Below are 57,671 nucleotides of genomic sequence, written 5' to 3'. Positions count from 1 at the left end.
CTGCAGTGCGAGAAGGCAAAGATCGGGAGATCGATCCCGAGACTTTCGGCGACCTTGGTCTGCATCGTGAACCTGTTCCTCACGTTGGTAGGGCGCTAGCGGGAGGCTGGCCCGACTGTCCGGTGGGCGCACTCTTCAAGTCCTCGGTGACGCGAGGTCTCGGCTGCCCGTGCCTCGACACTAGGAGTCGATCGTGGCGCGGAACATTGGGACGATTTCAAGAGAACGTCGCATCCGGTGTAATTCTTCAGAGACCCGGTGGCACTCCGACCCCACGCTCCACCAACCCGCGCCTCACAGATCGTCCTCACACACATCCTTGGGTCGAATCGGTAGCGCTCAAGGAGTCACGACGATCTTTCCGACGTGAGCCCTCTTCAGCATCTGCTCCTGGGCGAGGTACAGCTCCTCCAGCGGATATGCAGCGTCGAGAAGCGGGAGGAGCCGGTCCGACTCGATGAGCTGAACGAGACGCGTGAACGTGTCGGCGGTCGGGTTGGTGATGCCGTACATCTCGAGGTCCTTGTAGATGAGGTCTCGAAGGTCCATCGCCGTCGTCGGGCCCCCGATGGCTCCAGCCGTCGTGTAGCGACCACCTCGGCGGAGGACCTTGAGCACCGGCGCGAAGAGCGCGCCGCCCACCACGTCGCCGACGACATCGACGGCTCGCGGGCCGACCAGAGCCTCGACCGCAGCCTCCAAGTCGGCCACATCGCGGCGAACGAAGTAGTGCGCACCCAGCGCCTCGAGCCGCTCCTGCTTGGACTGACTCGCCACCGCGATGACAGTGGCGCCACGGACCAGGGCCAGCTGGATGAGGGCGGTCCCCACTCCCCCTGCGGCCCCCGTGATGAGGATCGTCTCCCCCGCCGCGAGATCAGCACGCACCAGCATCTCCTCAGCAGTGTCGTAGGAGCATGGGAAGGTCGCCAGCTCTGCGTCGGTCATGGGACTGGCGACCGCGTGCGCGTTGACAGAAGGAACCGCCACGAACTCGGCGAACCCACCGTCACGTTCACTGCCGAGGTATTCAGCGATCTGCGCCCGCAACGGGAGCTGTGGGTCGCGGACCGAGGGGTCGACGAGCACGCGCTGTCCGACGCGGGAACGGTCCACGCCCTCGCCGACCGCCGCGACCACACCTGCAACCGCGGCGCCCTGGATCCGCGGGAACATGACGCCGTCCTTGTTCCACGAACTGCCGGAGCCGTCGTCACGTCCGTGGAGACCGAGCTCCTCGCTGACACCTGACTCGACCTTCCGGTCGTACCAGCCGGTTCGCGTGTTGATGTCGGTGTTGTTGAGACCGCAGGCACCGACGCGCACCAGGACCTCGCCGGCCCGCGGATGCGGTGTCGGGACGTCGTCCCGAACGACCAGGCGATCGATCCCGCCGTGGCCGGTCAGAACGACTGCTCGCATGAGCGTTGGGACGGAGACTTCAGTCTGCACTTCGTGACCCCTCGAAATCGATGTTCCGCAGCGCCGTCAGGGCGCGAGCTCCGGCTTGACCATGACGTGCTTGAACCGGGAGTACTCGTCCAGGCCGTGCCCCGAGAGCTCCTTGCCATATCCCGACTCACCGAACCCGCCGAACGGCATCTCTGAGGCCGTGAAGATCTGCTGGTTGACCCAGACCGTCCCGAAGTCGAGCTCCCTGGTGAATCGCATGGTTCGCGCGAGGTCGGTGGTCCAGACGCTGGCCGAGAGCCCGTAGTCGACGCCGTTCGCCATCGCCAGCATCTCGTCGTCGGACGCGCCGCGCTGGATGGTGACCACCGGTCCGAAGACCTCGCGCTGGATGATCTCGGAGCTCTGCTCGACGTCGGTGACCACGGTGGGCGGGTAGAACCATCCGTCCCGACCCAGGCGTTCACCACCCGTTCGGATGACGGCACCGTAGCCACGGGCTCGCTCGACGAAGCCCTCGACGCGCTCCAGTTGGCGTTCGGAGATGAGCGGTCCCATCGTGGTGGCCGGATCGGTCGGGTCTCCGACCTGCACCTTCTCGGCCTCCGACACGAAGGCAGCAACGAACTCGTCGTACGCCGCGTCCTCCACGATGATCCGGCAGGCGGCTGTGCAGTCCTGTCCGCTGTTGGCGTAGCTGAACCCCACCAGGTCGCGGGCCGTCCGGGCGACGGGACTGTCGGCGAACACCAGGATCGGAGCCTTGCCGCCGAGCTCGAGGCTGGTCCTCTTGAGCGTGGTGGCGGCGCTCGCCGCGACGGCCTTACCGGTGGAGACGTCGCCGGTCAGCGCGACCATGCCGACCTTCGGGTGCTCGACGATCGCGCGCCCGGTGTCCGCCGCCCCCAGCACGAGGTTGATCACGCCGGGCGGCAGGAATCGATTCATCAGGTCGACCAGCTTGATGGTCGTCTCAGGTGTCAGCTCGGAGGGCTTGATGATCACCGTGTTGCCTGCCGCGATCGCCGGCGCGAGCTTCCAGGTCGCCATGAGGAGGGGGTAGTTCCACGGGATGATGAGACCGACGACGCCGATCGGCTCACGGCGCAACCACGACGTACTGCCGTTCGCATACTCACCTGCAGCCGGCGCGTGCGACACTCGGGCCGCACCGGCGCTGAAGCGGATGACGTCCCATACCCATGGCATCTCCTCCACCGCATGGGTGAGGGGCTTGCCGACGTTCTCGGACTCCAGGCGTGCGAACTCCTCGGCCTCCTCCTCGACCGCCTCAGCGATCTTGAGGAGGATCTCCGCGCGCTCGACGGGCGGGGTTCGCCCCCACGCGGTCTTCGCGGAGTAGGCACGCATGACGGCCGCATCGACGTCCTCCGCCGACGCGTTGCGGTAGATCGCGATGCTCTCCTCGGTGGCAGGGTTAGTCACGTGCGACACATCGGTGTCGTCCGGCGTCGCCCGCCAGCTCTCAGCGGTCGGCCCCATGGTCGTGAGGGTGCTCATATTTCTTCTCCGTTCCTCGGCTGGTGATCAACCCGATGAGAGTCAGAAGTCTCGGGAGGCATCAGTCCGCGTTAATTGCGTGGGGGACGTCACGACCGGTTCGGCGATCGCGACGGCGGTTCATCGAGCCTCCTAGGAGACCTTGGTCCGGCGATAGAAGGGGACTTCCTCTGGCGCCAACGGCTGATTGCCGAGGATCAGGTCGGCCGCCTTCTCCGCGATCATCATCACGGGCGCATAGAGGTTCGCATTGGGGATCCGGGGCATGACCGATGCGTCGACGACACGGAGACCGTCGAGACCGTGAACGCGCATCGTCTGAGGATCAACGACGGCCTGGTCGTCGGTGCCCATCTTGCAGGTCCCGCACGGGTGGTACGTCGTCTCGGCGTCTCGGGCCACCCACTCGAGAATCTCCTTGTCGGTGATGACCTTCGGTCCGGGCGACAGCTCTCCCCCCTTGTACGGCGCAAAGGCCGGCTGGTTCAGAAGTTCGCGCGTGAGGTGAACTCCTTCGATCCAGTCACGCCGGTCGCGCTCGGTCGACAGGTAGTTGAAGGTGAGGACCGGCGCCTGGAGCGGGTCCTTCGTCCGCAGCTTGACGTGCCCCAGCGACTCGGGCTGCTGCGGCCCCAGGTTGATCTGGTACGAGTGCGGAGTCGGCGCGGGCGTTCCGTCATTGCGCACCCCCAGCGGTAGCATCGTCAGCATCTGGTTCGGCATCGGGGCGTCATCGTTCGAGCGGACGAACCCTCCGGCTTCGAAGTGGTTGGTCGCCGCAGGTCCGCTGCGGCGTGTCAGCCACTTCAGGCCTGTGCTCGGCCATGTGCGCTTTCGAAGGATTCCCGCCATCGAGACCGGCTGCGTGCAGGCGTACATGACGAACGCTTCGAGGTGGTCCTGCATGTTCTCGCCGACGCCGGGCAGGTTCTCGACCACCGGGATGCCCAGCTTCGTCAGCTCCGAGGCATTGCCGACGCCGGAAAGCTGGAGGAGCTGCGGCGAGTTGAAGGCTCCCCCGGCCAGGATGATCTCGGAGCCTCGCACGATCGTCGTGCCGTGGCGCCGCGAGCGCAGCTCGACGCCGACCGCGCGATTGCCGTCGAAGGCCACGCGGCTGACGAGCGCTCCCGTGACGACATCGAGGTTCTTCCGGCGTTGGACGGGGGCGATGTAGGTCCGCGCGGCGTCGTACCGCTCGCCGTTCTCGATGTTGGAGTCGAAGGGCCCGAAGCCCTCCTGCCGGTAGCCGTTGACGTCTTCGACGACCTCGTGGCCGGCCTGGCGTGCCGCCTCGAAGAGAGCGCCGAACAGCGGGTTCTCCACCTGGTGACGGTGCACGGGAATCGGCCCCGAACGTCCCCGGTAGAGCCCGGTCGGGTCGCTTCCCACGAAGCGCTCGATGCGCTTGAAGTAGGGCAGGGTGTGCGCGTAACTCCACGACTCCATGCCAGGCGCCTGGGCCCATCCTTCGTAGACGAGCGGGTTCGCTCGCTGGAAGAACATGCCGTTCATCGTGCTGCAGCCACCCATGAGCTTGCCGCGGTAGTGCTCGATCCGGCGGTTCCCGAGCATCGGCTCAGGCTCGGACTTGTACTGCCAGTCGTAGAACCGGTGACCCATGACGAACAGGAAGGCGGCCGGAACCCTCACGGGATAGTCGAATCGGGAGTAGCGGTGACCCGCCTCGAGCACCAGCACGCGGCTCAGGCCATCCGCGGTCAACCGGTTCGCCAGCACGCAGCCGGCCGATCCTCCCCCGACGATGATGTAGTCATAGCTGTCGTGCTTCATGAGGTGCTTCTTTCCGATCCTGGATGCGGCGCGGCGCCGCCGCCGGGCGTGCTACCGACGTCCACTGAGATCTACCTTGGCGGTGCGGAGAGCAGTTCTCCATTGTGAACCTCACAAACGACTGGACCATGCTTCGTTCCGGTTCCTACGGGCCCTCTGCTCGCGGAACGAACTGCTGAGCGTCCCGTGACGGGCGCTCCGTCAGTGTGGGGACGACGCTTCGAACGCGCGCATGCTCAGCGGCGAGGTCGAGGTAGTGGTTCGCGTTGGCAACGATCTCCCGCCGGTCATCCTCTGTCGTCGTCCGTCGAACACGCCCGGGGACACCCGCGACGAGGGAGCCTGGTGGGACGTGCGTGCCGGGCAGGACGACCGCGCCAGCGGCGACGATCGACCCTCGACCGATGCGGGCCCCGTTCATCACTGTTGCCGACATCCCGATGAGGCACTGGTCCTCGATCGTGCATCCGTGGATGACAGCGCCGTGCCCGACCGACACGCCCGCTCCGATCGTCACCGGATAGCCAGGGTCACCGTGGACGACGCAGTTGTCCTGCAGGTTGCTGTTCTCGCCGAGGACGATCTGGGTGCGATCCGCTCTCACGACCGATCCATACCAGATCGAAGCGCAAGCTTGAACCCTCGCGTCGCCGACCAGGACAGCAGTGGGGGCGACCCAGGCGCCTTCGGCCACTGTCGGCGTGGTGTCGCCCATGGGAACGACCAGAGACGTCATGCAGTCGTCGCCGCGACGAAGTCGAGGAAGCTGCGGTTGAACTCCGCCGCCTCCGTCACGTGCGGTGAGTGCCCACTCTTCTCGAAGACGGTGAGCCTGGCGCCAGGCACCTGACGCGCGAACCACTCCATGCCCTCCAGGTCGTAGAACGGGCTGAACCGCCCGGTCACGACCCAGGTCGGGACGTCGATGCGCTGAACGACATCACGCCAGTCGGCCACGAAGTGGTCGAGGAGAAGTCTCTTCACCTTGTCGTGCTCGAACGTCTTCCACGTCCAGGACATCGCCGAGTCCTCCGGCACCGGCGGCTCGTCCCGCTCGCCCCAATCGGCGCGGAAGTGCACACAGTCGTAGACGTTGTCCCACGTCACCTTGCGCACGCCCCAGCTCCACTGCACGTCGTTCACGATCTTCGGCGACTGGTCGATGGCCACGAGACGTCCGATCCTGCGGCTCCCGGAGATCGCCAGCATCGCGAGCGACACCGACACACCCATCGAGTGGCCGACGAGAGTGACGTCGTCCAGCTCGAGCAGGTCGACCAGCTCGCGAAGGTCCTGACCCAGACGTGTCATGCGCTGCCCGTACACGGGCTTGTCCGAAGCTCCGTGGCAACGGAGGTCGAGGGCGACGACGCGGTAGCCGGCAGCCAAGAGCTCGTCGCGCTGGAACTCCCAGTGCGCGCGAAGTCCGTCGTAGCCGTGAACGAGCACGACCGGACGACCCTCGCCCTCATCGTCGTAGACGACGTGCACGCCGTCCGAGGTCGTCAAGGTCAGATCGGTGCCCCGCATCATCCGTCCGTTCTTTGGGTCGAGCAATGTCTTCAGGATGGCCGAGTGGTCGGGTGGTTTCTACGACCTCAGGTTGAAAGCTCGCGCACGGTGTCCCACGCCTTGTCGCAATCGACCCGTCCCGCTCCTGGCCGCCCGGAGCTGTCCTCCAGCTGACTGGCTGGTGTTCGCGGCGACAACAGGTCCACGAACACCAGCCAGGGTCCAGCGGTGATGAGTCACTGCCTCGTCGGGCAGGTGTCACCTCAGGCGAGCCACGTCTTCCGGAAGTCGAAGGCCGCGACCGTCCAGATGATCCCGTTGACCTTGGGCGACCGCGCGTACGCGGCGTCAGCGAAGACCGGGATGACGTAGCCGTAGGAGTCGCGCGCAGCCAGGTAGCCCTGCTGCGTCAGGCCGACCTGCTTGGTCGGATCGGTGCTCGACATGAGGTCGTCGACGGCCTTCTCGACAGCAGGATCCGAGTAGTGCGTTTCGGGCCAGCTCGCGTCCTTGGTGTAGAAGGCGTTGAATCCCACCGGCGGATAGAAGTTGGTCCAGTAGTCCATGAACGCCGGGGATGCCATCCATCCCTTCGTCCAGTAGGTGTCGCCGGGAAGCTGATCGAGCTTCACGTTGATGCCGGCGTCCTTGACGATCTGCTGCCAAGCCTGTGCGGCATCCACCATGCCGGGCACGGAGGCCGTCGTGCTCAGCGTGATGTCGAGCCCATCCGCGAACCCCGCGTCAGCAAGCAGGGACTTCGCCTTCGCAACGTCGTACTCCGGCTTCAGGTCCTTCGGGTACCACGAGGTGCCCGGGTCGATCGGAACGTCTGCCACCGCCTTGCCATGGCCCTGGAGCGCGGTCTGGACCATCTTGTCGCGGTCTGTCGCCAGCTTGAGCGCTTGGATGACTCGCGGGTCATCGAACGGCTTCTGTGTCTGGTCGAAGGCGAAGATCCAGGTGTTGCGGTTCTCGATCGTCTCGAGCGCGACGTTCTTCTGGCCCGTCAGGGTTGCCCAGAGAGACACCGGGATGGGATCGGTGACGTCGGTCGACCCCGCGAGTGCCGTCTGGACCTTGGCGCTCTGATCGGGAGTGATCGTCGCATTGATCCCATCGAGGTACGGCGCGCCGCCCCAGTAGGCGTCGTTACGTACGACCTTCCAGCCCTGGCCGGGCGACCAGCCGGTGAGCTTGTACGGCCCGGTACCGACCGCGGTCTTCCCGAAGTCCTTGGTCCCATCCTTGACAACCGCGCTGTTGGGCAGGTTGCCGAAGGTCTGCATGAGAGTGCCGTTGGGCTTCTTGAGCTTGAGCACCACCGTGTTCGCGTCGGGAGCGGACACACCGGCCGAGTCGAGGTACGGCGCGACGAAAGCAGCCACATGGCTCCCCGAGTCGGGGGCCAACCATCGTTTGATCGTGTACACGACGTCCTTCGAGGAGAAGGCGCTGCCGTCGTGCCACGTGACGCCTTCGCGCAGGTGCATCGTCAGCTGCGTCGCGTCGGCGTTGAGGTCCCACGACTTCGCGAGAGCAGGTTGCGCCTGGAAGTCCGCGTCGAGCGTGGCCAGCTGGTCGTAGATCGAGTTGGCATACACGTAGCTGCTCGTCGAGGTGGCGAGACCTGGGTCGAGGCTGTCGGAGCTGCTGCCGTCGCTGATCGACAGGCGGAGGGTGCCTCCCTTCTTGGGAGTCCCGCCTGAGTGCGACGACGAGGGCGAGCTGCTCGAGGAGCCGCCGCTACAGGCTGAGAGAAGGAGCGCCCCGAGACTGATGCCGCCGAAGGCAAGTGCCTGCCGGCGGGTGGCCTGGATCTTGAAGGCCTGGGTGGCGTCCGAATCGGACGGATCGTGGGGATACTGGGCCATGACGGCTCCTCCAGCTTCGGCGCATCGGACAACCGATGACGATTGAGTGGAACGTAGTAACGCGTCACCGATCGGGGTAATTGTGGGATTTCTCGACTCTGGTGGCGTCTTCCGTCGTTCCGACAACGTGATTCCCGTCACGCTGTGGACCACCGCTGGGGAGCTGTGACACGGCCCCGGGGCATGCAGCCCCCGGCGTCGTCGGGACGGGGGCGATCCGCGATGTCACGCGACGGGTGGTGCCTCGCCGAACCGGTCCAGACGGCCGGGGACGGCGCGCAGGTCGGTCGGGGCGAAGTCGACAGACAGCGACAATGCGCCGCTGCGGGCTCCGGCGCCATCGCTCGCGCCGTACGTCGGGATCGCCTTCACGAGCTCGCGGGTGTACTCGTCACGGGGTGAGTCGAAGAGCTGAGCGACGGGACCGGTCTCTCGGACGTTCCCATGTTGCAGGACGAGCGCTCGATGCGCGACAGCCCTGACCAGCGCTAGATCGTGCGACACGAACACCACGGACGTCCCGTGTTCAGCGGAGAGCTCGGAAAGGACGTTGATGATCGCCGCCTGCACGGAGACGTCCAGAGCGGAGGTGATCTCGTCGGCGAGGATCAGCTTCGGGTTGGCGACGAACGCCCTCGCGATCGCGACCCGCTGCTTCTGCCCACCCGAGAGCTCCCCGGGATATCGCCGAGCCACGGATCGCGGGAGGTTGACCTGGTCGAGGATATCGAGGACGCGCGCTTCACGGTCTCGACGGGACAGCTCGCGCTGGAACAGCTGCATCGGGCGCGCGACGAGACTGAGCACGTCGTGCCGCGGGTTGAGCGAGGTGTCGGGATTCTGGAAGATGATCTGCATATCCCGCCGGACCGTCCTGCGCCTCTTCGCAGCGTTCGGCGGCAACGTGGCGCCGTCGAAGGTGAGCGTGCCCGCGACAGGCGGGTGCAAGCCGGCGATGGTGCGAACCAGTGTGGACTTGCCGCTGCCCGACTCGCCGACGATGGCGAGCGTCTCACCCTGCGCGACTTCGAACCCGATCCCCTTGACGACGGGAGTCGTCCTGCCGTGCGAGCGGTACTCGCACCAGAGGTTCTCCACGGCGAGGAGTGGGCCGGTCAGCTCGACCACCCGAAGCTCAGACCGCCGCTCCCGGATCGTCAGCGCCATCTGCTCGTTCGCTCGGAGGCAGCGGACGCTGTGAGCGTCGCCGTGCTGCTCGAGTCTCGGACTTGTCCGGGTGCAGGCGTCCTCCACGAAGGCACATCGCGGCGCGAACGCGCATGCTCCCGCCACGACACCCTGAGGTGGAGCCCCGGGAATTCCCGAGAGCGCGGTCTCCCCCGACGGATCAGGCACGGCCGCGAGGAGCGCTTTGGTGTAGGGGTGCACAGGCTTCGCCAGCAGATCCGCAGCCGGTCCTGCTTCGACGACCTCGCCTGCGTACATGATGGCGACCTCGTCGCACGTCTCTGCCAGGAGCGGAAGGTCGTGACTCACGAGCAGGGCCGCGGTCTGGTGCTCGGCGATCACACGCTTGAGCAGCTTCATGATCCGCGCTTGGGTGGTCACGTCGAGGCCGGTGGTCGGTTCGTCGAGGATGAGCACCTCGGGGTTGCACGAGAGCGCGATGGCCAGGTTGATGCGCTGCTGTTGTCCGCCACTGAACTGGTGGGGGTAGCGTCGCAAGGCGGCCTCGGGATTGGGAACACCGACCTCTTCCAGGAGCCCGATCTGCCTGTCGTGGAGCTCCTGTCCGCGGATTCCGAGATGGAGCATCATCGGCTCGGCCAACTGCTTCCCGATCGTCAGTGCTGGCGTGAGCGTCTGCGACGAGGCTTGCGGCACGTAGACGACCTTGCTGCCCCACAGGCGCCGAAGCTTGAGAAGCGGCAGCTTGAGAAGGTCGATCTCCCCCAGTCGCGCAGTGCCGTTCAGGACTTCCATGCCGCCGGCTCGGTAGCCGATCGAAGCGAGAGCTGCGGTGCTCTTCCCGCACCCGGATTCGCCAGCGACACCCAGGACCTTGCCCCGACCCAATGTCAGGCTCACGCCTTTGACGACCGTGTTGATCGACCCATCCCGATGTCGGTAGCCCACTGACAGTGCGTCGACCTCGAACGCGAACGTAGATCTACTCACAGCATTGAATCCTTTGCGCTGTCATTGCTCACGTATCGGACCATCGAGTCGGCGATCAGGTTCAGGCCCACGGAGAGTGCCGCGACCCCGACGACGGGGGCAAGCGACGCCCACGGCTGAACCTGCACATATCCCAGACTGCTGGCGATCGACAGGCCCCAGTCCGAGGAGGGCGGTTGCGCTCCGAGACCGAGGAAGTTGAGGCTTGCCACGAAGATGACGCCATAGGTCACCCGGAGCGCCAGATCTGACATGACGGGCGCGAGGATGTTGGGCGATATCTCCCGCACGACAGTCGTCACCCGGCGCTCACCGCGCGCCCGAGCGGCCTCCACGTAGTCGGAGGAGACGACCGCCAGGGTGGTGCCGCGGGAGACCCGGCCGATCTGGGGCGCGAAGATCACCGCGATCGTGATCACGAGCACCGGGGTCGAGGACCCGAAGCCGGCGATCACGGCCATCGCGATGAGGAGCGGCGGAAGGGTCAGCAGGATGTCGAACACGCGGGCGACGATGGAGTCGAAGACGCCTCCGACGTAGCCGGCCGTCATGCCCAGGAACCCGCCGGTGAGCGTCGCCAGCGCAACCGCTGCCAGCGGCACCAGGAGCACCATCCGTCCGCCCGTCAGGAAGCGGCTCCAGACGTCGCGCCCCAGGTTGTCCGTGCCGAGCGGGTACCCGCCGCCGGGCGGTGACAGCGGCGGCCCGACGCTGAGCTGGTTCGGATCGTGGGGGGCCAAGGCTGGCCCGAACACGATGACGATGAGCATGAGGCCGACGATGACGAGCCCGATGCGACCTGCCCACGTGTGGGTGACCGGGCGAAGAAGGCCCCCGCGGCGGGAGCCGGCCAGCCCAGCATCGATCGTCGGGGTCACGGCTCCGCCACTCATCGCGCACCACCCTTCAGCCTGGGGTCGAGATACGCGACGATCGCGTCAGCCATGAGTCCGAGGCCGATGAACACGGCGCCGAGCAGCATGATGATGGCGAGCGCCATGTTCGCATCGCCCTGCGCGATCGCCTGGACCAGCAGCCGTCCGAGCCCGGGGAACGAGAACACGTTCTCCACGACGATCACGCCCCCCATCAGGTAGATGATGTTGATGGCGATCGCGTTGACGAGCGGCACGGAGGCAGAGCGCACGCCGTGCGTCCAGACGACACGTCGGCGGCGCAGACCGCGCAACACCGCAGTCCTCGTGAAGGGCGCGGCGAACGCCTCCCCGACGGATGCGCGAGTGATCCGCCACACGTAAGCCACGACACCGAGGCCGAGGGTCAGGGAGGGCAGCATGAAGGCCATCGCCTTCTCGCTCGCCGTTCCGTCGGTGATGGCGACGGACGTGACGGGGAACCAGCCCAGCTGCACGGCGAGCGCGACCATCAGTCCGAGCCCGATCACGAACTCGGGAAGCGCCGCCAGCACGGTCATGCCGACGAACATGATCTGGTCGAGGACGCCACGTCGTCGTGCCGCCGCGACACCGAGGGTGATCGCCAGTGGCACCGACCAGAGGAGGGTCAGCATGGCCAGCTCAGTGGTGTGCGCGAAGGCGGGCATGACGAGCGTCTTCACCGACTCACCGGTCAGCGTGTTGCCCCAGTCGCCCCGTACGAAGTGCCCCAACCAGTCCAGGTACTGAACGATCAGGGGTCGATCCAGGCCGTGGGCGGCCGCGTAGGCATCGACCTGTTCGGAGGTTGCCCCGTGCCCCAGCACGTTCTTCGCGATCTGTTCCGGCGAATGGTTCATCGCCACGAAGGCGATGAACGAGATCAGGAAGAGCGTGACGAGCGCCATCAAGATCTGGCGGACGAGGACGCCGACGCGTGCTCTCGTAGCTCCACGCGCCGTTGGCGTGGGCGCAGCCAACGGCTCCTGCGTTGGCGTTGACGTAATGACTGACACGATGCCGTTCCTCTACGCGTGCGGGCCGAACGGGGGATCCGCTGACCGCCCTCCTTCGGCCGGACGCCTCGGGGCACAGGTGCGCGCGGCGATGCTTTCGAGGGAGGGTCGATGACCACGGCCGACGCTAGTTCTCAGTGTTTCGCATCACACATTGTGAGAGTTCACGACTCTCGCGCGCTCGTTCGTTCATCCACCAACGGAGCGTCGGGGCTGCCGGCAGCTAGGGAACGGCGCCCTCAGCTTCGGGTGCGAGGCGACCTGCCGCGCAGGGCCTTCTCCATCCGCATCAACTCGAGTCCCACGTGAAGGGCCAGCCGCGTGCGGCCGTCGGCGAGGTCGAGACCCGCGAGTTCCTGGACCCGTCCGATCCGGTAGTAGAGCGTGGTGCGGTGGATATGAAGCGCATCAGCTGCGTCAGGGCTGGAGCCGCCATGGTCGAGGTAGGCCTGAACCGTGGCCGTGAGCTGGCCGTCGGCGTCGACCTCGAGGAGGCGCCGCAGCTCGTTCGGAAGCGCAGTGCGGTTGAGCCCAGCGGGTGGGATCCGGAGGAGGGAGGCGTAGGCGCCGAGGTCGTCCCAGAACACGACGGGATCCGGCATGAGCCCCTGTGCTGCCAGCGAGGCCAGTTCTGCCTGCTCGGCAGTCTCGACAGCACGGTCCAGTCCGTCGACCAGGCTGCCGACGCCCCCGACCCAGTGGAACCTCTGCGCACTGAGGTCGTTGACCCTCCTGACGATACGAGCAGCACGGTCCTCCAACACCTGCCTGCTCGCGGCGCGTGCAAGCCCGAGGAGGACGATCGCCGTGCTGTCGCGGACCGCGTAGAGTAGTCCCGCGCGAAAGTCTCGAGCCTCCGCTCGCAAGCCGCCAGCGAGGGCAGCTGCCGCATGGCCGCTGATCGTGGCTTTTACGTCGACTGCGGTGACGTGCAGAGCGACGACACGTGTGAAGCCTGCCACGTCGTGTCGCTCCGCGATGTCGGTCAGCGCCTGTCGACGGGTCACCGGGCGCGCGCTGACCAGGTCCCACAGAGCGTTCTCGCCGCCGGAGGTGTCGTCCTCGAGCATCGACTTCAGGTAGGGGGCCATGTCGGACGCCGCGGCCGTGATCTGGCTGAGCTCTGCCGTGGTGAGCGTGCTGTCAGCATCCATCACCATGAGCAGCCCCAGCAGCTCCGCACGCCACCGGATCGGGACGCACACCCGCGCTTTCATGCCGATCTCGGGGAGCGGTGGGATGACGCCGGCGGTCGTCCAGTGCGTCACGCCTTGTGCGAGCACATGCCCGAGGGCCTGGTCCCCACCCTGCCGCTGGAGCAGTGCCCGGACGCGGACGTCATCTGCGTCATCGAAATGACGGCTGCTCACCACCAGGCGGATGGAGCTGTCGTCGATGGCGACGGATCGATGAAGGCTCTCGGCCAGGGCGTCCACCGCTTGCTGCAGCTGCTCGATCGCCACTCGTCGAATCCTACGCAGAGAGGAGCTCAGGGCGTCGCCCCGTCGGCTCCGCTGGTGAATTGCCAACAACTTCCCCGGAAGTTTGTAAGAGGGCCAGTGGTTTGGCTCACATCCGCTCGCTGAGACTACAGAGACGGCCTGTGGACGGATCATGGGTCGTGACCATCAGCGTGAACGCCGCGTCGGCCCGCTGAGCGCCTCGATCGGACCCTATGAAAGGGGAGCCCTAGTGGCTACGTCAACGAGTCCAGGCCCCGGCCTCGCCGAGCACGGCCAGAGCAGCCCGAGGCTTCACGGCAACCTCGGAACGCTCGAGCTCTTCTTCAGCATCATGGCGTACAACGCACCGCTCGTCGTCGTGATCGGTGTGATCCCCGTGATGCTGATCGTGGGCAACGGCATCGGCACGCCGCTCGTCTTCGTGGTCTCCGGCATCATTCTCGCCGCCTTCGCGGACGGCTTCATCCGCATGTCCAAGGTGCTCCCCCGGCCGGGCGCGTTCTACTCCTTCATCACCGCCGGCCTCGGACGCGAGATTGGTCTCGGTGCCGGATTCACCATGCTCGCCTCGTACTTCGCCGTCGCCTCGGGCACCGTCGTGTTCGGCGGCATCGTGCTCGGATCCCTGGTGACCGACACCTTCCATGGACCCAGCGCGCCTTGGTACGTGTGGGGGGCCGTGTTCTGGCTGCTGACCGCGATCCTGGGCTACCTCAAGATCGATCTGTCAGCGAAGCTCACGACCATCCTCCTCTTCTGTGAGCTCGTGGTCGTCGCAATCTTCGACCTCGGCGTTGTCATCCACGGTGGTGGTCCTCACGGGCTCAGCATGGCCCCGCTGTCACCCAGTCACCTGTTCGACGGATCGTTCCCGATCGGCATGCTCTTTGCGATGGGTATGTTTGGCGGCTTCGAGGTTGCTGTGCTCTTCCGAGACGAGGTTCGCAACCCGAATCGGACCATCCCGTTCGCGACCTATGGCGTGATCGCGGCTGCAGGCATCCTCTACACCGTCACGGCCTGGCTGTTCATCAGCTCGCTCGGCGTAGACCACGCGATCGCCGCCGCCATGGCCGACCCCGAGGGCTCGATCCACGCCAGCATCACGGAGTTCGGCAGCAGGTTCACCGCGGACGCCGCCACCGTGCTCGTCAACACCAGCTCGTTCGCCGTCCTTCTGACGGCTCACAACGTCGCCGCTCGATACGCCTTCAACCTGAGCGCGGACGGCATCCTTCCGCGACGCCTCTCGGGTGTCCACAAGCGCCACGGCTCTCCCCACATCGCCTCTGTCGCAGTCACCGTCGCGACCGCGGTGATCCTGCTCCCGATCATCGTCCTGCACATCGATCCGTACGCCTTCTACGCGGCTGTCCTGGGCATCGCCTCGGTCACGGGTCTGTCGGTCTTCTTCGCGAGCAACGTCGCCGTGATGCGCTACATGCGGTCCGTCGGTAGTCGCGAGAGTGCCCTGCATCGAGTGGTGCTGCCGGTGCTTGCAGCGATCGGTCTGGGCGCAACGCTGGTGCTCGGGGTGAAGAACTTCAACCTGCTGACCGGGGGATCCCAGGCTCTCTCCAACGCACTTCTGGTGGTGGTCGTCGCGATCTTCGCGGCCGGCTTCGCGATGGCCGTCGCGTACCGGCGCGCCCGACCCGAGGTCTACGAGCGGATCGGGCGTCAGTGACCTGGTTCGCCCTGACATCTGCCAGCTAGGCCGAGAAGCCCGCGATGCGAGGTCCAGCACCACGGACGGTCGGGAGGACGTTGATGAGATCGCGACACCTCACCCACTTCGGTGTGCTGGAGGCAACGTCGGACGGCAGGTCACTGACGGACGTCACCGGGTGGAGTGGCGACCCTGATCCCCGGCCGATCATCCACAACGTGGCCAGTAGCCAGCACCATCCCGCCCGTATCCGCCGTCCGGCCGTTCGGGAAGGCTGGCTGGAGCGCGGCCCGGGCCGAGGCGGTCGCGGCGACGAGCCGTTCGTCGAAGTCAGCTGGGATGAGGCGTTGGACCTCCTGAGCGCGGAACTGCGTCGGGTCTATCAGACGTTCGGCTCCTCTGCGGTGTACGGCGGCTCGTACGGCTGGTCGAGTGCGGGACGCTTCCATCACGGCCAGAGCCAGGTCCACCGGTTCCTCAACTGCCTGGGTGGCTACGTGGCCGCGGCCGGCGACTACAGCTACGGCACGTCGGGGGTCCTCCTCCCCCATGTCGTCGGCACGGGACCAAGCGGTGTGATGGACCAAGCCACCACGTGGGACGTGATCTGCGCACACACCGAGCTCTTCGTCTCGTTCGGCGGGCTGTCCGAGAAGAACTCGGCCTCGTCAGGCGGCGGCGTCTCCCGCCATGCCACTCGTTCTGAGGTCAGCCGAGCTCGGGCAGCCGGATGCACGTTCATCGACATCACGCTGATCCAAGACGACACCTTCGCCGAGGCCGGGGTCGAATGGATCGCCCCCCGACCAGGGACTGACGCGGCGCTCATGTTGGCGCTTGCGTTCACACTGGACGCGGAGGGCGCCGCAGACGTCGAGTTCCTTGATCGTTACACCGTCGGCTACGACCGCTTCATGAGCTACGTCCGCGGCGACGTCGACGGCGTGCCGAAGTCACCGGCGTGGGCATCGGCCATCACCCAGGTCCCTTCCACGACGATCGCGGACCTTGCACGCCGCATGGCCCGGTCGCGGACCATGCTCAACCTCAGCTGGTCCATGCAACGGCAGCCTCACGGCGAACAGCCGATCTGGCTCGGCGTCACGCTCGCCGCGATGCTCGGCCAGATCGGCCTCCCCGGCGGCGGCTTCCAGCACGGGTACGGAGCAGTGGCGGATGTCGGGCTCCCGCAGCGCGTTCTCAGCCCACCAAGCCTCCCGCAGGGCCGAAATCGGGAGCCAGCCTTCATCCCGGTCGCCCGCATCGCTGACATGCTGCTCAACCCGGGCAGCGTCATTCCGTACGACGGGACGACGCTGACGCTGCCCCGGATCGAACTCGTCTACTGGGTGGGCGGAAACCCCTTCCACCACCATCAGGACCTCGCCCGGCTGCGCCGTGCCTTCCAGCAGCCCTCGACCGTCGTGGTGCACGAGCAGTTCTGGACCAGCACCGCCCGGCACGCTGACATCGTGCTCCCTGCCACGATGACCCTCGAGCGCACGGACTTCGGTTCGGGGCGTCATGATCCTCACTTCTTCCCCATGCCTGCCTTGACGGCACCCGCAGGCGAGGCGCGGGACGACTACGCGATCTTCGCGGCCCTCGAGGAACGACTCGACCTGGTGGAGTCCTTCAGCGAGGGCAGATCAGTCGACGAATGGCTCGAGTTCCTCTACACGCGATGGAAAGGCCGCCTGTCCGAGCTCGGGCACGAGGTGCCGGAGTTCGCCGACTTCATGACGTCCGATCACATTCAGATCCCGGTGCGCAACCCGCAGCAGGTGCTCTTGGCAGACTTCCGAGCAGATCCCTCGGCCCACCCGTTGCAGACGCCGTCCGGACGCATCGAGATCTTCTCTGAGGTCATCGACTCCTTCGGATACGACGATTGTCCCGGTCACCCGGTCTGGCTGGAGCCGCAGGAGTGGCTCGGAGGCCTTGATCAGCGACACCCCCTGCAGTTGATCTCGAACCAGCCCAGGACGCGACTGCACAGCCAACTCGATGTCGGCACGACGAGTCAGGCGAGCAAGATCGCTGGTCGCGAGCCGGCGCGGATGCACCCTGCGGACGCGGAGGCGCGCGGTCTGCACACCGGCGACGTCATCCTGATCAAGAACGACCGTGGCTCGTGCCTCGCGGGGCTCATCGTGTCGGATGCGATCCGGCCGGGCGTCGTACAGCTCTCGACCGGCGCCTGGTATGACCCTGATCCGCTCGATCCGTCCTTCTGCCATCACGGGAACCCCAACGTGCTGACGGCCGACCGGCCCTCTTCTTCCCTCTCCCAGGGCACGACAGCGCAGCACGCCCTCGTCGAGGTGACGCGGTGGGACAGCGTCCTTCCGCAGCTCACCGTCGACAAACCCCCACGCTTCGTCGAGCGGAGCCCTGCTTCGGGCTGCGCGCGACCGAGCGACTAGTCGAAGGGACCTCAATGATGGGTGGCACACGTCTTGCCGTGGTGACCGGCGGCGCCAGTGGGATCGGCGAGGAGGTCGTACGTCGCTTGGCACAGCTGGACATGTCGATCGTCATCGTCGACCGCAATGCCTCGGCCGCGGACGCGCTGGTCTCCGAGCTCGGTGACAGCGGCGTCGACATCGGGGCCCATGAGCTGGACCTTCTGGTCCCCGCCGAGATCGACGACTTCTGGTCCTTCGCGCGCGATCGGTTCGGTCGTTGCGACGTCCTCGTGAACAGTGCCGGCATCGCCACGCTCAGACCCCTCTCGGACGTCGGTCTCGACGAGTGGAACGCCACTCTGGGCGTGAACGTGACCGGGCCGCTCCTGATGGCCAAGGGTGCAGCGCCGTTGATGGCGAAGCACCGCTGGGGTCGCATCGTCAACGTCACGTCGGTGAGTGGATTCAGGGCTGGGGTCGGGCGCACCGCCTACGGCAGCTCCAAAGCAGCACTCACGGGTTTGACCAGGCAGTTGGCGATCGAGCTCGCCGCCGACGGCATCACGGCGAACGCCGTCGCCCCCGGACCGGTCGAGACTCCGTTGGCTCAGAAGGAACACTCGCGGGCCACCAGGGAGGCGTATCACCGGCTGGTCCCGATGGGCCGGTACGCCACCGCCGGCGAGGTCGCTGGCGCCGTTCTGTTCCTGTGCTCGGAAGAGGCGGGCTACATCACGGGGCACACTATCCCGGTCGACGGAGGATTCCTTGCCGCTGGAGTGCTCGCCCTCTGACGTTCCGGCCGAGATCCTGGCTCGCTCGCTAGCTGTGATGCCCAGCCACGTCGTGGCTGGAGTGGTGGGGCAGTCCGTCGACCACGAGCTGATACGAGCTCTGAACGAGTTCGTCGACCAACGTTCTGTCGACGTCGAGGCCACCATGGATCGTGATCCAATGACGCTTGTTCATGTGGTAGCCAGCGGTGATCGCTTCGTGGGATCCACGCAATGCTGCGCTCAAGTCGGGCTCACACTTCATGATCGCGACCGGCTCGCCCGGCACGTCCGTGAGCAGCAGGAAGACCTTGCCCCAGACCTTGAACACATCCCAGTCAGGGCCGAAGGGCTGCCCGAGCGAGGTCGCCGGGAGGGCGAGCGCTGTACGCCGCGCAACCTCCTGGAGCTTGCGGCCGTCCATCACCGCCTCCCTTCTGACGTCCTGCTCCCGTTCACGGGCACTCAGATGCACTGACCCGCCGGCGAAGCTCGCTCGACGCTCAGAGGCAACGGGCTGAGAGTCCGCCGTCCACAGGGAGGCAGACGCCGTTGACGTACGCCGCAGCGTCGCTGGCGAGGAACACGGAGGCGTTGGCGACGTCCCAGGGACTACCCATGCGACCCGTGGGGCTTGCCGCATGCCGGACAGCAAGCGCGTCCGGGTCCGCGGTGATCTGGTTCGAGACGAGCGGCGTGTCGATCAGCCCAGGCAGGACCGCGTTGGCACGGATGCCTCGCGCCGCATACGTCAACGCCAGCGACACGGTGAACTGGTTCACCGCCGCCTTGGTCGCGTTGTAGACGGGATAGGTGTAGCCGGTGTCTCGAATGCTCGCGACGGACGAGACGTTGACGATGGCACCGCGGCCGGCCTCGAGCATCATCGGAAGCACGTTCCGGACGCTCAGGTATGCGCTCGTGAGGTTGAGGCGGACTGCGGACTCCCAGGCGTCGAGCTCCAGCTCGAGTACGGAGCCGATGCGGGCGACACCGACGTTGTTGTGCAGGATGTCGGGACCGCCGAGCTCGCGCTGCGCCCGGCGAATCGCCTCCACGACCTGGCCCTCGTCGGTCACGTCTGCCGTGATCGCGATCGCGCTGCCGCCAGCGACGCCGATCTCCTTGGCCACTCGCTCGGCTTCGCTCGCGTTGATGTCGACAACCGCGACTTCAGCGCCTGCCAGGGCGTACGCACGAGCGGCTGCCTCGCCGTTGCTCAGAGCGGCGCCGGACGAACCCGCTCCGAAGACGATCGCGGCCCGGCCGCGAAGGTCGTGCCGAGACCGCCACTCGTCGTCGTGAGCCGCCTGACGGCCGTCCGGTGCCTTGCCGGCCGCGCTCACCGCTGTCTCGCCAACCTGCATTCCCCGACACCGCCCCTTGAGTGTTCCCAACCAGCCAGGTCGATCGCATGCGATAGATCATGCTGGCCTGTCCGATGATCTGTAGTCCTACGATGCTCGTTCTCAGGTCGCAGGCCTACGGTCGCTCGACGAGGGCTGCGTCGCCGACTTGCTCGCATTGTCGAAGAGGAGGCGCGAGCAATCGACAGTGGGGCTGTCAGGTGGCCCGATGGTGAATCCGGCTCCACACTGGCCTCGGTCCTTCCTTCGGTCACCAGGGTGCTACCTGGTCACGGAAGATCCACCGCAGCGTTTCGGGGAACACGGCGCCGCCATGGCGAAGGCTGTGCCCGCCGTTGCCGAACACGAACTGGGAATCGTAGCGGCGGTACCTCAGCGAGGCGTCGAGGTCGCGGTTCGCGATCGGGATGTTGCCGAAGATGACGTCCACGTCTCGCGAGCCGGTCTGGTGCCAGATCCTGATCGGCTTGCGAGGGGTCTGGCGGAACATGGTCGGCAGCTGGTGCGCACCTCTGACATTGATGAAGCTCCCGCAGTGGGAGATCACATTCCCGAACTCGTCCGGGTGATGGAACGCCGCCGTCACCGCGCAGGCGCCGCCGGAGCTCATTCCACAGATCACCCTGCCCATCGGGTCGTTCGTCAGCCGCACCTTCCTCCGGACGACGGGGAACAGTTCCTCGACGAGGAAGCGTCCGTAGTCTCCGTTGACCACGTCGTACTCGATGCTGCGGTTGTGGTCGCCACCGAAGTGCGGGTAGCCGGGACCCGTCTCGCCGGGGCATACGAACAGGCCCGCCGTCATCGGGATCTCGCCGCGGTGCACGAGATTGTCGAGGACCGTGGTTGCGCGCACGAGCTCGCCGACATAGTCGCGACCGTCCTGGAAGACGGCAAGGTTCACCGACTCCGCGTCCTCGGCACCGTGAGGGAGGTAGAGGTAGACACTCCTCGCAACGCCGGGATAGACGGTGTGACTGGTCCAGCGGAAGTGGAAGTACTTTCCTTGCACAACGCCCGGCTGCGGCAGCGAATCGGCGCACAGGCGGTAATCAGAGACCACGTCGTCGGCCAAGGTGTAGGCCGCCAGGTCCTTTCCGGAGATATGGTGCGTTGCCTGGAAGTCCGCCAGGTCAGCGTCAGGGTCCACCTGTCCGTGTGAAAGCTCCACGAGCTCGAGCTCGGTCGTCTCCACTTGAGAGTTGATCACCTTAGAACCTCCTCATTGCTGATGAGTCATGTCTCCGTCACAGACTCGTTGTCAGGGGGCACCCTGGTCGCTTCCTCCAGCAGTGTCAGGATGTGTCGATACGGCGCGCCGACCGCCCTGCTCATGCCGAGCTCGCACGTGCGATTGCACGACGCGTGACCGTCGGCGGCGTACGCCTTGATCTCGGCGGCCTGCTGAGCAGTCGCCGAGGCGGTGAGCTCGGGATGCAGGAGCCCCCGGTCGCCGGCGAAGGCACAGCACCCCCACGACGGCGGTACGAACACCTCGCCGGCGACGGCCGCGGCAAGGCGCTTCAGCGCGTCATTGTTGCCCGACCGGGTCGACGAGCACGTGGGGTGCAGCGCGAGCCGTGCGAGCACCTGGCGGGGAGCGAGGCGAGGCAGCAGCACACGCGCGGTGAACGGGACAGCGTCCTCCATCGTGAAAGGGGGATTCGGCAACGACTTCACCAACCCCTCGGTGCACGAGGCAGCGTCACAGACGACAGGGAGGCGCCCGCGCTCGGTCGCGCGCTCCAAGGCGCTGCCGACCCTGGCCGCCATGACCTCGGCGCCTTCGCTGAGCCCCTTCGAGCTCCACGGCATCCCGCAGCACAGGGACGCGACCTCATCCGGCACACTCACCAGCACGCCGGCCCGTTCACAGAGTGCGATGAACGCCTCCGTCGCCCGGGAGTCGCCGCCGAACATCGCGCCGGTGCAACTCGGAAGCATCACGACCTCCGCCGCCGTCTGCTCGAGGGCTTTCCGGGCGGATCCGCCGCCAGGGAGGTCGGGGCTCCACAGCGGCACCACGTCCTCGCCGAGGACCCGGCGGCCCAGGCGCGACGCGGCTCCAGCCAACCTCGGTGCGGCGTGGGCGGCTGACAGGCCCTGCGCGGCAGCCCTTGTGGCACCTGCCCAGTGCCTCGCCGCGGACCTCCCGGCGGCTTGGGCGAGGGCCCCGTGCTCCGACGAGCGCAGGCGACGTACGAGCGAGCCCGTGTCGATGCCGACCGGACAAGCGGTCTGGCACATCCCGTCGGCCGCGCACGTCTGCACCCCGTCATAGGAGTAGTCGGCTGCCAGCTCCTCGGCGCGTTCGTGGTCGCCCTCGGCTCGGAGGGCCGCCTCGGCCCGTCGGGCGACGATCCTCTGGCGAGGAGTGAGGGTCAGGTCCCGCGACGGGCAGACTGGTTCGCAGAATCCGCATTCCACACACCGGTCGACCTCTGGTTCGACGGCGCTGACCGTCTTGAGGTGACGAAGGTGGGCGGCCCGGTCGTCGGTCAGCACCACGCCAGGGTTGAGGATGGCTGCCGGATCACACAGTGCCTTGACCTCTCGCATGATGCCGGTGAGCGCCGGTCCGTACTGACGCTCGACGAAGGGCGCCATCACGCGGCCGGTGCCATGCTCGGCCTTCAGCGTCCCACCGTGAGCGAGCACGACGTCGACCAAGTCCTCGGTGAAGGCCGCATAGCGGGCGACCCCCGCCCCGGTTCCGAGGTCCTCGGTGACCATGAAGTGGAGATTGCCGTCCTTCGCGTGCCCGAACACGACGGTGTCACCCGCGTCGTACCCGTGCGCGACGAAGACCTCGTCCAGGTCCGCGCACGCGTCCGTCAGCGTCGCCATCGGAACCGCGACGTCCTCGAGGAGCGCGGTCGTCCCAGGCCGGCGTGCCCCGGCGACGGTCGCGTAGAGGCCCTTGCGGATGTGCCACAGATCCGCACGAATCGCGGAGTCTGAGCTCGGACGGACGTTGCCGAGGAGTGGGCGCGCGGTCGCGAGGAGCTCGGCAACTTCTGCTGCCGACTCGGCTTGGTACTCGATCAGCAGCGCCGCGTGATTCACCAGCTTCGTGTCGGTCAAGACCGGCACCGCGCGCGGATCACGAGCCGCCACCTGCAGGGATCGCGTGTCGAGCAGCTCGATCGCGGCGGCGCCGGAGGCCACGAGGTCGGGAAGCATGTCTGTTGCCGAGCCCAGACTGGGAAGCATGAGCATCCCTGTCGCAGCGTGGGGCCGTAGCGGAAGGGTCCGGAAGGTCGCCGACGACACGAAGGCGAGGGTGCCCTCGGATCCGACGATCAGGTGTGCGAGGAGCTCCACCGGCTGCTCGTGGTCGAGGAAGGCGTTGACCCCGTAGCCCATTGTGTTCTTGATCGAGAACAACCGCTCGATCTCTGCCTGCATGGCGGCGTCGCCGCGAATCGTGTCGCGCAGCCGCAGAAGTCCGGCGTGGAGGTCGGGTTCGTCGTGGGCGAGCCGCGCGTTCGCATCGGCGGCGGCCGAGTCGACGACGGTGCCGCTCGACAGCACGACTCGAAGGCTGTCGAGCGTGTGATAGGCGTTGCCCGCCGTCCCGCAGCTCATCCCGCTGGAGTTGTTGGCGACGACGCCTCCGATCGTGCAGGCGGACTCACTCGCGGGGTCGGGCCCGAGCATACGGCCGTAACGGCCGAGGGCGGCGTTGACAGCTCGGACCGTCGTGCCCGGCGACACTCTGACCCGGGCGCCGTCGTCGAGGACCTCGATCCCGCGGAAGCCGCGACGGACGTCGAGAAGGACCCCGTCGGTGCCGGCTTGACCGGAGAGGCTCGTGCCCCCGGCACGAAAGGTCACCGGAAGGCCTTCTGCCGCGCAGGCCGCCATCACTCGGCCGACCGCAGCCTCGTCGCGGGCGACGACGACAGCCTGAGGAGTGAGGAGGTAATGGGACGCATCAGCCGCTGCCGCAGCGAGGTCCAAGGCCCGATCACGCACCGAGGCCGGATCGACGCCGCAGCGCTCCAGTCGAGAGGCGACACTCACGAAGCGTCGCCCTCGAGAGCCTCTGTCAGGACCAGCTCGTACGTCACGGCGACCGCGTTCTCGCCGGGGCGCACCCGGCCCCGATGCACCTCGCCATGGCGGTCGACCAGGTGGGCGTCGAGATCGGCGGTCATCCTGCCCTCCCGGCGGCGCACAGTGCCATCGAGGAACATGACCTCGGTCGCAGGGCCATCGACCGTCACCACGGAGCCGTCGGGCTGCTCGAGCCGACCGCCGGCAAGCGACCCGACCTGGCCGCGCACATCCGCGCCCGACCAGCCCTGCTCCTGCGTCAGGTGCTCGACCATGCCGACGAAGTCGACGTTGGGCCGGACCCGGCAGACGATCGCCCTCACGTCCCCACCATCGGTCCTCGCGACGCGCCGTGGGGTGAACAGCGACATCTGCGTCTCGGGATCAGGCTGTGCCTCGACCAGGACGTCGGCACCACCCCAGACCTGGGCGCGGACACCGGCGCCCAGAACAACCGCTTCAGGGATGAGGTGGCCGGCGCGCTCGGTCCCGTCTGCGTCCACGAACAGGGAGTGACTGTGGCAGAACACCCGACCATCACGACGCCCGATCGTGATGCCGCCGCGGACCATGCGTCCGGGCGCCTTCCCCACGTAGGGCCTGCTGAAGTTCGCGACGGGACCGCCCACGGGGCCGACGTCAGGGATGTAGTAGGAGAACTCGCGCAACTCACCCCCCACGAGCTGGCCGTTCGCCGAGACGCATCCTGTCTGATCGAGCAGCTGCTGGAGTGCCTCGAGCAGGGGAATCCCGGCGGGCAGCTCGACGTCATACGCCGTGAGTCGCGTGGGCAGGTAGATGACGCGTTCCGCGGCCACCGGACCGGGATGGGTCAGACGCACGGCATCTGCGAGGAGCCCACACGTATCGGCGTCGATCATCGAACGCGCGCCTCCGGCCATACGCCGGCTTCCTGGAGCAGCGCGCGAAGAACAGGTGTCGTCACCTTGCCGTAGGCCGTCGTCGGGAGCTGTCCGACGAGGTGGACGAACTTGGGAGCCTTGTAGCGCGCCATGTGCTCGCGACACCACGCCAGCAGTTCCTCAGCGGTCAGCTCCCCATCCACGACCGCGACGGCGTACCCGACCTCACCCCACTCCGCGTCGGGCGCGCCGACCACACCGACCGCGCGGACCTGCGGGTGCACGAGGATCTTCTCCTCGACCTCACGAGGATCGATGTTCGACCCACCCGAGATGTACATGTCCGAGGCTCGTCCCGTGATGTACAGCAGGCCCCGTTCATCCATCACCCCCAGGTCGCCAGTGCGGAACCATCCGTCCCGGAAGGCCTTCGCGTTGGCCTCGTCGTTCTCGAGGTAGCCGGCGAAGACGGCCGGGCCGACGACGCAGATCTCCCCTCGTTCGCCAGCAGGCACGGGAAGGCCCTCGGCGTCCCTGATCGAGATCGTCATTCCCGTTCGCGCATACCCGGCGGTGACGATTCCCTCGTACGTCGGAACATCCTCGTGCAGCTCCGGCGGGAGCACCGTGATCGCGCCGGTGACCTCGGCGAGCCCGTAGTACTGCTCGATGACGGGACCGAGGATGTCGAAGGCCCGCCGCTGGTCCTGCCGGGTGATCGGGGCACCCGCGTAGATGACCTGGCGGAGGGAGGAGTGGTTGGTGTTCTCGTCGACCGCGGCGACCAGCCTGTTGAGGATGGTCGGCACGGTGAACATCGTCGAGACGCCATGCTCAGCGATGAGCGACCACGCCTGCGTGACGTCGAGTGACTCCCCAGGCAGCAACACGACACGAGCCCCACGAGCGACGTGCGTCAGGACGTGGATCCCTGCTCCGTGCGACAGCGGTGCGAGGACCAGGGTTGCGTCTGCGGCTGACAGACCCGGCATGAGGTCGGCGATGTGGTTGTTGACGATGAAAGCGAGATGGTCGTGCGTCAGGACTGCAGCCTTGGGACGCCCGGAGCTTCCGGACGTGAAGAAGAACCAGGCGGGGTCGCCGACCATGACATCCGCGTCGTCGACACGGCTCCCGAGGTGCTTCTCGATCAGCCGGCCGATGTGCGGTGACGCGGCGGAGCCGGGGTCGTCCGAGATGGTCCACGACGGGACCGGAGCCAGCGCTGCGGCGTGACCGTGAGCGCCCTCCCCCACGACGAGGAGTGCTGGCCGCACCACGCCTGCGAGCGCCACGACCTCGTCCGAGGTCAGCTTGCAGTTCGTCGGCGTGATGGTAGCGCCGATGCGCCATGCCGCGAACAGGACCGTGAGGTAGTCGCGGCTGTTGGGAGCGTGAAGCATGACGACGTCGCCCGGGCCGAGGCCGCCGTCGAGGAACGCCGACGCCAGAGCGTCCACCCGACCGTCGAGCTCTGCCCAGTTCCAACAGACTGCTCCACGGATGAGCGCCGGCTCCTGAGGTAGCCGCGCCGCGGTCTGTCGCAGCAGCGTCGACAGGTTGCTGGTGCCCCGGGGAACTGCAGGGGTGCGTGGGCGGCTCACCAAGCCTCCAGGATGCTTGCGTAGTTGGCGACAGCGGAGCCGCCCATGTTGAAGACACCAGCGAGCTCCACTGAGGGGAGCTGCATCTCGCCGGCCTCCCCCGTCACCTGCATGGCTGCGATCGCGTGCATGGAGACGCCGGTCGCCCCGATCGGATGCCCCTTGGCCTTGAGACCGCCGGAGCGATTGACCGGCAGCTTCCCGTCCGGTGTGACGAGGCCCTCGTCGAGGACGCGCCGACCCTGTCCGCGGTCTGCGAGGCCGAGAGCCTCGTACTGGAGCAGCTCAGCGATCGTGAAGCAGTCGTGCGTCTCGAGCAGGTCGAGGTCGAGGGTGGTGATACCAGCCTGCTCGATGGCCGAGTTCCACGCGCGGCGTACGCCGGCGAACTCGAGCGGGTCGCGCTTGGAGAGTGCCATGAAGTCGTTGGCCTGCGCTCGAGCGCGGAATCCGACGCGTCGTCCTGCGGATCGCGCGACGTCGGGGGCCGCCACGACGAGGGCGGCTGCACCATCGGAGATGAGTGAGCAGTCCGTCCGCCGAAGAGGCGGAGCGACCAGCGGATTCCTGTCCGACACGGTGTTGCAGAACTCGAACCCGAGGTCCTTGCGCATCTGCGCATAGGGGTTGCTGACACCGTTGCGATGGTTCTTCGCCGCAATGAGGGCGAGACTCTCGCTGGGGTCGCCGTACCGTTCGCCGTAGGCCGCTGCGATGCCCGCGAAGACGCCCGCGAATCCGCTCTCCACCGCCGACTCCTCGGGGCCGTAGCAGCCAGAGAGCAGGATCTCTCCAGCGCGAGCGGAGGTGACGCCCGTCATCTTCTCGGCACCGACGACGAGCGCGACCTTGCCGCGGCCGGACTCGATGTGGTCGAGGGCGGCGTAGAGGGCGGCAGAGCCGGTCGCACATGCGTTCTCGAGTCGGGTCGCCGGCACCTCGGCCAGCGCGGGAACGGCCATCGAGACGAGGCCGGCCTGGAAGTCCTGCGTGGTGAACCCGTTGTTGTAGACACCGACGTAGACACCGTCGATGTCTTCAGGCGCAAGTCCGGCGTGCTCGATGGCTCCGGGGATCACCGACCCCATCAGCGACGCGGTGTCCGGGTGTTCCAGCTTGCCGAAGGGCGAGTGCTTCCATCCGATGATGGAGGTGGTCGGAGCGGTCACGCCGACACCGTCGCCATACGGACAGAGCTCTCGGAGCCGGTGATGGGCACTGACATGGTCTACCTCCTGAAGTACTGACTGACGCGCGCACGCCCGTACGGACGGAGGTCCGTCACCCGCTCGCGCGAACCAGCAACGAGACCTCCCGCACCAACCCTGCGCCGGGCCGCGGGCAGTGACTACCGTCGCGCACCGAGTCTTGCCGCCGGGTCATTCAACAGTTGTCGGAAGCACGCGCCGGAACCACTCCACGTCGACCGGTGGACCGGGCGTCGGCTGGTCGAGACGTTCGACAAAGGATGCAGCCTTCCTTCACCCGTCGAGGGTGCGACGTCTCTCGGTGGCCGTGGCTGAGCCTCGACCGACCCGGCTGCGCGCAACTGTGCCCGGAGCAGCTCACACGTCCCAGCCGACGGCCCTGAGGTCTGCCTTCAGCTCCCGCCGGGGGACGACGTAGTCGACGGTCTCTCGCGGGATGATGCGCTGCACCTTCCCAGACGCCAGTTCCTCGGAGATGTGCGCCACGACGCCAGGGAGGGTCCCGATGATGGCGAGCGCTGTCGACTCCTCGGGCGTGAAGCCCATCGCCACGGTGATCGCCGCGAGAACCGCCACGTCGTTGATCGGGAAGTGTTCGCGTCCCGGCTGACGCACGAACGCCCGATGGACCGCCTCGTACAGAACTGCCTCGTCACCCCAGAGTCCGGCGTCGACAGCGATCTGCTTCAAGATCTGCGCTCGGGGGTCCTCGAACCGGAACACCTGATGGCCGAATCCAGGGATTCGGTACTTGCTGTGCCTCGCCCGGGCCACCACGTGCTCGGCGAAGACCTCCATCTCGAGATCGGACTCCTCGTACTCGGCGTAGGTGTTCGCGATGAAGCGGCAGGTGTTCTCGGTGGCCAGACCGTAGTCCCCGGCGCTGAGCGCGGCAGCCGCGAGCCCCGCCTGGACGTGAGGGTTGCACGAGACCGTGTATCGAGCCGCGGCGGTCCCGGACTTCTCCAGTCCATAGTCGAGGACGCCGGTCATGACCGCGTCGAGGACCTTGGTCTCCGCCGGGCTCGGCAGGCGGCCCTTGATCATCAGGTAGGTCGCGGCCGTGAAGGACAACCCGATCAGTTCGTCGAGCCTGTACCCACGAATGATGACCGTCTCCGGCGTGATCGCACTGACCTCCGTGTGCCAGTATCGCGACGCTTCGCCCGCAGTCTCGGTCATCTGCCCACTCCATTCGCCTGAGGTCAACTTCTCGGAAGTTACCCAGCGCCGGCCGGCCCCACCATTGGAGTTCTCCCAGGCCTGAGAGCTGATCTTCGTGGGACCCCTGGGACGAGCTCGGCAACGTCATGCCGAACCCGGCCCCCAAGGAGCACGGCTCGGCACCAGGCTCTGCCTTCACGCGCAGTGGGTGCGCCTCAGCGCTCCCGAGGCGCACCCACTGCGGGTGGGAACGTCGTCCACCCTTGCGCGCTAGCGGCCCCTCAAGCGCTCATCCACGCCTTGCGGAAGTCCAGCTGGTTCACGAAGTTCCACTCGACGCCCTTGACCTTGTTCGATTGGGCCCAGCCGCCATCGGTGTAGAGCGGGATGACGAAGCTGTACGTCTCACGGACCATCAGAAGGGCGTCCTGCGTGAGCTGTTCCTGGCGCTTCGGATCGGTCTCGCTCATGATCTCCGAGACCTTGGCCGGCAGGCGAGGGTCCTGGAACTTCGTGTCCCACCACGGACCGGACTGCATATAGAACGACTGCAGAACGGCGGCAGGGTGGAACCTGTTGAAGTAGTCCTGGAAGGCGGGGGTCGCCATCCAACCCTTCTCCCAGTAGGTGTTCAACGGGAACTGATTGAGCTTGACGTTGATGCCTGCGGGCTTGACCACCTGCTGCCAGGCCTGCGCCATGTCGAGCATGCCCGCCGTGACGTTCGACGTGCTGAGCTCGATGTCCAGCCCGTCCGGATAGCCAGCTTCCGCGAGCAGGCTCTTGGCCTTCTCGATGCTGAACTCAGACGCCGCACCCTGAGGGTAGAAGTCCCCTCCCGGGAAGGTGGGGAAGTCATCCGTGACCGTTCCGTGCCCTTGGAGCGCGGCCTTGAGGATCGCCTTGCGGTCCGTCGCCAGCTTCAGCGCTTCGAGGACCTTCTGGTTGTCGAACGGTGCGTGTCGCTGGTCGAAGGCGAAGACCCAGGCGGACTTCCCCTTGAACGTCTCGATGGAAGCGTTCGGCTGCCCCTTGAGAGTGGCCCAGAAGGAGATCGGCACGTCGTCGGTGATGTCTGTCGATCCAGCGAGGATTCCTTGCAGCTTCGCACCCTGGTCCGGTGTGACCTTGACCTGGATGCCGTCCAGATGGGGAGCGCCACCCCAGTAGCTCTCGTTGCGAGTCGCCGACCAGCTGACACCAGGAGTCCATGCAGTGAGCTTGAAAGGTCCGGTCCCGATGGCGGTCTTCTCGTTGAACTCTGTGGTCCCGGCCTTGGTGACCTTGGCATTCCAGTTGCTTCCGACCAAGGCAGGAAGAATGCTGTTTGCCGCCTTCAGCTTCACCACCACGGTGTGTGGATCGGGCGCCTCGAGACCCTCAGCCGTGATGTACGGGCTCATGCTGCCGAACATCTCGTTGCCGGTCTTTGCGTCGACCCATCGCTTGAGTGTGTCGACCACGTCGGCGGACGTGAAGTCCGAGCCATCGTGCCACTTCACGTCCTTGCGCAGCCGGAAGGTCCATTGCTTCGCGTCGGGCGTGGATTCCCACGACTCCGCGAGAGCCGGTCCCGGGCGAAAGTTGTCGTCCACCGTGGTGAGAGTGTCGTACAGCGCGTTGCAGACGATCGCGGTGTTCTGCGAGATGATCAGGCCCGGGTCGAGCGAATCCGTTGACTGCCCGTCGCTGACGGCCACCCTGATCGTGCCGCCCTTGCGTGGGGTGCCACCCGCGGCCGACGGATCCGATCGAGATGACGCGGAGTTGCTGCAGGCGGCGAACAGCAGTGCTCCGACAGTCAGGCCGCCCGTCGCGAGCACCCGCCGTCGGGAGAGGCCTGTCGCGCTGAGGCTCTTGGTCAGCTCCTGAGCACTGGGTATTGGATCGGTCATCTTCGTCCCCTTCAGCCGGCCCGATGTGGTTGGCGGGGACGCTATGGGCGTGGCGAGAACGCGTCACTTGGAGAACGCACCAGTCCGCTCACGTGACTCGGGGGATCTCACAGGCGGCGAGGAAGGACTCGCTGGCACGACGGAATGCGCGATCAATCCTCGCGGATCTGGATCAACACTCGGCCCACGGCCTGGCGCTCGTCCAGGATGCGCAGTGCCTGTGCACTCTGCTCAAGCGGTAGAACGTGTCCGATCGGGGGCTCGACGTCCCGGGACTTGATCATGGGCAGCAGCTCGCTCCACTGCTGGCGCGGGTAGGCCGGATGGTTCTGCCAATACTCCTCTGAGGCTGCGCCCATCACCGTAGTGTTCGTGAGGAGCAGCCGGTTCACCGTGACGGTGGGAATCGAACGTCCCGTGAAGCCCAGGACCAGCAGACGCCCCTCGGTAGCCAGGCAACGCAGTGAGTCGGTGAAGCGATCGCCGCCGACGGGGTCGACGACGACATCGACACCCTTGTTGTGGGTCAGCATGCGAATCGCGTCTCGGAAACCGTCGACCAGCACGACCTCGTCAGCACCAGCCGCCCGGGCGGCCTTGCCCTTCTCGGCGGTCGACACGACGGCCAGCACTCGCGCGCCGTAAACACGCGCGAGTTGGCACGCGGCAGCCCCCAGTCCGCCACCGGCGCCGTGCACCAGGACTGTCTCACCGGCCCGCAGCCCCGCCCTGCGCTGGAGAGCGAAGTGCATCGTCAGGTAGTTCAGGGGCAGCGCTGCTCCCGTGGCGAGCGACACATCGGCGGGGAGCGGCAACACCGGGCGCATCTGGTACTCGCCCCGGGTGTTGAGCACATCGGGGAAGACGACGCCGGCGTAGTGAACGTCGACAAGGACCTGGCCGGGGGCCGGCATCGGTTCGCGCACGTCCTGAATCTGGACCGATGTCGGACCCTCGAAAGCGTGGATCAACGCTGCGCGCATGGCTCTCCTCATTCAGCTCACTAGCGGACGGATGATCCGATCCCGATGCCACCGTCGACGTCGAGGACGACTCCGGTGATGTAGCCGGCTTCGCGTGAGCACAGGAACGCGGCGGCAGCCGCGATGTCCTCGGGCTGGCCGGTGTGACGCATCGGCACCTTGCCGACGAGCTTGTCGCGGGCGGGCGCGTTCATGGAGGCGAGCATCGGTGTCTCGATGAGTCCGGGTGCGATGGCGTTGGCGGTGACGCCGTGCCGGGCCCCCTCGAGGGCGAACCCGCGGGTGAGCCCGACGACGCCGGCCTTCGCCGCGACGTAGTTGGCCTGGCCGAAGTTGCCCCGCCAGCTCATCGATGAGAAGGACAGGACGCGTCCGTACTGCCGGTCGCGCATGTGCGCGAAGGCGGCTTGGGTGCAGGAGAACGCCCCGGTCAGACTGACGGCGAGGACTGCTTCCCAGTCCGGCACGCTGATGTTCTCGATGCGGTTGTCGCGGATGATGCCTGCGTTGTTGACGAGTACGTCGATCCGCCCCTCGTTCTGAGCCACGTCGTCGACCCAGTGCCGGGCTGCCTCGTGATCGGTGATGTCGACCTTGGCGAACCCGTGATTGTGCCCCTCGAGCTCGCCGAGGACCTCGGCTCCCGCAGTCGCGTTGACGTCGACGAAGTGGACACGGGCTCCCTCGGCGGCGAAGCGGCGCACCATCGCGCGGCCGAGTCCCTGGGCGCCGCCGGTGACCAGGACGACCTGGTCGGCGTACCGGCCCGTTGGCCCACTGATCGTGGCCGCGGTTCTGGGCATGTCGTCGGTGGAGCGGTCGGACATCAGGATGCCTCTCGGTTCGTCTTCGCCAGGAAGGTGCGCAGAGCGTTCGGGACGTCGTTGGCGCGCCAGTGCCGGTCGAAGGCGTCCAGCTCTCGGTCGCGATCGCTGGCAGACAAGGCACCGTGTGTCTCGTTGAGCAGCTGCTTGTAGGCGGCGCGGGCTGTGGCCGGGACGGCGAGGAGCGCGTCCACCACCGCGGCGGTGGACTCCGCGAGGTCCTCGGGTGCGGCGACTGCGTGGAGCCACGACGCGAAGGCATGGTGCTCGGCCGGCAGGAGCTCACCGGTCAGAGCGAGCCAGGTGGCGGCGGAGCGGCCGAGGTTGCGTTCCATCCGTGCGCTCGCACCGCCACCGGGCACCAGGCAGCGCCGTACGTGCCCGTCACCGATGAGGGTTCGAGACGAGGCGAGTACGACGTCGCAGGCAAGGGCGAGCTCGAGGCCTCCGGCGACGGCGTGCCCGTGCAGCTCGGCGACGAAGATCGTCGCGGAGCGCTCCATCGCCAGTGTGAGTTCCCAGATGGCGGTCAGGTGATCGCGAGGTGTAGCACCGCCGAACTCGTAGGTGCTGAGCAGCGCGAGGTCCGCGCCCGCACAGAAGCTCGGTCCCGCTCCGCGGAGGACGACGGCCTGGATGTCGGCCGCCTGTGCTGCTGTTATGGCGGCCTGCAGCCGCGTCACAAGATGCCGGTCCAGGGCGTTGCGGCGCTCGGGGCGGTTGAGGGTCCAGGTTTCGACCGGCCCGCGCCGCTCGACGATCAGCTCGCTCATCCGGCGGTCCCGGTGTCGGCGCTGCGCGCGGCGCGCAGTGCCGCGCGCTGGATCTTCCCGCTCGGGGTCTTCGGCAGGGAGTCGACGAAGGTGACCAGGCGCGGGTAGGCGTGGGCGGCGTACCGGGTGCGCACCCAGTTCTGGAGCTCGCTGACCAGGGCGTCCGGTTCTTTGGGGGCGCTCGCCGGCACGACGTAGGCGTGGACGACCTCCCCGCGGACCGGGTCGGGGGTCGCGACGACCGCGCACTCGACCACCTGCGGATGGGTGACCAACACACTCTCGACGTCGAACGGGCCGATGCGGTATCCGGCCATCAGGATGACGTCGTCATCGCGTGAGGAGAACCTGATCAGGCCGTCCTCGTCACGCGAGGCGAGGTCCCCAGTGAGGTAGAAGGCCCCGTCGCTGGTGAACCGCGAGCCTCGGGTGTCACGAGCGATGCCGTAGCCCGTGAACGTGAAAAAGAGACTGTGGGCGACGTCGACGGCTAGCCGGCCGACCTCGGCCACCGATGCCGGCTCGTCGGTGTCGGAGCGCAGCACCGTCACCGTCCACCCGGGCAGCGACTCCCCCATGGCACGGGCGACGACGTTGCGGGCAAGGTCGGCGTGGTGCGCGAACCCGGCCGGCATGCCCAGCTCGGTCTGCCCGAAGTGGTCATGCACGTCGATGCCGAAGCGCTCGCGCGACCATTCGCTGACCTCGGGGGTCAGCGGCTCACCGGCGGTGGAGAGCCGTCGCAGCGCGGGTAGATCGACGCCGGGATCGCAGGCTCGCAGCGCCCGCAGGGCCGTCGGAGCGGCGGCATAGTCGCTGACCCGCAGCCGTTCGAGTACCTGCCAGGTCGCCTCGGGCTTGAAGGTGCCGCAGGTGAAGAGGCTGGGCACCCCGGCAGCGAGCGGTCCGATGATGAGCGTGTAGAGGCCGTAGGCCCAACCGGGGTCGGCGCCGCACCAATAGCTCTCGCCGGGGGCGAGGGCGAGCTCGACGTACGACTGCCAGCCGGCGGCGTAGGCGAGGGGGTGGACGACGACCTTCGGCTTGCCGGTGGTTCCCGAGGTCGCCATCTGCACGATCGGCGTCTCCGGACCGGTCACTGGCGTCGTGCCGGCCCACTGCGGCCCTGCGTCCAGGGCCGCTCCGAAGTCGTCAGCGGCGGCACCGGCGGCCTCTCCGGTGTTGGCCATCAGGACCGGGATGCGGAGATCCCGGACCTTCGGCAGCTGGTCGGCGTCGGTGACGACGAGCATGACACCGGCATCTGCGATGCGTTCTGCGACGGTCGCGGCTGCAAAGGCGGTGAACAGGGGGACGTACACCGCCCCCAGTCGCCAGATCCCGAGGAGCAGCGCGGGAAGATCAGGTCCCTTCCCCAGCAGCGAGGCGACCCGATCCCCCGCGCGGACACCGCGCTCGGCAAGGACGTGCGCGGCGCGGCGCGAGCGCTCCGCGAGCTCGCCATACGTCATGTCGCGGACCTGCAGCTCCGCATTGACGAACCGGAACGCCACGGCTTGGATGGGGTGCCGGTCGCACATCAGCCATGGCGCTGCGGCGTCCGCGCCGTTGAACTCGGCGTGGATCTGAAGCGCGCGTTGATGCGCACCGGCCAAGTGGCCGTCCGCAATCCTGTGCGTCGTGTTGGTCAACCCCGGTCCCTACCTTTCGGACTGCTGCATAGAGTACGACTATTGATACAACCGTACTCCATATGTTACCATCATCACCAGCCTCGAGCTCCCGGTTCGGCGGCTCCGGCACCGTCTCAGAGAGGACAGCCCATGCGGGAGATCAGGATCGAGCTCGATGTTCCCGCGACGATGCGGGACGGCACCGTCTTGCGGGCGAACGTGTTCCGCCCCGTCGGCGAGGGCCCGTTCCCGGTGCTGGTGACCCGTCACCCCTACGGCAAGGACCTGTTCGAATCCGGCTACCTCGACTTCAAGGCCCTGGTGCGCGCGGGCTACATCGTGGTGTCCCAGGACACCCGTGGTCGCTTCACCTCGGACGGCGAGTGGGCGCCCTGGAAGCATGAGCGCGAGGACGGCTACGACACCGTCGAGTGGGCCGCGTCCCTACCGGGCAGCAATGGCAGAGTAGGCATGTTCGGTGGCAGCTACTTGGGCAGCACCCAGTGGAGTGCCGCCATCGCGGGGGCGCCGCACCTGGTCGCGATCGCCCCGGCCACGACCTGGGCCGATCCGGACAACGGTCTGTTGTTCCGCGGCGGAGCGATCGAGCTGGGACTCAACGCCTCGTGGGGCCTGATGACCGCTCTCGATCAGATCCCGAAGGCAGGGCTCGAGCCGGACGAGATGATCAAGGGACTGATGGCGACCGTGAGCGACTACGACTCGCTCGCATCGCAGACCTATTGGCAGCTGCCCGCGGGCGCCCAGCCAGCGCTCGAAGCAACCGGCCAGCCCGACCTCGGCCTCACCCGGGCACTGGCCGACCCGGCGACCCTGGAAGAGTCACGCGTCTCGAGCCGGTACGCCGACATCAACGTGCCCAGCCTCGGCTTCGCCGGCTGGTACGACGTCTTTCTCCAAGGCGACCTCGACAACTACGTCGGGCTGCGGACCCACGGCCGCACCGCGCGCCTCGTCGTCGGCCCCTGGCACCACGAGAACTTGGTGACTCCTTTTCTCGGTGGCCAGGTCGGCGAGGTCAACTTCGGGCTGTCAGCCCTCCTGCCGGGCGGGCAGTCGGTGAGCGACATCCAGCGTGGCTGGTACGACCACTGGCTCAAGGAGCTGCCGGCCACGGCTGCCCACAAGTCCGGGGTCCTGCTGTTCGTCATGGGGATCAACCAGTGGCGCGCCGAGGAGGAGTGGCCCCTGGCCCGCGCCACCGATGTCGCCCTGCACCTGAACAAGGACTCGACGCTGACCTGGAGCGCACCCGAGGTCGACCAGGACCAGTCGACGTACACCTACGACCCCGCCGACCCGGTCCTGACGCGCGGCGGCAACCTCGTCATGGCCACCGAGTTCCCCGCCGGGCCCTTGGACCAACGCGACACCGAGGCTCGCGACGACGTACTCGTCTTCACCACCGATCCCCTCGAAGCCGACCTCGAGATCACCGGTCGCGTCCGCGCCACACTCTTCGTCTCGACCGACGGACCCTGCACCGACTGGGTCGTGCGGCTGTGTGACGTCGATGACAAGGGCGTGTCACGCAACATCGTCGACGGCATCACCCGCGTCAACACCAAGCCGGGGCGCGTCGACGAAGTTGACATCGACCTGTGGTCCACGTCCATCGTCATCAAGGCCGGGCACCGCCTGCGCGTACATGTCACGTCCAGCAACTTCCCCCGCTGGGACCGCAACCTCAACACCGGCGAGCCCGTGACGGAAGGCATCACGATGCGTGTGGCGCAGCAACGGATCCATCACGACCGCAGCCGTCCTTCGCGGATCGTCCTCCCCGTCGTTCCCAGCTGATTGCTCAGGGCTGGCGGTCGCGAACCGCCAGTCCGTGCACCAGCAGCTCACCAAGCTCGGCGAACGCCGCCCCCGCGCTGAGCCCCGTCGCCCGGAGCACCTCGCCGGACTGTACGCCGTCCATGAGGTAGGCGACCGTCAAGGACGCGAGAGCAGCATCCGTCGCGCGGAAGTCTCCCTCCCGAACACCCTCCTCGATCATCCCCTGCACCCGGGCAGCCGCCGCCTCGGAGTTCATGCGGTAGATCTCCGCCGTCGGGGCATAGCCGACCATGTCCTCGTAGAACGCGGGCGAGTTGCGGTCCATCGCCCGGCCAACACCTTCCAGGTACGTGACGATCCGGCTGGCGGGGTCGATGGTGCCGTTCAGGTTGGCCTCGATCTCGGCGCTGGAGTGCGCGAAGAAGTACCGCACGACGGCCTGGTTGATCTGCTCACGAGACCCCGCCACGCTGTACAGCGTCGACTTCGAGCACCGCAGCCTCTTGCACAGCTGATCGGTCGTCAGGGAGCTGAACCCTTCACTCAGGAAGATCTCCTCCAGCTCCCGCAGCAACCGTTCGCGACGCGGATCCGCTCGCCTCACCCGAGGCCGTCGATCCCTGACCGCATCGCTGGACCGAGACGTAGAGGACACCGACCGATCGTCTCACACCACACGCCGGCTACTCACGGACTTGCGAGACCACGAGCCATATGGAGATCCACCAGAACCAGACTGAGGAGTTGGTTGCCACTCCGGTGCCGCTGCGCCACCGAGTGTCGCAGACTGGTTGGACCCGTGCGACTGCGCCCGCGTTCAGGGTGAGGAGGACGTCCATCTCGCCGAATGCTGCCATCTGGGCCTCGAAGACCGGCAGGTTCGCGTTGCTCAAGGTCTGCTCCTCGCAATCTGCAGATTCGCCCCCACGGTGTTTGATGAGCCGGCAGTCAGCAGACTGCCTCATACTCCGTGGTTCCACCGCTTCCGTCGCAGCAAGCGACGACCGAGTCTTCGCAGAGCTCGAGGTACATGCTGGATACGCCGCGGACGCAGCATCTCCGGCCCACGTCCGCGACGTGCTCATGCGCTACTGCGTGGTGGAGACCTTCAGCCACGGCAAGATCGTCCACGAGCGCTTCTACTGGGACCGCACTGAGTTCGAATCCCAGTTGAGCGACGACTAGATGGGCCAGCCCTCGATCGCACGCTCTGCCCTGACAGACGGACACGTGACACCCCTCCGCGAAAACGTGAGGTGACCGAATGGCAGAGGTAGCTGTCCTGGGCCTGGGGAACATGGGATCTGCTGTGGCTCGTGCTCTCCTTGCGGCTGGCAGGCACGTCGTGGTGTGGAACAGGACGAGTGCCCGATGCGACCCGCTGGCGAGCGCAGGCGCGGACGTTGCGCCGACTGCGCGGGCTGCCCCGGAGAGCGCTCCCGTCGCGATCGCCTCGGTGCTAGACTATCGCGTCCTGCGGGAGACCCTGACTGATCGAGTTGACCTGGCGGGTCGAACGTTGATCAACCTCAGCTGGGGAACCACGGACGAGGCGCGGGAGTTCGCCGAGCTGTTGTCTGCGCTGGGCGGAGACGACGTCGAGGGAGGAGTCCTGTGCCGTCCCGAGGCGATCGGTAGCGCCACTGGCGACATCCTCTACTCCGGGCCTTCCGATCTGATCGACGAGACTCGCCCGCTTCTCCTCGAGTTGGGCCCCCTCCACTTCGTGGGACCAGACATCACCCGAGCCAACGCCCTCGCACTCGCCCTGGGGTCGATCTTCTATGCAGGCGCCTTGTCGCTCCTGGAGGCGGTCGCCTATGCAGAGCGGCTGGGAATCCCGGTCGACGTCGTCGCTCCACTGGTGCGGATCCCCCTCAACCTCGCCGCTTCCACAGCTGATGCGTCGGTCGAACAGATCAGGCGGGATAGCTTCACCGGTTCGGAAGCGTCGAACGCGGTGCACGCTGCGGCTCTCTCCTCCGTGTCGCAGGCGTTCGCCTCAGCCGGCACCGGGCACCGGCTCACCGATGCAATAGCCTCGTACTTCGACTCGGCCGCCCGGCTAGGGCTTGAGGATCTTGAGGTGAGTGCGTTGCTGCATGTCGTGTCGGGGCCCGGCACCTGACGTGACCTTGACGCTGGCGCCGGTCCCATCGACAGACCTCAGCTCTCCGCCGGTATGACCGGCAGGCTCAGGTACGACGGCTGCTTGCCGCCCACGAAGACGGTCTGCGTGGCAACGCGCATCTCACCGGTCGTCAGGCCGTCGCGGGTGTTGAGGTTCCGGTCCCACCGAGGGAAGCAGCTCGACGTCACCTGGACGCGGATCCGGTGACCTCGTTCGAAGAGCATGCTGGTCGAGTACAGGTCGACCTCGACTGTCATCGGCTCGCCAGCGACCCCTTCGACACGACGGATGCCATCGACGACGTTGAACGACCGCCCGTCCGGGTGGACGTCGCACAGGCGCACCACCCAGTCCGTCGTCTCCCCGTCGGTGGCCGCCTGCAGCGACGCCCTCACCCGGCCCGTGACCTCGACATCCTCGGTGAGGACGTCGGAGGTGAACACGAGCACATCACTCCTCTCCTCGACCGGTCGTTGGTCGTAGGACCCGGGAGCCGGATGCGCGAGCAGCGTGATCCCCCCGAGCGTCGGGACGGGGTCGGAGGGATCGTAGGTGAAGGACAGCGACTCGGAGGACGCAGCCGTCGGGTCGAACGCCAGCTCACCTCGTCCACCGAGGAACACCTTGGTCTCGACGGCCCTCGCGAGCGGCCACTCGGTCTCCGAGCGCCATGCGTTGGCTCCCATGACGTAGATCCGGACCGGCGGGTCGGTCTCGGCCGGTTCGCCCGTCAACCAGCCATGGAGCCAGTCGAAGGTCAGACCCAGGATGGACGTCGAGAGGTCGATCGCATACCCGTTGCCGGCCAGCCCGAAGTTGATGTCGCCCTGTTGTGACTCCTGGCCGAAGTGGTTCCAGGGACCCACCACCAGCCTGGCCGGCGTCCTCTGCGCGGCTGACACGTAGTTGTCGATCGTGGCCTGGACGAAGATGTCGTACCAGCCCGCTACATGGAGGCTCGGCACGGTGACGTTCGCCTGGTGCGGCGGCACGCTGGCCGCCGCCATCGACTCGGGCGAGGCGAGGTTGGGCAGGTCATGGCGCCGGATCACCGGGTCGACGCCCGTCGGCAGCTCGAGGTAGGTCGCACCCGGGATCCCGTCTGCCGATTCGACGAGAGCCAGGATCTCCTTCGTCATCGTCTCCTCGTCGTCGGCGTGACGCCGAGCGAGCACGTCGAAGCCCATCGCCACCGCCCAGGCCCGCACGGCGCCCAGCTCGTGAGCGCCGCCACGGAAGGCCAAACCTTCCTCGCACTCGCGGAACGTTCGCTCGGGTGCTATCGCGCGCAGCGCGGCGGGCTGCCTGGCGGCGGCCTGCCACTGGACGTTGCCGAGATAGCTCAGGCCCCACATCCCAACCGACCCGTTCGACCCTGGAAGGCGGGCGGCCCACTCGATCGTGTCGGCGCCATCGTCCGCCTCGTTGACGAAGGGGGTGAAGTCTCCCTCGGACCTGTATCTGCCCCGCACGTCTTGTACCACGGCGATGAATCCCCGGCGCGAAGCCAGCATCGGCTCCAGGAACTGGAGCTCGTCGTGGTCCGTCTTGCCGTACGGAGTGCGTGCCACGAGGACGGGCCACGGGCCCTCGCCGACCGGGCGATACACATCCGCCCGAAGAGTGACACCATCCCGCATCTCGACGGGAACGTCGAGCTCAACCGTGACCATGGTCATCCCATTCCTCCTACTCTCTTCGCCGTACCGCGTGATAACTCCCACCTGCATGGTGAGGTCGTGCTCAGTCCGACCGATCTGTCGTCGCCCTCCGGTCCCTGGACAGCAGCCGCCTCAACCAGTCGACCCTCGAGCGCAGGGCCGCGACAGACAGCTGTGCCTCAGGCAGGTCCAGGTAGAACGCATGGAAGCCACCGGGCCAGACGTGCAGCTCGGCGTCTCCCCCGGCGGCCCAGATGCCAGACGCGAACGTCACCACCTCATCGCGGAACGTCTCGGCCGAACCGACGTCGAGGAAGGTCACCGGGAGCTGACCGAGGTCTTCAGCTCGTGCCGCGGCTGCGTACGGCGAGACGTCTGGCCCACCCTGCGCGTCACCGAGGAGGGCGCGCCACCCGGTCTCGTTCGAAATCCGGTCCCAGATGCCGAGGCCGGCCATGTGATGGGACGAAAGCGTGTCGTTCCGGTTGTCGAGCATCGGGGCCATCAGGACCTGCCCGAGCACCATCGGGCCGCCGCGGTCCCGGGCAAGGATCGCGAGGGACGCGGCCAGGCCACCCCCGCCACTCTCACCCGCCAGGATGATCCGATCTCGGTCGACACCGATCGCCGATCCGGACTCGGCGACCCAGGCCAGACCCGCGTAACAGTCCTCGATCGCAGCCGGGTACGGGAACTCCGGTGCCAGCCGGTACTCCACCGACACCACGACCAGACCCAGCTCTTCGGCCCAGTCGAGAGCCTGATCCAGACCGAGCCGGTTGCTCCCCATCACCATCCCGCCGCCATGGACGAAGTACACGGCGGGGAGTTCTTCGCCGTCTCGGCCAGTGGGCCGGCACACGACCAGGGGGATGGTCGTCGTTCCGGAGAGGACGCCCACCTCGGTCACCTCGAAGCGACCCTCCCGCTCCAAGTCTATGAGCGATGGCGCGGGCCACTCGGCCAAGGCTGCGCGCACGTTCTCAATGGTGTTGGGCCGGAGGGCGTCAGGCGCCATGAACGCCTGGAGCTCGGGAAGGTGCGGCGCAAGCTCCGGGTCGAAGGGCGGCGGAGTGGACCGGCGTGCCGGGGGCGGCGACTGCGACATCTTCAAGCTCGGTCTCCTCGACACTGGCGTTTCAGCGCGTTTCCCGCATCGCTCGCGGAATGACGTATCCGCCGAAGCCAGGAGGGCGACCGGCACAGCAGACAGCCACGACACCAACGTTCGCAGCCTCGCCAGCTCTTGTGGATTGGATGATTCACGACAGGCATCGCACCGCCTCAGTACCGCTCCGAAGTGCTCGCTCGCTCGTCGACTGGCCTAGCTAAAGATGGTCAGGCAACGTGAGCGGAGTGCTCAACCAGGGTTGCTCCGTGGCCGTTGCGTGACGCCGGCTCCGCGGGAGACGAGGATGCCGACCAGACGACGGTCTCGCGCACCGGGTCGTTCCGGGCGTGGCAGGATCGCCATGCTCAACGACACACGGCGCACGAGCAATCCTCGAACTCGCTCATGCATGCTCGACGCAGAGCAGGCTCAAAGGGTCGGCCTCAGAGACGAAGAGACTCGGGTGGGTTCGGGACACCCGGACCACAGCTTCACAATGATGAGCGCGTGACGCTCTGCGCGTTCCTGGCCTGCTGGCAGCGTGCCGTCAACCGTTCGCTCTGCGGAGGTCGCAGGGGAGACAACTCATGAACAGCGGGTCCCAACGAACCGCGCGCGACGTCTGAGGTGCAATAGGTGTGTGTCGAGTCCGATCATGTCCTCTGAGCCTGCCCGGATGATGCCCCAGACTGCGTTGGCTGCTCGCGAGGCACCGTCCTTAGTCCTCGCAAGGTCGTCGAGGGCGCTCAGCCCAATTGCTCCGGCTGCTATTGCGTAACCGTGCGCAACGCCGAGGCGGTTCTACCAACTCCGGCATGCCGTATCGCACAGTGAGGAGTCACCGAACGGGCGGTGTGGGTCGGGAGGTTCTAGCGCGCGATGAGCAGTCGGCCATACTCAGCCAAAGTCGACGGCTGAACCAAGGCCGAGCCGACGCGCCACTGCGGCACTGGCCTTCGCCGCCGCGGCACGAGGGGCAAACCGAGACTTGTCGACGCAGCCGCGATGTGCTGATGGTCGCGCGCGGGGCCAGAGGACGTTAGCCCGGGGCAGGAAGTGCCTGTTGCCGTAGCCGTCGCGAAGCAATGCGCGCTGCCCACTGTCCAGCACGCCTTCCGCGGCGAATGTGAGGGCACCATCCAGTTGCTCATCTCGTCGAACTGCAGCGACTCGAGGAATGCCCCTCGCCCGCCGAGATCGCAAACATACTCAACCCCTTCGACCAGATCGAGGAACGCGTCGACACTGCCATACCGCTCTAGTAGGCCGTGAATTGTCGCCCAGGTCCTGCTCAACGTGCACACTCCAGTTCGTCAATCGTTCGCATTACCGCGGCCGCGGACGCGTCGCGCCGGTCCGGCGGTACGTGGTGGGAGAAGAAGGGGACGTCGCCCCGAGCCAGTCCTCGAGGAGGGCATCGGTCTACGAGCCGCACATGTCGGACTCAGTGCAGTACACGTAGCCGACGGGACAGCGAACGGCTGCCATGTCGTGGCGCACGGCGTCGTTGGTCAGTCGTCGGCGTGCTGCCGTATCGAATCGCCATCGCCATCGCCATCGCCAGCCCTCGGCTACCTCGACGAGGCCCGCGGCGGCAACGCGCCTCAGTTGTTGCGCGGTCGCGCGTGGGCACCCGCGCGTGACACTGCACGCGCTGGTGGCGAGGACGGCCGTAGTGTCAGGAACCTCTCAGCGCTCACACCACACGGTCTGGACGTTCGTGAACTCCTGGAGTGCGTAGTGGGAGAGCTCCCGCCCGAATCCGCTCTTCTTGATGCCACCGATCGGCACCCTTGGATCCGAGACACCGACCTTGTTGACGAATACGCTGCCGGCCTCGATCCGGGCCGCCACGTCCTCGGCTCGGTCCAGATCTACGGTCCACACCGAGGATCCCAGGCCGAATTCCGAGTCGTTCGCAAGCTCGACAGCATGCTCGGCGTCAGTGGCCGCGATCAGCACTGCCACAGGACCGAACAGTTCCTCGGTGAACGCCGGGGTGCCCGGAACGACGTCGGCGAGCACCGTAGGCACGTAGAAGAAGCCGTCACCGGGGACCTTGGCACCGCCCGTCACGAGTGTCGCGCCGGCCGCGATGCTGCGCTCTACCTGGTTCGCGAGTTGGTCGAGCAGGTCCTCGCGGGCGATCGGACCGACACGCGTGCTTGGGTCGAGTGGGTCGCCGACCGGGAGCGTCTCGACCTGCTCGACGAACTTGCGGGTGAACTCCTCCCGGATCGGCTCCTCGAGGATGATCCGCTTCGCCGCGATGCAGACCTGACCCGAGTTCTGGAAGCGCGCTGTGACAGCAGCCTCCACGGCAGCGTCGAGGTCGGCGTCTGACAACACGATGAAGGGGTCCGAGCCGCCGAGCTCGAGCACCGAGCGCTTGACCTCGCGCCCGGCCTGCGTCGCGACCGCCGAGCCTGCTGCGACGCTACCCGTCAGCGTGACGCCGACGATCACGTCGTCGGAGATCGCCGCCGACACTACGTCGTTGTCGGCATTCAGGACACTGAAGGCGCCTCGGTCGACCCCTGCGCGCTCATAGACGTCCATGAGCGCGAGCCCGCACCCGACGGTCGTCGGGGACGGCTTCAGGAGGTACGCGTTACCCCCGAGCAGGATACCGACGCTGCCGCGCATTGCCTGCCAGATCGGAAAGTTCCAAGGCATCACGGCAAGCACGACGCCCAGCGGGCGATAGTGCACGCGCACGCCGGGACCGGCGGGCGTCGGGTCCGGCGCGAGGACCTCGGGTGCCAGGTCGGCGTACCACTCCAGGACGTTGGCGCACTTGAACACCTCTGCTCGTGCCTCGGTGATGGGCTTACCCATCTCTGTGGTGACGAGCTCCGAGAGCCGGTCGACATCGTCCCGGAGGATCTTCGCCGCGCGCCGCATGACGTCGCAACGCTCGGCCAACGGCCTTGCCGCCCAACTGCGCTGGCCTGCGGACGCGACAGCGAGCACCTCGCTGAGCCGCTCAGGGGCCAGGAACGGGTACGAGGCGACGTGCTTGCCGGTGGCAGGGTTGATCGACACTGCCGCAGTGGTCATGGCAAGTTGCTCCTTCGAGTCGGGGTGGTGCGAGCCGCACGATCATCGCGCGCTCCTGATCTGGCTGAGCACCTCGTCGTGGTGCTCGCCGAGGCGGGGAGGCGAAAGGCGGACCGTCGGGGCGTTCCCGTCGAACTTCCACGGCGTGTTCACTACCCGAGCACCGACGACGTCGTCGCGGTCGAACGTCATGACCATCTCGCGCGTCTTGGTCGACTCTGCCTCGAGAGCCTCGCCGATATCGGCCACGACGCCGACGGGGACTCCCACCTGCTCAAGGACGGCGACCGCGTCGACGGTGGTCATCCGCACGAGTGTCTCGGTCAGGGTTCCCAGCAGCTCGGCACGGTGCTCGACGCGCAGGGGATTCGTGGCGAAGCGCTCGTCGGCCACGAGGTCCTCACGTCCGAGTGCCGAGCACATGCGCTGGAACTGCGAGTCGTTGCCGACGCAAAGGTTCACGAAGCCGTCCGCGGTCGGGAACATGCCGTAGGGACAGATCGTGGCGTGCCCGTTGTGGTCCGACGGCGGGACGACTCCGGTGGCGAGGTAACGAGCCCCGTGATGAGTCAGCATCGACAGCAGGCTGTCCTGCATCGAGATGTCGATGACGCGTCCGCGACCTGTCCGCACTCGCTCGACGAGCGCACTCGAGATCGCCGACGCAGCGAACATGCCCGCCGCGATGTCGGCGATCGGAACCCCCCACTTGGTGGGCTCCCCAACGGCTCCGGTCATGCGCATGACTCCGCTCGTCCCCTGCACGATCTGGTCGTAGCCTGAGCGCGTTCCCTGGTCCTGGCCGAAGCCGCTGATCGAGCATACGATCAGTCTGGGGTGCGCCGCACGCAGCTCCTCGGCGCCGAGTCCCAGCCGCCGCGCCGTACCGGGGCGCCAGTTCTCGACGACCACGTCGGCCGTCGCGATGACCTCACGTGCGATCGCAGCGTCGGTCGGTTCCTTCAGGTCCAGGGCGACGCTGCGCTTGTTGCGGTTGACCGACATGAAGTAGGCCGCGTCGCTACCCAGGAACGGGGGTCCCCAGTGCCGCGAGTCATCGCCCCGCGCTCTGCTTTCGATCTTGATCACGTCCGCGCCGAGGTCTGCCAGCATCAGCGTGCAGTACGGGCCGGACAGCGCCTGCGTGAAGTCCACAACGCGGATGCCCTCGAGCAGTTCGATGGCATCTGCGCCTGCGTGCCTCAGGCGCTCAGAGTCCGGATGCATGTGTGTCAGTGACCTGCGGACTCGAAGTGCGGCAGCTTGAACGTCATCAGCGAGCCGGCGTCGACCGGAAGGCTGATGCCGGTGACGTAGCGCGCGTCGTCGCTCGCGAGGTACAGCACGGCCTTGGCGACGTCCTCCGGCTCCACGAACGGGATCGGCAGGGCATTGATGCTCCGCATGCCCGGCATTGCCTCCTCGTAGGTGGCTGTCTCCTTGCCGGCGAAAAGGCCGCTGAAGGCGGGGTTGTCGATCATCTTGGTATTGACGCTCGTCGGGCACACCGTGTTCACGCGAACGCGGTACGGCGCCAGCTCGGCCGCGAGGTTGTGCATCAGGCCCTCGACGGCGTGCTTGGCCATCACGTAGTGCGCGATGTTGATCTCGGCAGTCTTGCCCGACACCGAGCTCGTCAGGATCACCGAGCCGCCCTCGCCGCGCTCGAGGATCGACGGCACTGTCGCCTTGATGGTGCGCAGGGCACCGGCGCCGCAGACCTCCCACTGGTCACGGAGCTGCTCCTCCGTGATCTCCCAGGCGCGGTTGAAGCCGTTGACCGTACCGGCGTTTGCCACGACGACGTCGAGGCGACCGAACTCGGAGAGGCCCTCCTTCACAGCGACGTCCAGCGACGTCTGGTCGCGCACGTCGGCGACGCACGCCACGATGCGTCCGCCACGCTCGCGCACCATGCGAGCCGTCTCCTCGAGGTCCTGCTCGCTCGCCATTTCGTACGGGACGGTGTCGATCTGCTGGCAGACGTCGACAGCGATGATGTCTGCTCCCGCGCCCGCGAGCTCGAGCGCGTGTGCACGCCCCTGTCCGCGAGCGGCGCCGGTGATGAAGGCGACCTTGCCGGTCAGCTTGCCCATGTTCTTCCCCTTGTGATGAGTACGCCGCGCCCGCGCGCAGGGCACCTGGCGGCGGCGTGACGATGTGTCGCGTGTTTTGGGGCCGGCGAGATCTCGGCTGGAGAGGCCGTCGGCGCCGGCACAGCGCGCGGATGCGCCGCTCTGCACCGACCCGACCGGTCAGCCATCGGGCTGGTCGGTCAGCGGCCGGACCAGTACGGCGCCAGTGCGGGCACCGGCTCCTTCGGCGTGCGGCTCGGGTGGTCCTCGACCTTGAACGAGTCGGGAACCAGTCCAAGCTGCTCGGCCTTGACCAGCAGTGCCATCAGTGGCGAGTGCCAGCGTGCCATCGGGATGGAGCCCTCCAGGATCCAGAAGCCGTCCTGCGCCGTGGGCTTCACCACGTTGCGCAGCTCGCCGTCGGTGCCGAAGCCCCACGCGGGCCCGAGCTTCGCCGCCAGCTCCTCGCCGAAGTACTTCTTGACGCCCTCGCTGATCGAGCGGTAGGCAGTCGCGAGGATCACGACGTCGTACGGCTCGGTCGTGCCGTCCGTTCGGATGATGCCGCTGGAGTCAAAGCGCTCCACGTCCGCGAGCTTCATGATGCCGATCTCTCCGGCGATGATCGCTTCCGAGGCGCCAACGTTCAGGTAGTAGCCGCCCTTGGACTGGCTGAGGTAGCCATAGTAGAAGCCCGTCCCGTCCTCACCGCCCCACGTCTCCAGGCCGGCGGCCGCGAGACGCTCGTGGAGGTCCTTGTCCTGCGCGTCGATGAACTTCTGGAACTCCTGGAAGCCCTGTCGCTGCTGGTGAAAGACGCCACCGGCGAGGAAGCGGAAGTCGACGAGGCGCGTCTCCAGCGAGCGGTCCCGGTAGACGCCGTACATCTGGTTGGCGGTCTCCAGGTCGACGACCATCAGCGGACTGCGCTGGACCATGGTGGCCTGGCCTCCCGACTTGACGATGTCGAGAGCGAAGTCGTGCGCTGAGGTGCCCGTGCCGATGATCAGAACCTTCCTGCCCGCGTAGTCCCGACCGTCGCGGAACTGGCTGGAGTGCAGGACCTCGCCCTGGAAGTCCGACAGACCCGGGAAGTCCGGGATGTTGGGCACGTCGCTGCCGCCGGTCGCCATCATCACGTGCTGCGGGCGCATCGTGCGCACCGAGCCGTCGGCCTGGCGAACCTGGACCTCCCAGACGCCCTCGTCCTCGAGACGACGACCGCCGAGGAACTCGGTGCCGCCCCAGAAGTTGATGTCCAGGTGCCGGATGTACGACTCGACGAAGTCCGCGACCTTGTCCTTGGGCAGGTACTCGGGGAACGACTCCGGGAAGGGCATCAGCGTGAAGTGAAGCATGTTGTGCGGCTGGTGCAGGAACAGCGACTCGTAGCGCTGCCGCCAGCAGTCACCCGGGCGGGGCAGCTTGTCGATGACCAGGGCGTCGACGCCCAGGCGGCCCAGGTGCGCGGCCGTCGAAATCCCCCACTGACCGCCACCGACGATCAGGACCTCGGGGTCACGATCGGCGTAGGCTTGACGTTCGGCGCGGTGCTCCCACCAGCGGACGTCCGGGTTCTGGGCGTCGAAGCGTCCCTCCGGCGGCCACACCGGCTTGGCGTCGTCGAGCTCGATCAGCCGGGTGAGCAGCGTCGCGCCGAGGAGACGCGACGAGTCGCTCGGGTCGGGGACCAGGTAGGCGAGACCCTCGGCCGAGCCGGCCGCCACCGAGAAGGAGAAGAACAGCTCGACCGAGCCGACCGAGCCGCCCTCACCCAGGGTGACCGTGGGAGCGGGCCAGTTGGCCGCGAGCGCGAAGTCTCGCGGTGCGATCGTGGGCGCGGTGGCAAGGAGGAGCTCGGCGATCGCCTTGTTGTCGTGGGCCTGGCGCAGGTTCCAGGTGAAGGCGAGCAGGTCGCGCCAGCCGGCCTGCTCGACGAACAGTGACTCCAAGGCCGCGCGATCGCACGCGGCGAGGGCCGAGGAAAGAGCGTCGAGCCACACGACAGCCTGCTGCTTCGCGCTGGTCTCGACCTGGTTCGGGGCGTCCTGAACGGTCATGTTCACCTTCTCGTGGGTCCAGAGCTCATCGGGCCTCCACGATGACGACACGGTGCCATCGGAGCCTTCCGTCGAGCGTTGATGTGGGGAGCCTAAGTGCGCCTGAGGGACCGGGCTTGCCCGTCAGCGTCAGCGGTATTGACCAGGTGAGCCACGTGAGCCACGTCGCACCGCGCCGGGTTCGGCCGTGGAAGACGAACAGCCGGCCGACCACCCCTGAGGGAGGCCGCCCGGCTGCTCGCGTGGTCCCGCCCCGCGGCAGAACCGCGGGCTCAGCGCCCCGCGATGCGGTCCGCGACGCGGGCAGGCCACGCCGTGCTAGTGGACTTCGAGCGCGATTCCAGGTGGTCGGCCCAGGAGTACGCCTTGTACAAAGCGTTCGCGCCGAGCCACCTGAGCGGCTCCGGCTCCCACCGGCGCGGACGCTTGCGTACCCACGGCAGCCTGGTCAGCTCGGTCTCGCGACCCGTGATGAGATCGGCGACGAGGCACCCGCCCACGTAGGCGGCCGTCAGGCCCTGGCCGGCGTAGCCGCCGACGTGGGTGACCTGGGCAGCTTCATCGACCTCGACGAACGGCGACCAGTCGCGACTCACCCCGATGACACCGCACCAGGCGTGTGCCAGCTCGAACGAGATCCCAGGGAACAGCTCCCGCAGTGCCGCGTCCAGGGCCTCGACCGTCTGCTGGTACACCTGGCCGTCCTTGTCCGTCGCCGAGCCGAAGCGGTAGGGCTTGCCACGGCCTCCGATCGCGATGCGGTCGTCCGCGGTGCGCTGGGCGTAGAAGAACGTGTGCGCCGAGCCGCTGAGGCACTCCGCGCCGTCCCAGCCGATCTTGGCCCAGTCCTCCCCCGCCAATGGCTCGGTGACCACCATGGCGCTGTTCATTGGGAGCAGGCGCCGCTTCTCGCCCTTCTCCCAGCTCGAGTACCCCTCGGTCGCCACGACGGTGTGCCGACCCACGCGGACGGAGTGCCCGTTCACCACCAGACCATGATCCACCAGGTCGGTGACCCGTGATCCGGTGTAGATCGCGACGCCAGCGTCGCGCGCGAGCCGGGCCAGACGGGCCAGCGCCTTGACGGGATCGATGCGGTAGCAGTCCGGCGAGTAGATGGCGCCCCTAGCCTCGCTGACCGCCACCCGCGCGGTGGTCTCGGCAGCCGACAGCACCCGCAGGTTTTCCGGCGCGACACCCCAGCTGCGCGACTTGGCCTCGTACTCCTCGACTCGCCGCATCTCGCTCGCCGTGCGCGCGACTTGCATCCACCCGCCGCGGCGAGCATCGATCTGCTCGACTCCGAGCAGATCGACGACCTCGTCGAGGGACCGGACCAGGATGCGGTCTGCCGACTGGACGCCGGCCCAACCCTGAGGCTGCCTGGCGAGTACCGGCCGCAGGCCCACCGGCTTGGCGGAAAGCCAGCCGCCGTTGCGGCCCGAGGCTCCGTAGCCGATCGACTCCGCCTCGAACAGCGCGACTGTGAGCGACGGGTCCTTCACGGCGACCGACCAGGCCGCCCAGAGCCCGGTCAGTCCACCCCCGACGACTGCGACATCGACGTCGAGGTCCGTATCCACCGGAGCGAAGCGAGGCGCGTCGATCCCCGGGCGAGCAATCCAGTACGAGATCTGGCCGTTCTTCATGACTCTCCTGTCGAGCTGGCCGAGCCGCTTCAGCGGATCCGGATCAGCTTCTTGTTGACGAACTCATCAATGCCGTACCTGCCGAGCTCACGGCCGAACCCGGATCGCTTGATCCCGCCGAACGGCAGCTCGACGCCGTCGGCCTGGACGCAGTTAGCGAACACCATGCCGGCCTCGATGCCGTCGGCGACGCGAGCGACCTGCTCGGTGTCGGCGCCGTATACGTAAGAGCCGAGGCCGAAGTCGGTGTTGTTCGCGATCGCCAGCGCCTCTGCCTCGTCCTTCGCACGGAAGACCATGGCGACCGGACCGAAGAACTCCTCCTTGGCGATCGGGTGCTCCGGGTCGATTCCGGTCAGCACGACCGCTGGGAACCGGGCACCGTCACGCTCGCCGGTCACGAACTGCTCGGCGCCCGCCTCGACGGCGCGCTGCACCTGGTCGGCCAGCTCGTCGGCCGCTGCTTGGGACACTATCGGCGCCAGCTGCGGCGCACGCTCCTGCAGCGCCGCCTGGAACCGGGTGAGGAATGCGTCGTAGGCGCGGTCCAGCACGATGAATCGCTTGGGCGCGTTGCAAACCTGCCCGACGTTGCTCAGCCGACCCGCACAGGCGGCCTGGACGGTGGCGTCCAGGTCGATGTCGTCCAGAACGATGAACGGATCCGAGCCGCCGAGCTCGAGCACGACCTTCTTCAGGTGGTGCCCGGCCAGGGCGCCCACGGCCGAGCCGGCTCGCTCGGAGCCGGTGAGCGAGACACCCTGCACCCGGGGGTCCGCGATCACGTCGGCGATCTGGTCGGTCGTCGCGAAGATGTTGACGAAGCTGCCTGCGGGAGCGCCTGCGTCCGCGAAGATCTTCTCGATCGCCTCGGCCGTGCCCGGGCACTGCGACGCGTGCTTGAGCAGGAGCGTGTTGCCGGCCGCGAAGTTCGGCGCGGCGAACCGTGCCACTTGGTAGCAGGGGAAGTTCCACGGTGCGATTCCGAGCAGCACGCCGACCGGCGAGCGGCGCACCACCGCCGACCCGCTGCCCGCGAGCAGCTCGATCGGCTCGTCGGCGAGGAAGGCCTCCGCGTTGTCCGCGTAGTACTCGAAGATCAGGGCGGAGAAGTCTACCTCGCCGAGTCCCTGGTCGAGCGCCTTGCCCATCTCGAGCTGCATGGTGCGCGCCAGGTCGTCACGCTGCTCACGGTGCAGCCGGGCGACCTCGCGCAGGATCGCGACACGCTCTGCGACGGCGGACGACCGGCTCCAGCCACGGTGCGCCTCCTCAGCGGCGTCGACGGCGGCCCGGACCTCGGCGTCCGTGGCAGTCGGGTAGTTCTTGAACGTCTCCCCGGTGGCAGGGTCGACGATCGCGTAAGCCATGGGTTCCTCTTTCGCGCAGTGGATTCGGCATGGGCGTGGCCCACTCGAAACTATGCAAGGTTCAGGCAGTGGTTTTGCCGCTCAGCGACGGATGTGTGGACGCGGCGCGCCACCCGGGGCGGGCGCCGGCACCGTGAGCGGGTGGCGGGCCCTGGGCGGCCGGGACACGCCACCCGCGAGGGGGGAGACCGGTCAGACCCGGCCGGCGCTCGCCTCCGTCAGCGCATGGTCGAGCTTGCTCAGACCCGAGTCGGGCGTCAGGCTCGCCGATGATGATCGGCAACACGACGTGGACGCGGTTGAAGTTCGAGACCGGGAGGAGTCCTCGCTTCTTGCAGGCGGCGCCGACCGCGTTCTCCGGGCTGCCGCCGCCGTAGGGTGCCGGCGGCTGCCGGGGCGCACGATCGCGCACGAGCTCGACGGCCCAGAACGCGCCCACCCCCCGGACCTCTCCGACCCACTCGTCTTGTCGGCCAGCTTCCGCAGACCGGGCCCGAAGACCGACTCGGCCAGGCCCGCCGCGTTCTCGACCGCGTCCTCGTCCTCCATCGCGCGGATCGTGGCGAAAGCTGCGGCGCAGGCGAGGGGGTGGCCCGAGTAGGTCAGACCTCCGGGGTAGGCGCGCTCGGCGAAGGTCTCGTTGATCCGCTCGCTGATCGCCACGCCACCTAGGGGCACGGAGCCGGAGTTGACGCCCTTGGCGAACGTCAGGAGGTCCGGCACCACGTCGCCGTGCTCGATCCCGAACCGCCTGCCGGTCCGGCCCAAGGTGCACACCGCACGCACGCACGCACGCCGGCCCTGGTCTGCGAGACCGGCCAGCGGGTCCAAGGGCTCCTGGTTTCAGGGCCGAGCGCGGACGCCCAGTCCCTGGTCGACGCGGTCGCCGAGGCGGCCCATCGTCCTCTGCCGGTCGTCGTCGGCGCTGGTCGGTCGGTGAGCTCGATCAACGACGTGGACCGCACCCTACGCGAGAGCCTCCAGGTGCTCAACTCGGTTAAGAAGGCCGAGGACAGGCTCGTTCACCGGCTCGAGGACCTGCACCTTCGGGGCCTTCTCGCACCGATCGCGGACGACGACCGGTTGCGACTGTTCGTCGAGCGAGACCTGGGTCGTCTCCGGGCCAACGACGAAGCTCATAGACCGACCACCTCTCGGTGCTTCGAGCCCTGGTCGAGCACGGCTCGGTTAAGTCGAATGCCGCCGCGAGCCTGCACCTGTCGCGCCCGGTCTTCTACGACCGCCTGGCCAAGGCGGGGCGCGTGATGGGAGTGGATCTCGACGACCCCGAGATCGTGGCCTCCCTCCACCTGGCACTTCTGGCGTCGGACATCCTCTGACATCGTCGCCGGCGGCGAACGAGCGAGGTCCGGAGCAGCACTGCGGATCTGGACCCCGCGACGTGGTGGTGCCCAGGCGGCGCGTGTCAGGGCGTGACCTCCCGGAAGCCGGCGTCGACGGGAAGGTCGACACCCGTGATGTACTTCGCGGCGTCGCTGGCCAGCCACACGACCGCGTCTGTCACATCGGATGCCTCGATCATGCCGACCGGGAGGATGTTCCCGGTCTCGTTCTCGAGCATCTCCGGGTTCTCCGCGTACCACTGCTGGATCGCCGGGTTGGTGATCATGTACGTCGCAACCCCGGTGGGGGCTACCGAGTTGACCCGGATCGAGTACTTGCCGAGCTCGTTGGCGAATGTGCGCATGATGCCCAGCACACCGTGCTTGCTGGCGGTGTAGTCCGCCATCGTGCGAAGTCCGCGGCGGGCGCCCGACGAGCTGGTGAAGATGATCGACCCGCCCCGTCCACCGGCGATCATCAGCGGAGCCGTCGCACGGATCGTGTTGAAGACGCCGGTCAGGTTGGTGCCGACGACCGCCTCCCAACGGGCATCGTCGATCTCCAGGCTGCTCAAGGGCCCGAACGAGTAGGCCCCGGCGTTCGCGACGACGACGTCGACGCGCCCGAAGCGGCTCTCGACCTGCGCGACGCTCTCGGCCAGCTCCTGACCGCGGCGCACGTCGGCCCGCAGCGACAGAACGTCGGCGCCGAGCGCCTCGGCCTCCTTGGCGGTCTGCGCCAGCTCGTCGGCGCTGGCCAGCGCGAACGGGATGTCTGGGTCGTCCTGACAGATATCGACCAGGGCCAGGTCGTATCCGAGCTCCGCCAGCCGGAGCGCGTGCGAGCGGCCCTGGCCGCGGGCGGCACCCGTGATGAACGCGACGGGCCGGCTCATCCGAGAGCCCCTTCGAGACACACGAGAGGCGTGGAGCCTGCGCGCGACGACGAGCCGCGCGCGCCGCTGTCGGCCGTGATGATCGGGAACATCTGATCTCTCCTCTGGTCTGTGTTGGAGGCGTGCCGGTCCGGCCGTGGACGCCTCCGGCTCGCGCACCACCGGCGAGGCTCCTACACGCGAGACACCGGCGGCGGCACCGGTCCCTGGCGCGCAGGGCTCGCGATGGCCGTCGAGCCTGCGGTGCCTGGTGGGCGATGCCTCGAACGTATCGCCGGCGCTCCGCTCTGATGTTGTCCCGCAGCGCCACTGCTGTGCACACCGCGCGCCAGCCACCGCCGCCCGGTTGCGGGAGGTGCCTAAGGCGCAGGAGCCCGCACGGGACCGACCCGGTGCGGGCTCCTGCGCTGTCGAGCGGCGACCGAGCCTCAGGCCAGCCCTGCGAACACGGCGCGAAACTTCTCATGCACGCGCCACGTCATCGAGCGTCCCCGGGAGAACGTCGCGACATCCCCTTCGCCGAGCTCGAACGACTCGCCGTCGTCGTAGGTCACGGTGACGCGACCGCGCACCACGTGCACCAGCTCGTCGACGTCCACCCCCGCGAGCACCCCTTCGGAAACCTCCCAGATCCCGCCATGGACGTCACCGCCGGGCGAGTGCCACAGCAGCGCCACCGAGGGACGTGGATCACCCTCCAGCACTCGGGCGGGGTCGATCACGTAACCGTGGACCTGGACGGCATTGGGGTCAAAAGGCATCGTCATCTCCTTCGATCCTCGCCGGGATCAGACCGGCGTGGTCTGCCGATCGGCGGCCGCCACGAAGAACTCGTCGGCACGGCGCAGCGCCTCCACGTCGTCGAGCACCTGCCCCGGGGCGCTCGCGTAGCCGGTCAGGACACCGCCCCACGTCATGCCGAGGTAGTCCGCAGCCATCTTCAAGGTGGCGAGCGCGGGGTCCGCGGTGGACGTGTCACGATCAGCCAGCGCCATCACGACCCAGAGTGTCTTCCCCCTGGTGCGGTCGCGGAAGTCCAGCCCCGGAACCTTGAGCCAGCCTGCCCAGTAATCAAGCAGCGCCTTGGTCGAGCCAGAGACGTTGTACCAGTACAGCGGCGTGGCCAGGACGACGTCCGTCGCCTCCAGCGTGGCGTCGAGGAGGTCCTTCTCGACACCTGTCGGCTGCGGCACCTGCGACCCGGTGTGACGGTGGTCCTCGAAGCGCGGCAGCACCTGGTCCTCGAGGTGGATCCACCGCTGCTCGGTGGTATCGGGCAGCTGGGCGGCGGCCCGCCACGCGAGCAGCTCGGTGTTGCCGTTCTTGCGGGCGCTTCCGAGCAAGAAGAGGAAGCTCGAAGTCATCTGAGGGTTCTCCGTAAGTCGATGTCGCGTTGTCGTGACGGCCCGCCGGCAGGGCGGGCCACCGACCTGGGGCAATGGGGCATGCCGGCTGCAGACTCATATCCCTCCCTCGCCGCGTCGGCAGCTGCCGGGTGCAATGACGAAACCGTCTGTACCGACGCTAGGCCCGCACCGGAGCCGGGGCTTGCCTCAACGTGCCACTCCGTTGCACCGCCCGCGCCAGGCCGAGGTGGACCCTACGCGGCGGCACCCGCACGACTACCCCTGAGCGGCGCGGTATTGCTTCGGACCGATCCCGTACTTTGCTGTGAACGCGCGGCTGAACACCTGGAGGCTGGAGAAGCCGAGCTGACTCGCGATGAAGCTCACCGACTGGTGACGGTAGGCGTTCGAGACCATCCGCTGCCTCGCCTCCTCGAGGCGGATGTCGCGGATGACAGCCGTGACCGTGTTGCCAAACCTGGCGAACAGGCGGTGCACAGAGCGCTTGGACATGAAGAACGTCTCGGCGATCTGGTCGACCGAGAGCTCGTCGGAGTCGAGGTTCCGGGCGATGAACTTGACGATGTCGTCGTACTGCTGCCGCCAGCGGCCGTTGCCCTCTTCGGGAGTGGCCAGCTCGAGGGCAGCGGTGACGAGCAGGCCGCGCACCCCGTCGGCGATGCGGATCGCGCCTGCCTCCGACAGACCCTGATCGATCTCATGCAGGCCGACCAACGCGGGTGCGAGCCACCGGCCGATGGGCGACGCGGCGAGGAGCGGCCGCGCGGTGACGGCCTCGCATTCGGTGTCCGAGAGCCCGAAGTGCTCGCGGGGCCAGACGAAGTCCAGGACCCGCGGGGTCGAGTCGAGCACCATCGAATAGGGGCGCCGGCTGTCGAGGAAGGTCAGGTCTCCGGCCTGCAGCGCGCAGGAACGGCCGTCCTGGACAACCAAGCCCTCCCCCGCGACCAGCATCGTGGCAACGATCGACTCGACCGGGTGCGTGCGGATCATGGAGTCCGTGCGGCGCACCGCGAACGGACTCGATCGCATGTCCACGGTCTGCAGATGATCGAAGCGGCGCTGGGTCAGGGATCCGCCGAACCGGCCGTCACTCGGCACCATGACCTCGAGCGCACCGTAGACCCGCCAGACCTCGTCCGACCAGTCGCCGACGGTGCGCGAGGGCACCTCTGCCGAGGCCGAGTCTCGGACTGCCGTCATGAATCTCGAGTTCGACGGAGTGGCGTTCATGAAATCTCCCTGTCCCTGTGCCACACCACGGCCCGTGCGCTTCGCGCCATCCCCAGAAGTGTCATGGAGCCTGCAGTGACTGGCGACCATCCTCCCACGATGATCATGCCAGGAGCCCGCAACGGCGGACAGAATGACTGACTCCTGCCAGATTCGTGACAATCTGCCGCAGGCGATCGTCGGGTCGTCCGCATGATCACGCGTGTCTTGCCGGGTTCGTCGATTCTCGCGAGGTGCCGACCGGAGCGCGATGCAGCGACCCTGCGACCACGGCGCCTGACGCGCAGTGCTGAGCAGGCTGTCACTGGACGTCAAGTGTCTCTCGTCTCATCCTCCTAGGGTCGGTGCAGCCGACAGAACGGGGTGACGCACAGCACACATCGAGGAGGTCGACCAGAGCGACCATCCCCCGGTCAGGCACAACGCCCTCGGCAGCTCGGAGTCGGACGGTTTCAGACGGCAGGCCTGGAACCCGCTGGACGCTCGTCAACTCAGAATCGATCTCGGCGGCACCGCCGCCGCAATGTCAGTGAGGAACAACATGAGCCACGCAACTTCGGAGCCGCAGGCTCGCGATGGCGATGACGGCACTCGTCCGCACGCGAGAGTCGCGGTGTCAGCATCCGCTCCGGCGGAGGCAAGGCTCCGCGGAAATCTCGGCACGGTCGAGCTCGCCTTCACGGCCCTGGCGTTCAACGCCCCTCTGCTCGTAGTGGGTGGGTTCATTCCGGTGATCACGGGCGCCGGGAATCGGCTGGGTGCGCCGGTCGCCTTCCTGGCCATGGGGGTCCTTCTCCTCGTGTTCTCCGCCGGTCTCAACGCGATGGCCACGCGGATGGTGCGACCTGGCGCCTTCTACGCCTACGTCGCGCGCGGCCTGGGGCGACCGCCCGGCCTGAGCGCGGCCTTCCTCGCCATCCTCACCTACATCGCGCTGGGCGCCGGCACGTTCACCCTCTTCGCTGTGGCAGTCGGCGACTTCTCCACCACGGTGCTCGGCGTCTCCGGCACCGGCCCGTGGTGGCTGTGGGGGCTACTCGGCTGGGCGATGGTCACCGCACTT

Annotated in this window: 47 protein-coding genes and 2 pseudogenes (1 of these 49 running past the window's edge); 9 read left to right on the top strand and 40 right to left on the bottom strand. The window is 67.4% G+C overall.

Translation table 11 applies throughout. From position 1 onward, the window contains the following. The 11 genes from ACYQ1K_RS22145 to ACYQ1K_RS22095 form a co-directional block, all read right to left on the bottom strand. Positions 1-83, bottom strand: the beginning of a protein-coding gene (locus tag ACYQ1K_RS22145; protein ID WP_459985480.1) for a nitronate monooxygenase. The gene continues 1,051 nt to the left of window position 1, outside the view; 83 of the gene's 1,134 nt are visible here — the first part of the coding sequence; it begins with the start codon at positions 81-83; the stop codon falls past the left edge of the window. A gap of 256 nt (positions 84-339) precedes the next feature. Then, entirely contained in the window at positions 340-1,422 is a 1,083-nt protein-coding gene (locus ACYQ1K_RS22140) for a zinc-binding dehydrogenase (protein WP_459985479.1), read from the bottom strand. A 66-nt stretch (positions 1,423-1,488) separates the two neighbouring features. Next, the gene (locus ACYQ1K_RS22135) at positions 1,489-2,931 is read right to left on the bottom strand and encodes an aldehyde dehydrogenase family protein (protein ID WP_459985478.1); all 1,443 of its coding nucleotides are present in this window, start codon (positions 2,929-2,931) and stop codon (positions 1,489-1,491) included. Between the two features lie 132 nt (positions 2,932-3,063). Then, positions 3,064-4,725 (bottom strand): choline dehydrogenase, encoded by a 1,662-nt coding sequence (locus tag ACYQ1K_RS22130; protein WP_459985477.1) that lies wholly within the window; start codon positions 4,723-4,725, stop codon positions 3,064-3,066. Between the two features lie 145 nt (positions 4,726-4,870). Further along, positions 4,871-5,329: a gamma carbonic anhydrase family protein gene (locus tag ACYQ1K_RS22125; protein ID WP_459985476.1), complete on the bottom strand. Its 459-nt coding sequence runs from the start codon at positions 5,327-5,329 to the stop codon at positions 4,871-4,873. Positions 5,330-5,457: 128 nt separating this feature from the next. Next, entirely contained in the window at positions 5,458-6,258 is an 801-nt protein-coding gene (locus tag ACYQ1K_RS22120; RefSeq protein ID WP_459985475.1) for an alpha/beta fold hydrolase, read from the bottom strand. 242 nt (positions 6,259-6,500) lie between these two features. After that, positions 6,501-8,111 carry an ABC transporter substrate-binding protein gene (locus tag ACYQ1K_RS22115; RefSeq protein WP_459985474.1) on the bottom strand — a complete coding sequence of 537 codons (1,611 nt, stop codon included), beginning with the start codon at positions 8,109-8,111 and terminating at the stop codon, positions 6,501-6,503. Positions 8,112-8,336: 225 nt separating this feature from the next. Next, complete coding sequence (locus ACYQ1K_RS22110; protein ID WP_459985473.1) at positions 8,337-10,250, bottom strand: dipeptide ABC transporter ATP-binding protein; 1,914 nt, start codon at positions 10,248-10,250, stop codon at positions 8,337-8,339. After that, positions 10,247-11,143, bottom strand: a complete 897-nt coding sequence (locus ACYQ1K_RS22105; protein ID WP_459985472.1) for an ABC transporter permease — start codon at positions 11,141-11,143, stop codon at positions 10,247-10,249. The genes ACYQ1K_RS22110 and ACYQ1K_RS22105 overlap by 4 nt, the downstream gene beginning before the upstream one ends. After that, the gene (locus ACYQ1K_RS22100; protein WP_459985471.1) at positions 11,140-12,162 is read right to left on the bottom strand and encodes an ABC transporter permease; all 1,023 of its coding nucleotides are present in this window, start codon (positions 12,160-12,162) and stop codon (positions 11,140-11,142) included. Before ACYQ1K_RS22100 ends, ACYQ1K_RS22105 begins: the two co-directional genes overlap by 4 nt. A 239-nt stretch (positions 12,163-12,401) precedes the next feature. Continuing rightward, entirely contained in the window at positions 12,402-13,625 is a 1,224-nt protein-coding gene (locus tag ACYQ1K_RS22095) for a PucR family transcriptional regulator (protein WP_459985469.1), read from the bottom strand. A gap of 229 nt (positions 13,626-13,854) precedes the next feature. Between ACYQ1K_RS22095 and ACYQ1K_RS22090 the strand changes: the two genes are divergently transcribed. The 3 genes from ACYQ1K_RS22090 to ACYQ1K_RS22080 all read left to right on the top strand — a co-directional run bounded on the left by ACYQ1K_RS22090 (position 13,855) and on the right by ACYQ1K_RS22080 (position 18,496). Next, positions 13,855-15,312: an APC family permease gene (locus tag ACYQ1K_RS22090; RefSeq protein WP_459985468.1), complete on the top strand. Its 1,458-nt coding sequence runs from the start codon at positions 13,855-13,857 to the stop codon at positions 15,310-15,312. A gap of 83 nt (positions 15,313-15,395) precedes the next feature. After that, entirely contained in the window at positions 15,396-17,720 is a 2,325-nt protein-coding gene (locus tag ACYQ1K_RS22085; RefSeq protein WP_459985467.1) for a molybdopterin-dependent oxidoreductase, read from the top strand. 17 nt (positions 17,721-17,737) lie between these two features. Beyond that, a complete protein-coding gene (locus ACYQ1K_RS22080; protein WP_459985466.1) occupies positions 17,738-18,496 on the top strand; it encodes an SDR family NAD(P)-dependent oxidoreductase in 759 nt (252 codons plus the stop codon). Positions 18,497-18,524: 28 nt separating this feature from the next. Here the strand turns inward: ACYQ1K_RS22080 and ACYQ1K_RS22075 are convergent, their stop codons facing one another. From ACYQ1K_RS22075 to ACYQ1K_RS22015, 13 genes are all read right to left on the bottom strand, one after another. Then, positions 18,525-18,899 carry an MmcQ/YjbR family DNA-binding protein gene (locus ACYQ1K_RS22075; RefSeq protein WP_459985465.1) on the bottom strand — a complete coding sequence of 125 codons (375 nt, stop codon included), beginning with the start codon at positions 18,897-18,899 and terminating at the stop codon, positions 18,525-18,527. A 79-nt stretch (positions 18,900-18,978) separates the two neighbouring features. After that, positions 18,979-19,842, bottom strand: a complete 864-nt coding sequence (locus tag ACYQ1K_RS22070) for an SDR family NAD(P)-dependent oxidoreductase (protein WP_459985464.1) — start codon at positions 19,840-19,842, stop codon at positions 18,979-18,981. Between the two features lie 250 nt (positions 19,843-20,092). Continuing rightward, the gene (locus ACYQ1K_RS22065; RefSeq protein ID WP_459985463.1) at positions 20,093-21,052 is read right to left on the bottom strand and encodes an alpha/beta hydrolase; all 960 of its coding nucleotides are present in this window, start codon (positions 21,050-21,052) and stop codon (positions 20,093-20,095) included. Positions 21,053-21,078: 26 nt separating this feature from the next. Then, the gene (locus ACYQ1K_RS22060; RefSeq protein ID WP_459985462.1) at positions 21,079-23,868 is read right to left on the bottom strand and encodes an FAD-binding and (Fe-S)-binding domain-containing protein; all 2,790 of its coding nucleotides are present in this window, start codon (positions 23,866-23,868) and stop codon (positions 21,079-21,081) included. After that, on the bottom strand, positions 23,865-24,782 hold the full coding sequence (locus tag ACYQ1K_RS22055; protein WP_459985461.1) for a PCC domain-containing protein: 918 nt from the start codon (positions 24,780-24,782) through the stop codon (positions 23,865-23,867). Before ACYQ1K_RS22055 ends, ACYQ1K_RS22060 begins: the two co-directional genes overlap by 4 nt. After that, positions 24,779-26,368, bottom strand: a complete 1,590-nt coding sequence (locus ACYQ1K_RS22050; protein ID WP_459985459.1) for an AMP-binding protein — start codon at positions 26,366-26,368, stop codon at positions 24,779-24,781. Before ACYQ1K_RS22050 ends, ACYQ1K_RS22055 begins: the two co-directional genes overlap by 4 nt. After that, positions 26,365-27,537 carry an acetyl-CoA acetyltransferase gene (locus ACYQ1K_RS22045; protein WP_459985458.1) on the bottom strand — a complete coding sequence of 391 codons (1,173 nt, stop codon included), beginning with the start codon at positions 27,535-27,537 and terminating at the stop codon, positions 26,365-26,367. The genes ACYQ1K_RS22050 and ACYQ1K_RS22045 overlap by 4 nt, the downstream gene beginning before the upstream one ends. Before the next feature lie 396 nt (positions 27,538-27,933). Then, positions 27,934-28,758: a citryl-CoA lyase gene (locus ACYQ1K_RS22040; protein ID WP_459985457.1), complete on the bottom strand. Its 825-nt coding sequence runs from the start codon at positions 28,756-28,758 to the stop codon at positions 27,934-27,936. Positions 28,759-29,021: 263 nt separating this feature from the next. Then, the gene (locus ACYQ1K_RS22035; RefSeq protein ID WP_459985456.1) at positions 29,022-30,635 is read right to left on the bottom strand and encodes an ABC transporter substrate-binding protein; all 1,614 of its coding nucleotides are present in this window, start codon (positions 30,633-30,635) and stop codon (positions 29,022-29,024) included. Positions 30,636-30,787: 152 nt separating this feature from the next. Next, positions 30,788-31,561 carry a zinc-binding dehydrogenase gene (locus ACYQ1K_RS22030; protein ID WP_459985455.1) on the bottom strand — a complete coding sequence of 258 codons (774 nt, stop codon included), beginning with the start codon at positions 31,559-31,561 and terminating at the stop codon, positions 30,788-30,790. Between the two features lie 77 nt (positions 31,562-31,638). Continuing rightward, on the bottom strand, positions 31,639-32,445 hold the full coding sequence (locus tag ACYQ1K_RS22025) for an SDR family NAD(P)-dependent oxidoreductase (RefSeq protein WP_459985454.1): 807 nt from the start codon (positions 32,443-32,445) through the stop codon (positions 31,639-31,641). After that, positions 32,445-33,215 carry an enoyl-CoA hydratase/isomerase family protein gene (locus ACYQ1K_RS22020; RefSeq protein WP_459985453.1) on the bottom strand — a complete coding sequence of 257 codons (771 nt, stop codon included), beginning with the start codon at positions 33,213-33,215 and terminating at the stop codon, positions 32,445-32,447. Before ACYQ1K_RS22020 ends, ACYQ1K_RS22025 begins: the two co-directional genes overlap by 1 nt. Further along, positions 33,212-34,867 carry an AMP-binding protein gene (locus ACYQ1K_RS22015; RefSeq protein WP_459985452.1) on the bottom strand — a complete coding sequence of 552 codons (1,656 nt, stop codon included), beginning with the start codon at positions 34,865-34,867 and terminating at the stop codon, positions 33,212-33,214. The genes ACYQ1K_RS22020 and ACYQ1K_RS22015 overlap by 4 nt, the downstream gene beginning before the upstream one ends. A 132-nt stretch (positions 34,868-34,999) precedes the next feature. On the opposite strand from ACYQ1K_RS22015, the gene ACYQ1K_RS22010 reads away from it, so the two are divergent. Then, positions 35,000-36,670 carry a CocE/NonD family hydrolase gene (locus ACYQ1K_RS22010; RefSeq protein WP_459985451.1) on the top strand — a complete coding sequence of 557 codons (1,671 nt, stop codon included), beginning with the start codon at positions 35,000-35,002 and terminating at the stop codon, positions 36,668-36,670. Between the two features lie 4 nt (positions 36,671-36,674). Here ACYQ1K_RS22010 and ACYQ1K_RS22005 read toward each other — a convergent pair whose 3' ends face one another. Both ACYQ1K_RS22005 and ACYQ1K_RS22000 read right to left on the bottom strand, forming a co-directional pair. After that, positions 36,675-37,256 (bottom strand): TetR/AcrR family transcriptional regulator, encoded by a 582-nt coding sequence (locus ACYQ1K_RS22005; RefSeq protein WP_459985450.1) that lies wholly within the window; start codon positions 37,254-37,256, stop codon positions 36,675-36,677. Between the two features lie 79 nt (positions 37,257-37,335). After that, positions 37,336-37,545, bottom strand: coding sequence for a hypothetical protein (locus tag ACYQ1K_RS22000; RefSeq protein ID WP_459985449.1), 210 nt, complete (start codon positions 37,543-37,545; stop codon positions 37,336-37,338). Positions 37,546-37,588: 43 nt separating this feature from the next. Between ACYQ1K_RS22000 and ACYQ1K_RS21995 the strand changes: the two genes are divergently transcribed. Beyond that, positions 37,589-37,837 carry a nuclear transport factor 2-like protein gene (locus tag ACYQ1K_RS21995; protein WP_459985448.1) on the top strand — a complete coding sequence of 83 codons (249 nt, stop codon included), beginning with the start codon at positions 37,589-37,591 and terminating at the stop codon, positions 37,835-37,837. Between the two features lie 79 nt (positions 37,838-37,916). Beyond that, on the top strand, positions 37,917-38,780 hold the full coding sequence (locus ACYQ1K_RS21990) for an NAD(P)-dependent oxidoreductase (RefSeq protein ID WP_459985447.1): 864 nt from the start codon (positions 37,917-37,919) through the stop codon (positions 38,778-38,780). A 38-nt stretch (positions 38,781-38,818) separates the two neighbouring features. Here ACYQ1K_RS21990 and ACYQ1K_RS21985 read toward each other — a convergent pair whose 3' ends face one another. From ACYQ1K_RS21985 to ACYQ1K_RS21945, 9 genes are all read right to left on the bottom strand, one after another. After that, positions 38,819-40,462: a CocE/NonD family hydrolase gene (locus ACYQ1K_RS21985; protein ID WP_459985446.1), complete on the bottom strand. Its 1,644-nt coding sequence runs from the start codon at positions 40,460-40,462 to the stop codon at positions 38,819-38,821. A gap of 64 nt (positions 40,463-40,526) precedes the next feature. Further along, complete coding sequence (locus tag ACYQ1K_RS21980) at positions 40,527-41,552, bottom strand: alpha/beta hydrolase (protein WP_459985495.1); 1,026 nt, start codon at positions 41,550-41,552, stop codon at positions 40,527-40,529. Between the two features lie 1,692 nt (positions 41,553-43,244). After that, positions 43,245-44,615, bottom strand: a complete 1,371-nt coding sequence (locus ACYQ1K_RS21975; protein WP_459985445.1) for an NAD-dependent succinate-semialdehyde dehydrogenase — start codon at positions 44,613-44,615, stop codon at positions 43,245-43,247. 42 nt (positions 44,616-44,657) lie between these two features. Continuing rightward, complete coding sequence (locus tag ACYQ1K_RS21970) at positions 44,658-45,842, bottom strand: CaiB/BaiF CoA transferase family protein (protein WP_459985444.1); 1,185 nt, start codon at positions 45,840-45,842, stop codon at positions 44,658-44,660. A gap of 5 nt (positions 45,843-45,847) precedes the next feature. Further along, a complete protein-coding gene (locus ACYQ1K_RS21965; RefSeq protein WP_459985443.1) occupies positions 45,848-46,711 on the bottom strand; it encodes a mycofactocin-coupled SDR family oxidoreductase in 864 nt (287 codons plus the stop codon). A 179-nt stretch (positions 46,712-46,890) separates the two neighbouring features. Then, positions 46,891-48,750, bottom strand: a complete 1,860-nt coding sequence (locus ACYQ1K_RS21960; protein WP_459985442.1) for a flavin-containing monooxygenase — start codon at positions 48,748-48,750, stop codon at positions 46,891-46,893. A 272-nt stretch (positions 48,751-49,022) separates the two neighbouring features. Next, positions 49,023-50,399, bottom strand: a complete 1,377-nt coding sequence (locus tag ACYQ1K_RS21955) for an NAD(P)/FAD-dependent oxidoreductase (RefSeq protein ID WP_459985441.1) — start codon at positions 50,397-50,399, stop codon at positions 49,023-49,025. Between the two features lie 29 nt (positions 50,400-50,428). Then, positions 50,429-51,769, bottom strand: a complete 1,341-nt coding sequence (locus ACYQ1K_RS21950) for an NAD-dependent succinate-semialdehyde dehydrogenase (protein WP_459985440.1) — start codon at positions 51,767-51,769, stop codon at positions 50,429-50,431. 192 nt (positions 51,770-51,961) lie between these two features. After that, the gene (locus ACYQ1K_RS21945; RefSeq protein WP_459985438.1) at positions 51,962-52,600 is read right to left on the bottom strand and encodes an aminotransferase class III-fold pyridoxal phosphate-dependent enzyme; all 639 of its coding nucleotides are present in this window, start codon (positions 52,598-52,600) and stop codon (positions 51,962-51,964) included. Between ACYQ1K_RS21945 and ACYQ1K_RS21940 the strand changes: the two are divergent. Then, a pseudogene (locus ACYQ1K_RS21940) lies at positions 52,502-52,702 on the top strand (hypothetical protein); the annotation flags it as partial. The gene ACYQ1K_RS21945 and the pseudogene ACYQ1K_RS21940 overlap by 99 nt on opposite strands. 33 nt (positions 52,703-52,735) lie before the next feature. Here the strand turns inward: ACYQ1K_RS21940 and ACYQ1K_RS21935 are convergent. Further along, on the bottom strand, positions 52,736-52,909 hold the full coding sequence (locus ACYQ1K_RS21935; RefSeq protein ID WP_459985496.1) for a hypothetical protein: 174 nt from the start codon (positions 52,907-52,909) through the stop codon (positions 52,736-52,738). A 17-nt stretch (positions 52,910-52,926) separates the two neighbouring features. Between ACYQ1K_RS21935 and ACYQ1K_RS21930 the strand changes: the two genes are divergently transcribed. Continuing rightward, positions 52,927-53,109 carry a helix-turn-helix domain-containing protein gene (locus tag ACYQ1K_RS21930; RefSeq protein WP_459985437.1) on the top strand — a complete coding sequence of 61 codons (183 nt, stop codon included), beginning with the start codon at positions 52,927-52,929 and terminating at the stop codon, positions 53,107-53,109. 86 nt (positions 53,110-53,195) lie between these two features. On the opposite strand, the gene ACYQ1K_RS21925 is transcribed toward ACYQ1K_RS21930, so the two are convergent. The 4 genes from ACYQ1K_RS21925 to ACYQ1K_RS21910 all read right to left on the bottom strand — a co-directional run bounded on the left by ACYQ1K_RS21925 (position 53,196) and on the right by ACYQ1K_RS21910 (position 56,578). Further along, a complete protein-coding gene (locus tag ACYQ1K_RS21925; protein WP_459985436.1) occupies positions 53,196-54,008 on the bottom strand; it encodes a mycofactocin-coupled SDR family oxidoreductase in 813 nt (270 codons plus the stop codon). 428 nt (positions 54,009-54,436) lie between these two features. Next, positions 54,437-54,769, bottom strand: coding sequence for a cupin domain-containing protein (locus ACYQ1K_RS21920; protein WP_459985435.1), 333 nt, complete (start codon positions 54,767-54,769; stop codon positions 54,437-54,439). Between the two features lie 27 nt (positions 54,770-54,796). Next, entirely contained in the window at positions 54,797-55,372 is a 576-nt protein-coding gene (locus ACYQ1K_RS21915; protein ID WP_459985434.1) for a flavodoxin family protein, read from the bottom strand. Positions 55,373-55,630: 258 nt separating this feature from the next. Beyond that, positions 55,631-56,578: a helix-turn-helix domain-containing protein gene (locus ACYQ1K_RS21910; protein WP_459985433.1), complete on the bottom strand. Its 948-nt coding sequence runs from the start codon at positions 56,576-56,578 to the stop codon at positions 55,631-55,633. Positions 56,579-57,221: 643 nt separating this feature from the next. Here ACYQ1K_RS21910 and ACYQ1K_RS21905 point away from each other — a divergent pair. Next, a pseudogene (locus ACYQ1K_RS21905) lies at positions 57,222-57,671 on the top strand (amino acid transporter); the annotation flags it as partial.

The organism is Nocardioides sp. AN3, from assembly GCF_054653495.1.
This window is presented reverse-complemented; position numbering and strand designations above follow the sequence as displayed.

Coding starts and splice junctions, on each gene's coding strand:
- ACYQ1K_RS22140 (WP_459985479.1), bottom strand. CDS start 1,422: ATGCGAGCAGTCGTTCTGACCGGCCACGGCGGGATCGATCGCCTGGTC.
- ACYQ1K_RS22135 (WP_459985478.1), bottom strand. CDS start 2,931: ATGAGCACCCTCACGACCATGGGGCCGACCGCTGAGAGCTGGCGGGCG.
- ACYQ1K_RS22130 (WP_459985477.1), bottom strand. CDS start 4,725: ATGAAGCACGACAGCTATGACTACATCATCGTCGGGGGAGGATCGGCC.
- ACYQ1K_RS22120 (WP_459985475.1), bottom strand. CDS start 6,258: ATGATGCGGGGCACCGATCTGACCTTGACGACCTCGGACGGCGTGCAC.
- ACYQ1K_RS22115 (WP_459985474.1), bottom strand. CDS start 8,111: ATGGCCCAGTATCCCCACGATCCGTCCGATTCGGACGCCACCCAGGCC.
- ACYQ1K_RS22105 (WP_459985472.1), bottom strand. CDS start 11,143: ATGAGTGGCGGAGCCGTGACCCCGACGATCGATGCTGGGCTGGCCGGC.
- ACYQ1K_RS22085 (WP_459985467.1), top strand. CDS start 15,396: ATGAGATCGCGACACCTCACCCACTTCGGTGTGCTGGAGGCAACGTCG.
- ACYQ1K_RS22080 (WP_459985466.1), top strand. CDS start 17,738: ATGGGTGGCACACGTCTTGCCGTGGTGACCGGCGGCGCCAGTGGGATC.
- ACYQ1K_RS22075 (WP_459985465.1), bottom strand. CDS start 18,899: ATGGACGGCCGCAAGCTCCAGGAGGTTGCGCGGCGTACAGCGCTCGCC.
- ACYQ1K_RS22070 (WP_459985464.1), bottom strand. CDS start 19,842: ATGCAGGTTGGCGAGACAGCGGTGAGCGCGGCCGGCAAGGCACCGGAC.
- ACYQ1K_RS22055 (WP_459985461.1), bottom strand. CDS start 24,782: ATGATCGACGCCGATACGTGTGGGCTCCTCGCAGATGCCGTGCGTCTG.
- ACYQ1K_RS22040 (WP_459985457.1), bottom strand. CDS start 28,758: ATGACCGAGACTGCGGGCGAAGCGTCGCGATACTGGCACACGGAGGTC.
- ACYQ1K_RS22035 (WP_459985456.1), bottom strand. CDS start 30,635: ATGACCGATCCAATACCCAGTGCTCAGGAGCTGACCAAGAGCCTCAGC.
- ACYQ1K_RS22025 (WP_459985454.1), bottom strand. CDS start 32,445: ATGTCCGACCGCTCCACCGACGACATGCCCAGAACCGCGGCCACGATC.
- ACYQ1K_RS22020 (WP_459985453.1), bottom strand. CDS start 33,215: ATGAGCGAGCTGATCGTCGAGCGGCGCGGGCCGGTCGAAACCTGGACC.
- ACYQ1K_RS22010 (WP_459985451.1), top strand. CDS start 35,000: ATGCGGGAGATCAGGATCGAGCTCGATGTTCCCGCGACGATGCGGGAC.
- ACYQ1K_RS21995 (WP_459985448.1), top strand. CDS start 37,589: ATGAGCCGGCAGTCAGCAGACTGCCTCATACTCCGTGGTTCCACCGCT.
- ACYQ1K_RS21990 (WP_459985447.1), top strand. CDS start 37,917: ATGGCAGAGGTAGCTGTCCTGGGCCTGGGGAACATGGGATCTGCTGTG.
- ACYQ1K_RS21985 (WP_459985446.1), bottom strand. CDS start 40,462: ATGACCATGGTCACGGTTGAGCTCGACGTTCCCGTCGAGATGCGGGAT.
- ACYQ1K_RS21980 (WP_459985495.1), bottom strand. CDS start 41,552: ATGTCGCAGTCGCCGCCCCCGGCACGCCGGTCCACTCCGCCGCCCTTC.
- ACYQ1K_RS21975 (WP_459985445.1), bottom strand. CDS start 44,615: ATGACCACTGCGGCAGTGTCGATCAACCCTGCCACCGGCAAGCACGTC.
- ACYQ1K_RS21970 (WP_459985444.1), bottom strand. CDS start 45,842: ATGCATCCGGACTCTGAGCGCCTGAGGCACGCAGGCGCAGATGCCATC.
- ACYQ1K_RS21965 (WP_459985443.1), bottom strand. CDS start 46,711: ATGGGCAAGCTGACCGGCAAGGTCGCCTTCATCACCGGCGCCGCTCGC.
- ACYQ1K_RS21960 (WP_459985442.1), bottom strand. CDS start 48,750: ATGACCGTTCAGGACGCCCCGAACCAGGTCGAGACCAGCGCGAAGCAG.
- ACYQ1K_RS21955 (WP_459985441.1), bottom strand. CDS start 50,399: ATGAAGAACGGCCAGATCTCGTACTGGATTGCTCGCCCGGGGATCGAC.
- ACYQ1K_RS21950 (WP_459985440.1), bottom strand. CDS start 51,769: ATGGCTTACGCGATCGTCGACCCTGCCACCGGGGAGACGTTCAAGAAC.
- ACYQ1K_RS21935 (WP_459985496.1), bottom strand. CDS start 52,909: ATGAGCTTCGTCGTTGGCCCGGAGACGACCCAGGTCTCGCTCGACGAA.
- ACYQ1K_RS21925 (WP_459985436.1), bottom strand. CDS start 54,008: ATGAGCCGGCCCGTCGCGTTCATCACGGGTGCCGCCCGCGGCCAGGGC.
- ACYQ1K_RS21920 (WP_459985435.1), bottom strand. CDS start 54,769: ATGCCTTTTGACCCCAATGCCGTCCAGGTCCACGGTTACGTGATCGAC.
- ACYQ1K_RS21915 (WP_459985434.1), bottom strand. CDS start 55,372: ATGACTTCGAGCTTCCTCTTCTTGCTCGGAAGCGCCCGCAAGAACGGC.
- ACYQ1K_RS21910 (WP_459985433.1), bottom strand. CDS start 56,578: ATGACGGCAGTCCGAGACTCGGCCTCGGCAGAGGTGCCCTCGCGCACC.